General features: G+C 47.8%; 37 protein-coding genes, 2 tRNA genes and 1 riboswitch (1 of these 40 running past the window's edge). Of the genes, 23 read left to right on the plus strand and 16 right to left on the minus strand.

The window, feature by feature from the left end; all coding sequences use genetic code 11:
* The 4 genes from rsgA to HPY28_RS16985 all read left to right on the plus strand — a co-directional run.
* A protein-coding gene (gene rsgA, locus HPY28_RS16970; protein WP_017252029.1) for a ribosome small subunit-dependent GTPase A crosses the window boundary here: on the plus strand, positions 1-923 show its 3' portion. Its footprint begins 163 nt before the window's first position; 923 of the gene's 1,086 nt are visible here — the last part of the coding sequence; its start codon lies off the left edge, out of view; its stop codon occupies positions 921-923.
* A gap of 138 nt (positions 924-1,061) precedes the next feature.
* Positions 1,062-1,163: riboswitch (purine riboswitch) on the plus strand.
* 228 nt (positions 1,164-1,391) lie between these two features.
* Positions 1,392-1,982, plus strand: a complete 591-nt coding sequence (locus tag HPY28_RS16975; protein WP_017252028.1) for a xanthine phosphoribosyltransferase — start codon at positions 1,392-1,394, stop codon at positions 1,980-1,982.
* A 32-nt stretch (positions 1,983-2,014) separates the two neighbouring features.
* Entirely contained in the window at positions 2,015-3,325 is a 1,311-nt protein-coding gene (locus HPY28_RS16980; protein WP_017252027.1) for a nucleobase:cation symporter-2 family protein, read from the plus strand.
* A gap of 711 nt (positions 3,326-4,036) precedes the next feature.
* Complete coding sequence (locus HPY28_RS16985; RefSeq protein WP_254613150.1) at positions 4,037-5,128, plus strand: VanZ family protein; 1,092 nt, start codon at positions 4,037-4,039, stop codon at positions 5,126-5,128.
* A gap of 98 nt (positions 5,129-5,226) precedes the next feature.
* Here HPY28_RS16985 and HPY28_RS16990 read toward each other — a convergent pair whose 3' ends face one another.
* The gene (locus tag HPY28_RS16990) at positions 5,227-5,451 is read right to left on the minus strand and encodes a hypothetical protein (RefSeq protein ID WP_069847964.1); all 225 of its coding nucleotides are present in this window, start codon (positions 5,449-5,451) and stop codon (positions 5,227-5,229) included.
* 35 nt (positions 5,452-5,486) lie between these two features.
* On the opposite strand from HPY28_RS16990, the gene HPY28_RS16995 reads away from it, so the two are divergent.
* Positions 5,487-6,590, plus strand: coding sequence for a chymotrypsin family serine protease (locus HPY28_RS16995; RefSeq protein ID WP_174231004.1), 1,104 nt, complete (start codon positions 5,487-5,489; stop codon positions 6,588-6,590).
* Positions 6,591-6,595: 5 nt separating this feature from the next.
* On the opposite strand, the gene HPY28_RS17000 is transcribed toward HPY28_RS16995, so the two are convergent.
* The 3 genes from HPY28_RS17000 to HPY28_RS17010 form a co-directional block, all read right to left on the minus strand.
* Positions 6,596-8,317, minus strand: coding sequence for a protoglobin domain-containing protein (locus tag HPY28_RS17000; RefSeq protein ID WP_017250695.1), 1,722 nt, complete (start codon positions 8,315-8,317; stop codon positions 6,596-6,598).
* A gap of 154 nt (positions 8,318-8,471) precedes the next feature.
* Positions 8,472-8,897 (minus strand): metallothiol transferase FosB, encoded by a 426-nt coding sequence (gene fosB / locus HPY28_RS17005; protein ID WP_174231005.1) that lies wholly within the window; start codon positions 8,895-8,897, stop codon positions 8,472-8,474.
* 99 nt (positions 8,898-8,996) lie between these two features.
* Positions 8,997-9,221, minus strand: a complete 225-nt coding sequence (locus HPY28_RS17010; RefSeq protein ID WP_007722024.1) for a hypothetical protein — start codon at positions 9,219-9,221, stop codon at positions 8,997-8,999.
* 135 nt (positions 9,222-9,356) lie between these two features.
* Between HPY28_RS17010 and HPY28_RS17015 the strand changes: the two genes are divergently transcribed.
* The 7 genes from HPY28_RS17015 (at position 9,357) to HPY28_RS17045 (ending at position 15,809) form a co-directional block, all read left to right on the plus strand.
* Positions 9,357-9,863: a hypothetical protein gene (locus HPY28_RS17015; RefSeq protein ID WP_017250693.1), complete on the plus strand. Its 507-nt coding sequence runs from the start codon at positions 9,357-9,359 to the stop codon at positions 9,861-9,863.
* Positions 9,864-9,979: 116 nt separating this feature from the next.
* Positions 9,980-10,056, plus strand: a tRNA-Pro gene (locus HPY28_RS17020).
* Between the two features lie 17 nt (positions 10,057-10,073).
* Positions 10,074-10,156: transfer RNA gene (locus HPY28_RS17025), tRNA-Leu, on the plus strand.
* A 166-nt stretch (positions 10,157-10,322) separates the two neighbouring features.
* The gene (locus tag HPY28_RS17030; protein ID WP_174226105.1) at positions 10,323-11,438 is read left to right on the plus strand and encodes a response regulator; all 1,116 of its coding nucleotides are present in this window, start codon (positions 10,323-10,325) and stop codon (positions 11,436-11,438) included.
* Positions 11,439-11,536: 98 nt separating this feature from the next.
* Positions 11,537-12,010, plus strand: a complete 474-nt coding sequence (locus HPY28_RS17035; protein WP_174231006.1) for a 23S rRNA (pseudouridine(1915)-N(3))-methyltransferase RlmH — start codon at positions 11,537-11,539, stop codon at positions 12,008-12,010.
* A gap of 152 nt (positions 12,011-12,162) precedes the next feature.
* On the plus strand, positions 12,163-15,258 hold the full coding sequence (locus tag HPY28_RS17040; protein WP_483297552.1) for an ATP-binding protein: 3,096 nt from the start codon (positions 12,163-12,165) through the stop codon (positions 15,256-15,258).
* Between the two features lie 26 nt (positions 15,259-15,284).
* On the plus strand, positions 15,285-15,809 hold the full coding sequence (locus HPY28_RS17045) for a type 1 glutamine amidotransferase domain-containing protein (RefSeq protein ID WP_017250689.1): 525 nt from the start codon (positions 15,285-15,287) through the stop codon (positions 15,807-15,809).
* A gap of 69 nt (positions 15,810-15,878) precedes the next feature.
* On the opposite strand, the gene HPY28_RS17050 is transcribed toward HPY28_RS17045, so the two are convergent.
* Genes HPY28_RS17050 through HPY28_RS17065 form a run of 4 tightly spaced genes read right to left on the minus strand, consistent with a single transcriptional unit; the run spans position 15,879 to position 19,945 of the window.
* On the minus strand, positions 15,879-16,031 hold the full coding sequence (locus HPY28_RS17050) for a hypothetical protein (RefSeq protein ID WP_167403199.1): 153 nt from the start codon (positions 16,029-16,031) through the stop codon (positions 15,879-15,881).
* Positions 16,032-16,035: 4 nt separating this feature from the next.
* On the minus strand, positions 16,036-17,271 hold the full coding sequence (locus HPY28_RS17055; RefSeq protein ID WP_017250687.1) for a Ger(x)C family spore germination protein: 1,236 nt from the start codon (positions 17,269-17,271) through the stop codon (positions 16,036-16,038).
* Complete coding sequence (locus HPY28_RS17060) at positions 17,264-18,370, minus strand: GerAB/ArcD/ProY family transporter (RefSeq protein ID WP_173623947.1); 1,107 nt, start codon at positions 18,368-18,370, stop codon at positions 17,264-17,266. The genes HPY28_RS17055 and HPY28_RS17060 overlap by 8 nt, the downstream gene beginning before the upstream one ends.
* Positions 18,371-19,945 (minus strand): spore germination protein, encoded by a 1,575-nt coding sequence (locus tag HPY28_RS17065; RefSeq protein WP_017250685.1) that lies wholly within the window; start codon positions 19,943-19,945, stop codon positions 18,371-18,373. It lies immediately after the preceding gene.
* 210 nt (positions 19,946-20,155) lie between these two features.
* Between HPY28_RS17065 and HPY28_RS17070 the strand changes: the two genes are divergently transcribed.
* Both HPY28_RS17070 and HPY28_RS17075 read left to right on the plus strand, forming a co-directional pair.
* Positions 20,156-21,826 (plus strand): dynamin family protein, encoded by a 1,671-nt coding sequence (locus tag HPY28_RS17070; protein WP_174231008.1) that lies wholly within the window; start codon positions 20,156-20,158, stop codon positions 21,824-21,826.
* Positions 21,823-23,790 carry a dynamin family protein gene (locus HPY28_RS17075; protein WP_174231009.1) on the plus strand — a complete coding sequence of 656 codons (1,968 nt, stop codon included), beginning with the start codon at positions 21,823-21,825 and terminating at the stop codon, positions 23,788-23,790. Before HPY28_RS17070 ends, HPY28_RS17075 begins: the two co-directional genes overlap by 4 nt.
* 110 nt (positions 23,791-23,900) lie before the next feature.
* On the opposite strand, the gene HPY28_RS17080 is transcribed toward HPY28_RS17075, so the two are convergent.
* The 3 genes from HPY28_RS17080 to HPY28_RS17090 form a co-directional block, all read right to left on the minus strand.
* Positions 23,901-24,764: a hypothetical protein gene (locus tag HPY28_RS17080; protein ID WP_174231010.1), complete on the minus strand. Its 864-nt coding sequence runs from the start codon at positions 24,762-24,764 to the stop codon at positions 23,901-23,903.
* Between the two features lie 89 nt (positions 24,765-24,853).
* On the minus strand, positions 24,854-25,918 hold the full coding sequence (locus tag HPY28_RS17085; RefSeq protein ID WP_174231011.1) for a hypothetical protein: 1,065 nt from the start codon (positions 25,916-25,918) through the stop codon (positions 24,854-24,856).
* 234 nt (positions 25,919-26,152) lie between these two features.
* Positions 26,153-26,722, minus strand: a complete 570-nt coding sequence (locus HPY28_RS17090; protein ID WP_069847938.1) for a GNAT family N-acetyltransferase — start codon at positions 26,720-26,722, stop codon at positions 26,153-26,155.
* Positions 26,723-26,836: 114 nt separating this feature from the next.
* Here HPY28_RS17090 and pdxR (HPY28_RS17095) point away from each other — a divergent pair, with 114 nt between their 5' ends.
* A complete protein-coding gene (gene pdxR / locus HPY28_RS17095) occupies positions 26,837-28,258 on the plus strand; it encodes a MocR-like pyridoxine biosynthesis transcription factor PdxR (RefSeq protein ID WP_174231012.1) in 1,422 nt (473 codons plus the stop codon).
* Here the strand turns inward: pdxR (HPY28_RS17095) and HPY28_RS17100 are convergent.
* The 3 genes from HPY28_RS17100 to HPY28_RS17110 all read right to left on the minus strand — a co-directional run bounded on the left by HPY28_RS17100 (position 28,253) and on the right by HPY28_RS17110 (position 30,772).
* On the minus strand, positions 28,253-28,498 hold the full coding sequence (locus tag HPY28_RS17100; RefSeq protein ID WP_173623939.1) for a DUF3951 domain-containing protein: 246 nt from the start codon (positions 28,496-28,498) through the stop codon (positions 28,253-28,255). The genes pdxR (HPY28_RS17095) and HPY28_RS17100 overlap by 6 nt on opposite strands.
* A 144-nt stretch (positions 28,499-28,642) precedes the next feature.
* Positions 28,643-30,106 (minus strand): sodium/proline symporter PutP, encoded by a 1,464-nt coding sequence (gene putP / locus HPY28_RS17105; RefSeq protein WP_174231013.1) that lies wholly within the window; start codon positions 30,104-30,106, stop codon positions 28,643-28,645.
* Positions 30,107-30,292: 186 nt separating this feature from the next.
* Positions 30,293-30,772, minus strand: a complete 480-nt coding sequence (locus HPY28_RS17110) for an outer membrane protein assembly factor BamD (RefSeq protein WP_017250677.1) — start codon at positions 30,770-30,772, stop codon at positions 30,293-30,295.
* Between the two features lie 124 nt (positions 30,773-30,896).
* Here HPY28_RS17110 and HPY28_RS17115 point away from each other — a divergent pair, with 124 nt between their 5' ends.
* Complete coding sequence (locus HPY28_RS17115) at positions 30,897-31,103, plus strand: cold-shock protein (protein ID WP_069847928.1); 207 nt, start codon at positions 30,897-30,899, stop codon at positions 31,101-31,103.
* 116 nt (positions 31,104-31,219) lie between these two features.
* Here HPY28_RS17115 and HPY28_RS17120 read toward each other — a convergent pair whose 3' ends face one another.
* Both HPY28_RS17120 and pdxR (HPY28_RS17125) read right to left on the minus strand, forming a co-directional pair.
* Positions 31,220-31,420, minus strand: coding sequence for a hypothetical protein (locus tag HPY28_RS17120; protein ID WP_007728714.1), 201 nt, complete (start codon positions 31,418-31,420; stop codon positions 31,220-31,222).
* A 117-nt stretch (positions 31,421-31,537) separates the two neighbouring features.
* Positions 31,538-32,977 (minus strand): MocR-like pyridoxine biosynthesis transcription factor PdxR, encoded by a 1,440-nt coding sequence (pdxR, locus tag HPY28_RS17125; RefSeq protein ID WP_017250675.1) that lies wholly within the window; start codon positions 32,975-32,977, stop codon positions 31,538-31,540.
* Between the two features lie 107 nt (positions 32,978-33,084).
* Between pdxR (HPY28_RS17125) and HPY28_RS17130 the strand changes: the two genes are divergently transcribed.
* The 7 genes from HPY28_RS17130 (at position 33,085) to cimA (ending at position 40,665) form a co-directional block, all read left to right on the plus strand.
* Complete coding sequence (locus HPY28_RS17130; protein WP_017250674.1) at positions 33,085-33,879, plus strand: thymidylate synthase; 795 nt, start codon at positions 33,085-33,087, stop codon at positions 33,877-33,879.
* Entirely contained in the window at positions 33,876-34,352 is a 477-nt protein-coding gene (locus HPY28_RS17135) for a dihydrofolate reductase (RefSeq protein ID WP_173623935.1), read from the plus strand. Before HPY28_RS17130 ends, HPY28_RS17135 begins: the two co-directional genes overlap by 4 nt.
* Positions 34,353-34,505: 153 nt before the next feature.
* A complete protein-coding gene (locus tag HPY28_RS17140; protein WP_017250672.1) occupies positions 34,506-35,504 on the plus strand; it encodes a histidinol phosphate phosphatase domain-containing protein in 999 nt (332 codons plus the stop codon).
* A gap of 75 nt (positions 35,505-35,579) precedes the next feature.
* The gene (locus HPY28_RS17145; RefSeq protein WP_017250671.1) at positions 35,580-36,773 is read left to right on the plus strand and encodes a M20 metallopeptidase family protein; all 1,194 of its coding nucleotides are present in this window, start codon (positions 35,580-35,582) and stop codon (positions 36,771-36,773) included.
* Between the two features lie 117 nt (positions 36,774-36,890).
* Entirely contained in the window at positions 36,891-37,997 is a 1,107-nt protein-coding gene (locus HPY28_RS17150) for a YheC/YheD family endospore coat-associated protein (protein ID WP_174231014.1), read from the plus strand.
* Between the two features lie 87 nt (positions 37,998-38,084).
* Complete coding sequence (locus HPY28_RS17155; RefSeq protein WP_174231015.1) at positions 38,085-38,924, plus strand: alpha/beta hydrolase; 840 nt, start codon at positions 38,085-38,087, stop codon at positions 38,922-38,924.
* A 118-nt stretch (positions 38,925-39,042) separates the two neighbouring features.
* Positions 39,043-40,665: a citramalate synthase gene (gene cimA / locus HPY28_RS17160; RefSeq protein ID WP_173623931.1), complete on the plus strand. Its 1,623-nt coding sequence runs from the start codon at positions 39,043-39,045 to the stop codon at positions 40,663-40,665.
* Positions 40,666-40,689: the final 24 nt, after the last annotated feature.

Raw genomic sequence — 40,689 nt, forward strand, 5'->3', positions numbered from 1 at the left:
GCGAAGTAACGGGTAAGCTTCGTTATGAAGCCATCGGACGAGAAGATTTTCCGGCTGTCGGGGACTGGGTAGTGATCAGTGCCCGTCCTGAGGAAAAGAAAGCTTCCATCCACGGACTTCTTCCACGTAAGAGCAAGTTTTCCCGCAAAGTAGCTGGGGATACAGTGGAAGAGCAGATTGTGGCCGCAAACGTCGATACCGTTTTCCTTGTGAATTCCTTAAATAATGATTTAAATCTGCGCAGGATAGAACGCTATCTCATTCTTGCGTGGGAAAGTGGAGCCAATCCGGTGATTGTGCTATCCAAAGCAGATTTGTGTGACGATTTGGATGCATGTTTGGCAGAGATAGAATCAGTCGCAATCGGAGTGCCTGTTCACGTAGTCAGTGCTGAGCAGGGAGAAGGACTGGATCAGCTCGACCCTTATCTGGGCGAGGGCCAGACGATTGCCTTGATGGGTTCCTCTGGTGTTGGCAAATCCACGTTGATCAATAAATTGAGCGGAGCGGAAATGCAAAAAGTCAGTGGCGTGCGCGAAGGTGATGACCGTGGCCGCCATACGACGACCCATCGCGAACTGTTCCGATTGCCGAGTGGTGCTCTGATGATCGATACACCGGGCATGAGGGAGCTGCAGCTCTGGGAGGCAGATGAAGGCTTCCGCGGTGCCTTTGACGATATCGAGTCCATTGCGGAAACATGCCGTTTCAATGATTGTAAGCATATGCGAGAGCCTGGCTGTGCTGTTCAAGCTGCCATCCAATCTGGATCATTGGAAAAAGCACGCTTTGACAGTTACCTGAAGCTTCAACGAGAATTGGCACATCTGGCGCGCAAAGAAGACGCAAGGCTTGCAGCTGCTGAAAGGGATAAATGGAAAAAGATCAACGTTCAAATGCGGGAGAAAAAACCGAAGCGATAAACACGAGAGCCCTTGAGAAATCAGGGCTCTTTCCTTTATATGGACAAGTAAGCGCTTCCTTTTGTTTTCAAAAATTAACGCTTGCTCATAACGCGAGAGTTATGATAGATTTGGTCAATACTCGTTATTACACTTCGAAATAAATAGATATAGGTAGCTCGTATAATTTTGGGAATAAGGCCCATCCGTTTCTACCAGGTGACCGTAAATCACCTGACTACGAGTGAAAGTGCGTCTAGGGTTCCGTTTCTTTCCTATTCGAATAATAGGGTTGAAAGAAAGCTGGTCCGAGCGACGCAGGCACGATTGATGTGTCACACCTAAGGGATAAAAGCCCAGAGGGACAGTTTCACTTGGCGTTGGTTTGTTACGTAGCCCGCTTGTGACACTGTCCGCTCTGGGCTTTCTATATTTCAGCAGGCTACAGATATAAAAGTGGCCGGAACCATACCCGAGGAGGAAGAATTGATGAAAGAATTACAAGAGCGCATCGTACAGGACGGCAAGGTACTGTCGGCATCCGTTTTGAAGGTGGATGCGTTTTTGAACCACCAGGTAGATCCACAATTGACGATGAAGATCGGACAGCGTTTTGCCGAGCTGTTCGCTGGTGAAAAAATCACAAAAGTCGTGACGATTGAGGCAAGTGGCATTCATTTTGCAATGGCGACTTCCTTTGCGTTGGGTGTTCCCTTTATCTACGCGAAAAAGAAAAAAGCTGTCACGTTGACAGAGGAAGTATACTCTGCTCCTGTTCATTCCTTTACTCGCCAGGAAACGTATCAAATCAGTGTTTCCCGTCAGTATTTGTCTAAAGAAGACCGCGTATTGATTGTCGATGACTTCTTAGCTACGGGAGCTGCTCTGGTGGGACTTACGAATATTATCAAAGATGCCGGTGCTCATCTCGTCGGGGTTGGCGCTGTTATCGAAAAAAGCTTCCAGGAAGGCCGTGGTCTCTTGGAGCAAGCTGGCGTACGAATCGAATCATTGGCACGTATTGAATCGATGTCACCAGAAGGCATTCACTTTATTGAAGAAGAGCCTGCACGCGTATAATCAAAAAATGAATAGGAGGTAAGGGTTCACTCATGCTAGCCAAACATAAAATTGTTACTTTGGGCTTACAGCACATCCTCGCCATGTATGCAGGAGCAGTCGTCGTACCGTTGATTATCGGTGGTGCTCTGAATCTGACTCCTACGCAAATCGCTTATTTGATTGCTGCCGACCTTTTCACATGTGGAATCGCGACGCTCTTGCAAGTCCTTGGCACGCGTTATACAGGGATTCGCCTTCCCGTTGTGCTAGGATGTACGTTTACAGCAGTAGGACCGATTATCGCGATTGCTTCTACGAGCAATTTAGCGACCGCTTACGGTGCCATCATCATATCGGGTATATTCGTTGTCTTGGCAGCTCCACTGTTTGGCAAGCTGCTGCGCTTTTTCCCAACCGTGGTACAAGGTTCAGTCGTTACGATCATTGGTCTGTCGCTCATTCCCGTTGCGATGAACAACGCCGCTGGCGGACAAGGCATGCCGGACTTTGGACAACCGCACAATTTGCTTTTGGCTTTAGGAACGTTGGTTATCATTTTGCTTATTAATCGTTTCTTTACCGGATTTATTCGTGCGATTTCTGTATTGCTCGGGTTGATTGTCGGTACGGCTGTAGCTTATATGATGGGGATGGTCAGCTTCGCGAGTGTAGCGGAAGCCTCCTGGTTTAGCGTGGTTGAACCGTTTTACTTCGGTACACCACAGTTCAGTATTGTCGCCATTGTTACCATGATTCTCGTCAACATCATCAGCATGGCTGAGTCCACAGGTGTTTACTTTGCACTCGGTAAAGTGACCGATACAAAAGTAACAGATCAAGATGTAGTCAAAGGATTGCGTGGGGAAGGGGTCGCAATTGTACTGGGCGGCATTTTCAACGCATTCCCTTACACGGCTTTTTCGCAAAACGTTGGTCTGGTTTCCTTGACTGGCATTAAATCGCGCGATGTGATGATTGGTGCCGGTGGAATTCTGGTTGTTCTCGGACTACTGCCGAAGCTGGCTGCTTTGACAACGGTCATTCCTAACGCGGTATTGGGTGGAGCGATGATTGCTATGTTCGGGATGGTTGTTGCATCTGGTATTAATATTCTCTCGCAGGTTGACCTGAACAAAAACGAAAATCTGCTGATCGCTGCTTGCAGTATCGCTGTTGGGCTAGGCTCTGCTGCAGTTCCAGCGATGTTTGATCAACTGCCTACGTTGGCAAAAATGATGCTGCAAAATGGTATCGTGACAGGTTCTTTGACTGCCGTCATCTTGAACATCTTGCTCGTTCATACGAATAAAAAAGCATCTCAGACTGCTCCGGCAAATGTAACTGTTTCGGAAGCGTCTTAACCTTATCAAACAATGAACCGCCATTTCCTGGTTAGACAGGGAGTGGCGGTTTTTCCTTTTATCGTGGCTGCGGTGGAGAGAAGAATATTTCCAGTCTAGGCTCCAGGCTCCGTCCTGCAGGAGGCCAAGACTGCCCGCTTCGAAGGGACTCGCGGGGAAACGCAAAAGTGGTAGCCGCTTCGTAGCTCGGACACGTTGCGTTTCTGTTGCCGGCGAATCCCTTCTCCGCTCGGTAGGACTCCACAAGTCGCTACGTCTGGAAATATTCTTCTCAGGCGTAACTGATGACATTCTTTCTAAGGTTTTTAAAAATCGATTAACACGGAAAGTTCGTAGAGGAAACAGGAGAAAAAAGCGAAGAGCTTTGGGACACAGACCGAGGCGCAATGAAAAAAAGAGAAACAAGCTTTTAGCGTCCACCTCTGAGACGCCTCCTGAATGGACCACTTTGGACGCGGATTTCGCTTTTTTTCATGGAGTCGGGCAGTCAATCCTACTGCGGGTGGCCCAAGAAGCTGAGCGTTTTCTCCTGTTTCCTCCCCACCACTACAGCAACAACTTAGGATTCCTCATGTGAATAATTTAGTGGGAAATGGAAGAAAGATAGAAGGAATCCGATGATGAAAATTGCTGCTGTTACCTAGTTATTCAAAAAGGAGTTCTTGCATGTCTCCGTACGTTTTTCCCATTCAATATGCTTTTCTTGTTTTTATGTTAGGGTGCTATGTTTTATTTGTTCCCTGGCTTATTTACACCTATAGAAAAGATGGGTTTTTCAGTTGGTGGCGGTTCATTTTAAGCTCTTCCTTTCTGTTTTATTTGCTATGCGCTTTGTTTTTGGTGCTGCTTCCTTTGCCCGCTACAAGGGACACTTGCGCCATGCAAGCAGAGAATACCGTTTATTATTCGTTGATACCGTTTACCTTTGTCCGTGATATTCTCAAGGAAACTTCGTTTGTATGGTCACAGCCATCCAGCTATATTCAGCTCGTGAAAAAGCAAGCATTCTTGCAAGCCGCTTTTAATTTTTTGCTATTATTCCCTTTCGGCGTCTACCTTCGCTACTTTTTTCAGAAGCGGGAATATTGGAAACGGGCTTTGGGGTTCGGCTTTGCGTTGTCACTGTTCTTTGAAGTCACACAATTAACAGGGATCTATGGAATTTATCTTTGTCCGTATCGACTGTTCGATGTCGATGATCTCATACTCAACAGCAGCGGTGCTTTATTTGGTTTTTTCGTTGCACCGATTATACTGGCTTTGTTCCCGTCTACTAAGAGCATAGCAGCGAAAAGAGCCAGTGTGATGGAGAGTGATATCGTCCTCCCAGTACCGCAGTTGCTGGCGTTGTTGATCGACTGTATAGTAGTCCAGTTTATGTCCGGTCTATTTGACGTTTTTCTTCCGTTTGGCTGGCTGACAGAGCTGATCAGTACCTCACTCGGTATAGTGCTTGGCTTCTATTTCATTCCGCTATTATGGAATGGAAAGACGATTGGAACAGCGATTTTGCGGTTCAGACTGGTGAACGAAGATTCCGGAAAGCCCTCCGCAACATCTTTATTCAAGCGATTTCTCGCCCTGTATTTCACATGGTTTATCATGTATACCTCGAATGCAATCAGTCAAATAGAAAGATGGATGGAGTCGGCCTTTTATCCATTCCTCATCCTTTTCACCTTTGGCGTCATCGTAGTAATTACGCTTGCACTCCTCATTCATGGTCTACTCGTTTTGTTTTCCCGAGGCAGGCGCCGATTTTATTTTGACTATGCATCCGGTCTCAGACCCAGTCGAAAATAGTGCTCGCAAGATTTTGGTAGATACGTCTGGAAACAGGAGAAATAAGCGAAGATCTTTGGGACACAGCCGAGGCGCAATGGAAAAAGAGAAACACGCCCTTAAGCGTCCACCTCTGAGAAGCCTCTTTGAACCTCTACTTTGGACGCGGTTTCGCTTTTTCCATGGAGCCGTGCAGTCAATCCCCCAAGCAGGTGGCCCAAGAAGCTGGAGCGTTTTCTCCTGTTTCCTCCCACCACGACAGCTCGAACAACAGGTTCTAAAAAAGGCTTCCCCGCAATGACAAGCGTCCAACAGTGCTGGCCAAGTTTTACATACGATGACATGTAAAACAAACTACCTCCAGAAAGGAAGGGGTGCCATGGCAACCTTTCAGGAAGCGCTTCTGGCCAAGAAGCATTTGGTCAAAAGGTGGAAGCGAATGCCGGGCGTAATTGGCATCGGGATTGGCTATGCAAACGGAAATAACAAAAAAGACGGCGCCTGCATTGTGATGTATACCGTAAATGCGAGTGCCGCCGTGAAGAAGGTATGCCCAAGTTGCGTCCGTGTCAAAAGTCAGGTGTCGACAGCCCATGTATCCGTTCCTGTTCGAACGGTCACCTCTGGACGGTGCCAATGTCATCCTACTGTACGTCCCTCTGCAACGAATTATCGCAGCAGAATCAGACCTGTGATCGCTGGATACAGCATCGGCTATCCAGGGGCGTCCGGAACGGCTGGGTTAATCGTTGCGCGAGGAGGCCAACGGTTTGTGTTGAGTAACAATCACGTCCTGAATCGTAACAATACGAGTGGCTATACCGAGACCATCCAGCCTGGCGGAGCAGACGGAGGTCGTTCAGGAAGAGATCGAATCGGACGCTTGTATCGCTATGTTCGTCTTCGGAGAAATGCAGTGAATCGAATGGATGCAGCGATTAGTATCCCTACTTCCAATCGACTCCTTGCCCCTCGGTATGCAACAGTAGGCAGAGTACCAGGTGTTATACGTTCGTATGGCATCGGGCGCAGATTGAAAAAAGTGGGCCGTTCATCAGGGCTGGCATGGGGAACGGTTGAATCCATCCACACCGATATTGATGTCAGTTACGGGAACTACGGAGGGCTGGGGACCATCCGTTTTCAGAATCAGACGGTCATCAGAAGTACGGTTCCCATCTCCTTACCTGGAGATTCTGGCTCTGTTTGGCTGACTGCGGGCAATTACGCTGCAGCCGTGAATTTTGCTGGTTCAGCCAATGGCAGGCTCTCGATTTCGTATCCGGTTGTCTGGGCATTGCAAGCGCTTGGTGTCGGGGTAGCAAGATCAGCAGGGAGAACTGGCAAGTCAGTTGCCAAAGCCAAAAGAGTCAGGAGAAACAACGCTCGTACGAGACCACTGTCTGCCACTGAGTTAAACCGTGTCCAAACAAAAAAAGCTGCCTCCAAAAGGCAGCTGAGCAAGAAAAAGACGAATAGATAATAGCATTAGGAAACTTCTTTGGCTAACTGATCCAGTATGTGGAGAATGCGGTTTGAGATATCTTCTAGCGTATCAAACGCAGCTTCTGCTTCCTCTAGTTTTCCTTGCTTGACGAAATAGTAAATCCGCCGAACAGTTTCGTGGAACTGTCGATGAGGCACATCTAATTGCTTGAAAGAGGGCAAGGTGCTCACGGATGGATTGTTCAGGGCTTCGTCATACCAAATCCCCAAGCGGCATTGATGATGGTCGACGAGTTCTTTTTCATCAATGTGGTGATACCCAAGCATGAAGTTGTATAGCCACCATTTCCATAAGAGATGGTCGGTTTTGACGATTCGCAAGTAATGTTTGGTCTTTAAGTGGCTCGTTTGTGTGATGCTTAGCTTGTGCAGGCTATTAATGCCGGCGCCAACATCATAGACGTTTTTACCTGCATTCGAGACATGCGAAGAGACTTGCTCCATATTCGTCTGGACTTGCGATATGCGCATCGAAATGTCATCTGTGGCAGCAGACTGCTCTTGTGCCAATGCTGCAATGTGTCCGGTGGAATGCCCGACAGTCTCAATATTTTGCACAATATCTCCTAATATCCCAATCGCATCACGTGTCTGATTCGCTTTATCGTTAAAATGGTCGCTCATGAGAGTGGCCGTTTCTTTTACCTGGACAGCTTCATTCTGGACGTTATTGATTGTGGCCGTAATGCTTTGAACGGATTGCTTGGTTTGTTCGGCGAGCTTTCGCACTTCATCTGCCACGATAGCAAAGCCGCGCCCGTGTTCGTTGGCTCGTGCTGCCTCAATCGACGCATTCAATGCAAGAAGATTGGTTTGATCGGCAATATTGCGTATAACTTGGACGACCTGGGAAACTTCTGCAATGGACGTCATTAACTGCGAAATTTTTGTTTGCATCTCTTGGAATTCATCTGCCATGGAAAGAAAGCTAGTCAATGACTCTTGGATAATATCTTTGCCCATCGTCGCTTGCTCGATTGTTGTGGAAGCACTCTCTGCAACGGAGACCGCTGATTGAGCCACTTTTTGCACAGATTCGCTTAGTTGTTCGGCAGCAGATCCCACATTGCCAGCTTCCTCGGTTGTATCCTCAAGCGTGTCCAGCACATGCTTGAATTTATCGATCTGAATCACTAACTCCAGAACTTCGCCCAGGCGATCAATAACTTTGTAATCATTATCCTCCTGATACGATTGGAGGACGATTTGCGAATCAAGCGTGATGATCTTCATGAATGCCAACAGGACGGAAGATAGTTCTTGGGGACGTTTCGAATAAGTGTTGACGATTGCGGGAATCAAAAATTCATAGACCCGCAAGTAAGAGCCCGTATACCATTCTGGCGCAAGTCCAATTTTGCTGTGGACCTCTCCGATTTTCTTACGCCCGGCTACATAGGCGTCGTCTAGCTTGGCATGTGGAAGCGATTGCAAATAGTGACGAAAGGATACAGCCAATCGATCAACCGTCGTATGCGTTTCGATGATTTGCATAAGATGGGGGTATTGGCGAAGCATGTGGTAATGACGCTCTGTAATGGCCTCTAGGTGTTGGGTTAGGAGTGGTTCAATTTGTTTCAACTGATCAAGGTCTGTCTGATTCATTTGCAAAAAATGAACTTTTCCCTGTAGCTGATCGGGCATTTGGACATCGCTTTTTTGAATTGAGGCGGTAACGGTTTGAGCGCCACGCTTACCAAACATAAAATCCCTCCATATTTTTACGAAAAACGGGCCTATTCATCAAAAGAATAGGCCGTAAGTGCTTTTTAGATTATAGCATTCACGAATGGAGTTGAATCTTTGGAACTATTGTGATTTTGTGAAAAGTATATTAAGAAATGGGCAGCGTCATCCATTATTCAAAAAAGGTCATGTGATGCTTTTCGTCCCGGTAATAGGCGAGGCGGTCCTGGAGAGCGCCTGTATGTAATTCGAACTTATGCCCATCAGGGTCGGTGAAATAAATGGAACGCTTATCCCGCTCCGAACGATCCCGTCCATGCAAAATGGTAACGCCGTACTTTTCTAAATGAGCGTACCACTCATCAAATGACTCTTCTGAGATCGTGAAGGCCATGTGTGTATAGGAGTGAGTAATTTCATTGCGTGGGATGTCTGATTCCTCATTCAGCGCCAACCAGTGGCCATTCAGTTCAAAATAAGCCAGCTTGCGACCTCGTACAAGTGGTTTGGCATGCAGGACATCCCGGTAAAAACAAAAAGATTTCTCCAGATCTGAGACAGAGAAAAGCAAATGATTCAATCCTTGAAGTTGCGGCAATACGTCCCCCACCTTTTTAGCAATAATCTTGCAACTATTGCTATTGTATGAGGAAAACAGGCAAACCACCAGTCTATCCCGGGTCTGCCTGCCATTTGTTTAGGATTGACTTTGTTGAGCTTGCGCTTGGGTTTGCAGCGTGGATTGGACTTGGGATACCATCGTTTGCGCTTGGGCAATTTCCTGAGACGCTTGCTTCAAGGCTTCTTCGGCGAGCTGTGGATTGGCTGCAGATTGCTCGATCGCTTGCGTAATCATATTTTTTGCCAGCGTGGTGGCTACCTCTGCTTTTTTAAGCGAGTCGGTGTTAATTTGGCTAGGCATGATATACCTCCTGCGGGTTTCGATGATGGGAACACCGTATTAATTTACCCCGCACGCAACGGTTTATGTATGATAGATACGCGTCCAACCGTTTTCCTCCCGCGATGCATAGTCTGACAGGGGGAGGGACGTCAGATGAAAAAGCAATGGGTGCAAGTCATTCGATTGGCAGAGCAAGCTTTCTTTACGATTATTTTTTCAGCGCATAAGCGGGTGGGGGATCGCGGAATCATTTTACCCAAGCGGTTTCATTCCAAGTTAAAAATTCGCCGTTTCCTGCAAAAATTCATGACCCCTTGTCTGGCAAATCGAGTGATCGGCAATCTTGATTTGCGGCGAATAAACGGACAACTCGCGATCCCTGTAGGTGATACGATCGGGGCACCACCGATTGTTAAATCAAAGGTCCTCTCTTCGGGCAGCAGGTGTGCGACGCTTGTGGTCTGGTTTGCCTTCGATTCAAGTGATCGATTTTTCCGTGTGTACCAGTTGAAAAAGCTTCCGAATGGGCGCTGGATCGTTGTAGGGCGTCATCCGCTGGACTATCCGTTTAACCTTCCGCAGGATTTCCTGAAACGACAAATACCATGTGGGAAAATCTGTACATCATGGAGAGGGAAGTTAAAAACTAGGAAAAAATGACTATCTTCCAAAAAAATCCGGTATTGATATTGGTTCAATTTGCCTGTATAGTATGTAAGTGTTGCAATACTTATCGGAAATTGTCGAATGAGAGAAGTTCCGATATGGCTGGAAATCGGGAAGTAGCTCAGCTTGGTAGAGTACTTGGCTTGGGACCAAGGGGTCGCAGGTTCGAATCCTGTCTTCCCGACCATGTTTTGTTTTGAATAGGCCGGTATGGCGGAATTGGCAGACGCGCGCGACTCAAAATCGTGAGGGAAACCGTGGGGGTTCAAGTCCCTCTACCGGCACCAGCAATCTATACATATGGTTTTCGTTATAAGGTGGGGAACAGTGAGTAGGCCTGTTTCTCACTTTTTTTTTTGTTCTTACAATCATTGTCCATTATACCGACAATAGATAGGGAAGATTGCATGGAAGCAGCAGGACAAACAAAGCCTGCCAAAGGAGAGGACGACAGTGATTACGGTAATGATAGTGGAAGATGAGAAACCCATCCTTGATCTCATGAAGCATGTCATCGGACAAAACGATCACTACACGATCGTTGGAGCATTCACACATCCACTAGAGGCTCTCGCTTGTCTGCCCGATCTGTGCCCTGATGTGGCGTTCTTAGATGTAGAAATGCCAAAAATGAACGGACTTGAGCTAGGCTCTAAAATAAATGAGTTGTCTGAGCACACTAAAATTATTTTTACGACTGCCTATAAAGAGTACGCGTTGGATGCGTTTAAGGTGTACGCGTTTGACTATATTTTAAAACCGGTTACGCCTGCGGCCATTGAACGAGTTACAAATCGGTTAGTCAAACAGCTACAAATGACGGCCCCGATCAAACAACCTATGAAGAACGTTTCCATCCAATGCTTTGGTGGCTTGGACGTGCGCAATGCAGGAGGTGAGGTTGTTCGATGGCCAACGAGAAAGAGTGAGGAGCTGTTTGCCTACTTTCTCTGTCATCCCAAGGAGGATATCAGCAAGTGGCATCTGACTGATCTTTTATGGCCGGAGATGGACGAGAGCAGGGCCACGCATAACCTGCACAATACCATGTATCGACTGAAGAAAATCATGAAAGAGCAAGAACTCGGCATCGATATACAAAAAACGGGTGAAGGCTATCTATTTCACCCGATGGATCAGACGTACGATTTATTGGCATTCCAGCAATTCGATCTCTCTTCGTTAAAGGACAGCAAAAGCGCAGGAGGAGTCGAAAATTTGTGTGCAATGTACAAGGGGGCCCTTTTTGATCGCAAGGATTTCTTGTGGAAAGCCCCTCTGGAAGAACGGTACCGGAAAAAGTATACGGAGCTGGTGTGCAAACTGGTAGAGCTCGACATTGCCTCAAAGGAGTTACCAAGGGCTGCGCGCAGGCTGGAAGAGTACTTGGCGGTGTACCCTTTGCACGAGGAAATGAATGTCGCCTTGATGGAGATTTACGCAAGGGGCGAACAAAAACAGAAAATCGTCCAGCACTATGCCAAATTCGCTGATGCCTATCACCAAGAGTGGGACATGGAGCCGCCGAGGGAAATAAGCGAGTGGGTATCCCGCGTGGCTGGACAGTGACAATGATGCAGGCAGATATCATTTCGACCACAGATCATGTGAGAAGTTTGGGAGAAGTTATTGCTATCATTCCTAGAAAAAGGAAGAAGGCGAGTTTCATGCAATTCAGCATTATATCTGTGGGAAAAATCAAAAATGATATCTTGCCGCGAGTGGAAGCATACAGTAAACGCTTGGCCGTCTATTGCAGAATGGACATTGTTGAAATTCCAGAAGAAGCCCGAATGGAAACGATGAGTAGTGCTGAGATCGAACAAGTGAGGCAGTCGGAAGGACAAAAAATTCTCGCGCAAGTCAAACAAGAGCAGCATGTCATCGCCCTCACTGGAGAAGGAGAGCTATGGACGCCAAAGCGACTATCTGTGCAAATAGAAGATTTGTCGATGGAGGGCCGAAAAGAGATTCTCTTTGTCATTGGCGGTTCACTTGGCTTATCAGAGGAAGTCTTGGTCAGAGCAAATGATCGGCTGGCACTCCCGAAGAAAGCATATCCGCATCAGTTGACGCGTTTAGTCGTGTTGGAACGCTTGTACAGAGCGCTACGAATCAGCCTGGGAGAGCCGTTGCGGTAGTCCAGTTCAACGGCAAAAGGAGTCTCGAAACCATGAGACTCCTTTTTTCTTTATACGTAAAAACATTGTGAGATTTTTGTGAGGGGGAAATGGTACTCTTAAAACGAAAAGATCGTACATCTTCGGGCTCTGTAAGGGAAGGGGATACATTTTTGGATCGAAGAAAATTTCTGATGCCTGCCGGGATTGGTTTGGTTTTTTTGCTTTCCATAGCGGTATTTATCGGGATCTATATACAAACCTTCCCTAGTCGGGACATGCCCATGGCGAAGCGGGGAGTACTCGATTTGTCGAGCTGGGATTTTCAAAGACAAGGATTGGTCAATTTAGATGGAGAATGGGAGATATATCCTGGAAAATTGCTTTCGCCTGAAGATTTTCGACGAGGGCAACATGCAAATCCCTCGTATCTGGTCGTGCCTGGAACGTGGAAGGGAGACAGTCTCATCGATAGTATCGACCGGAAAGGCGCTGTAACCTATCGATTACAAGTAAAGCTCCCAGAAGACGGGCAAATATATGGGTTAAAAACAAAGAGCATTCGGATGTCCCACCGATTATATGTAAATGGAAACGAAGAAGGTGCGAGCGGACAGCCAGCCGTAGAGAGTGAATCCCATCAGCCAGGGAATACACCGTATACTGTGTTTTTTTCCGCGGTTGACAAGGACCTGGAGATTGTCATTCAAGTGGCGAATTTCATGTTTTTCACCGGGGGGATTGCGAGCTCGATTCAACTGGGCTTGGATGGGGATATTGCCATTCTAAACAGCACCTTGCTCGGAACAGATATTGCCTTTGTCGTAACACTAGGGATCATGGCTGCCTACCATCTCAGCTTTTATTTTCTCCGCATGAGGGATAGAACCTATTTGTTCAGCGGCAGCTATATGATTGTTCTTGGTATTTATCACATGGTTTTTGGTGAAAAGGTACTGTTGCAGCTTTTCCCTTCGATTCCTTTCGTTGTTGCCTACAAGGCACAGGATGCATCCCTGTTCGCAAGCTCGATCTTGCTCGCCCTATTTTTCTGCTCCATCGATACGAGGGTTCTATCCCGCAATTGGCTGGTGAAGCTGACAGCGCCTATTTTTCTCTACATCCTTGTCATACTCGTCTTGCCCTACTCCTTCTATACAAATCTGAAAGGGCCTCTCTTGATTTATGTGCAAATCTTTCATTTCTTTATATTGGGTAGGCTGCTTTATTTATCTAGCAAGAGTCAAAGGGACTCGTCGGACCGAAAAGAAATGCTGCTTTTCGTTGGTGCGAGTATTTCCTTGTCGGTCAGTCTCATTGATGGTCTTTTATACGCAGAAAACATCGTACCCACTGATCTTGCGGGAAAAATCGGCATCCTGTATTTCATTACCTTCATCAACATTCTTTTGGCAGTGCGATTCACGAATGCCTATGAAAAGACAGAGATTCTTTCTCATCAATTGAAGATTTCCAATCAGATCAAAGATGAATTTCTGACGCATACTTCGCATGAGATGAAGACACCGCTGCACGGGATTATCAATATCACGTCCCATTTACTAGAGGATGAGAATCATGCGTTGTCTTCCAAACAAAGACAAAATCTTTGGCTTGTCAAGGATACATCGATCAAGCTGTCTATGCTGGTTGGTGATTTACTCGATGTTACTCGCCTGAAGCATGGGGAGCTGCGCCTCCATTTATCAATTGTGGATATCAAGGTCATCACCCAAATTGTCTTTGACGTACTGCAATTCGAATTGCTGGGGAAAGATGTCCGACTGGAAAATCAGGTCCCCGCTAACATTTGGGTGTATGCAGATGAGAATCGGCTTCGTCAAATTATGTATAATCTCGTACACAATGCCATCAAGCATACGAATGTAGGCTCGATTCAGGTAACGGCGGGCGTGGTGGAGGGACAGGTTCGTATTTCTGTTGAGGACACGGGGATAGGAATTTCACCAGATAAGCATGAAGTCATTTTTGATTATTTTGAGCAGGTCGATGAGCTATTGCCACAGGATGGATATACAGGCATGGGGGTAGGCTTATACATCAATCGCAAGCTGGTTGAACTCATGGGAGGAGAAATTTGGGTAGAGAGCTCGGAGCTTGGCAAAGGCACTCGTATGACCTTTACGCTGGCGACGGGGCATCAGCAGATGGTCACTCAGGAGCTCGCCGCAACGGCTCAGGAGAGGCATCGGGAGGCCAGTGAACAGATTCCTCTTAACATTTTGGATGATCACCAATACACCATCATGATTGTCGATGACGAGGCATCCAACATTCACACCTTGCTGAACATCCTTTCCAAGCATTGCTATAATGTCATTTCGGCCTTTTCGGCAAAAGAAGCCATGAAGAAAATCAAGGAGCATCCACAACCTGATCTCGTCATTCTAGATGTGATGATGCCAGGAGTATCGGGGATTGAGCTGTGCCAGCTGTTGCGAACACAGTATTCGATTCTTGACCTGCCGATCTTGTTTGCTTCTGTCAGAGATACCCCTCAAGACATTGCACTCGGCTATCGAGCAGGGGCGAACGACTATGTGACCAAACCGTTTGATGCGGAGACACTCATTGCCCGCGTGCAGACACTGATCTCGATGAAGACCTCCATTCAGGAGGCAATTCGCAATGAACATGCGTTTCATCAGGCTCAAATCAAGCCACACTTTCTCTACAACGCTTTAAGCAGTGTCATTTCTTTCTGTTATACGGATGGAGAAAAGGCAGCGTATCTCATCACCATGCTCAGCCAATATTTGCGCTATATTTTGGATATGGATCGAACGACGCTGTTCGTTCCGTTATTTCGGGAAATGGAGCTCATCCATGCTTATGTAGAGATTGAAAAGGCTCGTTTTGGGGAAGGTTTCGATTTTGTGTGTCACGTAGATGATGGAATTCTTGACAAAGAGATTCCTTCCTTGAGCATCCAACCGTTCGTAGAGAATGCGATCCGACATGGATTGTTCGAAAAGGATGAAAAAGGTCACGTGACGCTTACAATTGTGGACGGAGGTCATTACATCAAGGTCATGATTGAAGACGATGGAGTGGGTATTGCAGATGATCTCCTGTATCAAATGTCAAAAGGCGAGAATCAAAAAGGAAGCATCGGCATCCAAAACATCCGCAGACGATTGGATACCATTCCTGGTGCTACGTTGAGTATCACCTCTGAAATGGGAAAAGGGACCAAAGTCGTTATGTATATTCCTACTCCTGAGGGGATGCATGCTACAATAGCGTAGTATAGAAGGAAAAGGAGGCGAGAACGTTGAGACTTGCAGGAAAACAAGTGGTTTGCTTCGTCGAAAGTGAATTTGAGGATCTCGAGCTCTGGTATCCAGTGATGAGACTGCGAGAGGAAGGCGCTACCGTCCATTTCGTCGGCCCCAAGGCGAATCACGTCTACATAGGGAAATACGGTGTACCGTGTGAGGCTGACAAAGCGATGGCAGAGGTCAATCCTGCCGACTATGCAGGTGTACTCGTCCCAGGAGGGTGGGCACCTGACAAGTTGCGCCGCTATCCGGAAGTGCTGTCGTTTGTGGTTGCGATGCACGAGGCGAAAAAACCGATTGGGCATATTTGCCATGCGGGTTGGGTGCTTGCTTCCGCAAAAATTTTGCGTGGGGTAACCACGACGTCGACGCCAGGCATTAAAGATGATATGGAGAATGCAGGCGCGATTTGGGTAGATGAAGAGGTCGTGGTAGACGGTCACATTGTGGGTTCCCGTAGACCACCTGATTTGCCTGCGTATGCCAAAGCGTTTGCTGATTTGCTGGCACAACAATAGGAAAAGAAGGAATAAAGGGCTTGCTCGAAATACTGAGTAAGCCCCTTTTTGACGTTGATAGAGGTTTTGTTACGAATTGGAGTCATTGCGTTTCTTCCACGGCGGATCGCCCAGCTCGTGAATCTTGTTATTGATTTTAAAAAAAAGATAGGGAATCAAAAACGCCAAGACCGTCCCTGTGAAGGTCAAATACGGAGGGACTACGCCTAAAAATTTGAACATGGGATCACCTGTTGTTTTGGCGTTCGGTACGGTTGATCGCACCGATATTACGTAAATAGACTTTTGCTTGAATGGTTATCTCACTTTTTTCATACAGACGCTGCCCTGTTTCCCAGTCCTGCCGAATCTTTTTCCATAGCGAGAAATGATGCTGCTTCAGATAGCTGCCAAGCTTGATGACATCCACTTTCATCTGCTTATGGACCTTCCTGATGGTGTCATTACTCATTCGCTCAATTTCTTCGGCAAACACTTTTTCAAGCTTCTCCATTGCCGTGTTATTTAAGGAATCCATTATGGCGTAAGACTCGGCCAATGTGCCTTCACATTCGATTTCTATCGTGAATTTCATGTGCTGCCGATCGCGTAAATCTGCTTTAATACTATGCTTGATTCCTTGGATGTTCATTGAGACAAGGTTGTTTTTAAACTTACCTTTTACCATCCCTCCGCTAACTTTTCCCGTGAGAAAATTCAGTCCCTCCGTCTCTTCTTCCCCGAGAAAACCTATCATCTGATTGTCATGGGTAAAAACAGCGGCGCCTGCTAATTTTACCTCCTGCTCTTCAGGTCTGATGCGCGGAACCACAAAACTGTACGGACTGAGAAGCTCCTCGTGGACATCGCCCAATCGGACCTCTGGAAGCATGCGGGAATTTTTATTAACGTTTTCTCCAATAGAGTTGACGTAAATAGCGGGCAGCTTCTCTGTTTTCGGTTTGACTTCCAGTACTTCTTTGGCAGGACCATTTGAGATAAATACCTTGCTGCTTCGTCTGGAATCTGGATCACGCAGATAGAAATCCAGTGCTCTGGCAAAACCGTTTTTCGTACGGGCGACATCTTCGGAGACGATCAGGATTTTCATATGCTGATAAAACGGAGTTCTGCTGGTCCGAGTAGCCAATTCGCGGGAAATCTCGAAAAGAGAATCCCCCTCGGATATGAGGTTGTGGTAAGCCTCATTGGCTGTGTTTTGACCACCACCACCGCTTCCTTGGCCGCCGGAGATCAATCCACCGGGGACGACGAATTGATGTGTGACGAGAAAGCGTTCTTTTACTTGAGGTTTGTCTGGAGCTTCTTGTTTGGCTTGCTGCTCAGCTTCTTTTGTACGAGGTTTATCAATCGCTACACCTACCACAAATCCGCGTTCCTCAATTTGAACCTGATCCCAGCATCCAGCTAGCAGTGTGGAAAGAAGCAAGCAGATGCTACAGACAATGAGTCGTCTATTCATTGCTTTTGACACCTCGCAAAACGGCGATTACAAGCAGCAATATGGGACATAAATAGACGACAACGATCCCGAAATAGGTGACACTGTCAGCGAACGTAAAGAAGTCGACCAGGTTTTGTGGAAGCATCGCGACAAAATAAATGATGGGAGAGAGGATCAGGACCCACACGGTTTTGTGCACATTAAAAAACATAGACGACAAGTTCAGCACCGTAATATCGAGCCACATTGCACAAGTGTTGAAGATCGTCATGATCCAGATGGTAAAGAAGATGGATTCCACCCGTTCAAAAAAGCCCCCAGGGATTTCTACCTCTTTTGCCAGCTCAATGGTTGGATAGGTCAAATTCGTTGCAACGTCAGCAGAGAATACACCGATGACGAACATGTAGATGGTCATGTAGAGCAGAATAGGGATCGAAAGACCTAACGTAACAGCCCGTGTACCTTCTTGGGGATTTTTCATCAGCATGGTATAGAAAAGAATGATTTCAAAGCCGGAATAAGACAGCCCGACATCTTTGGAACCTGCCAAGAGAGAGCGCCAGTCCGAAGAGAAGAAGGGACGTATATTTTCGACCTCAAATAACTGAGTCGTAAAAAGCAAGACAATGAACATGACGACAAGAACCACAGGCAAAAACAGCAGGTTGAGCCGCAGCATGGCAATACGTGATCCAACCACGGAATATTGAACGATCAAGAGAAAGGAGAGCGTGATCATTTCCACCGGAGTGTTGTAGAACAGGTATTGCTTGGCGATGTTTCCGATTGCCCTGATTTCAAACGAGACAAATAGCATCGTGTAAATACAGACGAGAGAGGTCAAGATGTAGGCGATCGGTTTGCTCGCAATGATCGAGCTGTATTCAAAGAAGGTTTTTCTCGGAAACCGAGCCGCTAGCTTGGCAAGCAGCCAGCCAATCAGGCACGCACAAAGACCGCTGATCACGACGGAAATCCATCCATCGAATGCTCCGGTTGCCTTGGCTAAAGAGCGGGGAAAAGTCAGGATGCCGACGCCGATTGTGACTGAGGCAATGTTAATCCCCATATGATTTTTGCTGATCATTTTCTCCGCCAAGGTTTGTGCACTCACTTACGACCCTCCTGTATTCATTCGGTTTTCATCTTTTGTGTGAAGGGCATCTGGTCGGGTTTTCAAAAAGGTAACAGGTGCGCGCAAAATCATATCCTTCCAATCCCTCGGCATATGTGGAGCAAGAGGCGCCAAATAAGGGTACCCGATGCTGGTCAGATTGGATAAATGAATCATGATGGCAATCAAGCTTAACACCACGCCATAAATACCAAAAATGGCTGCCATAAGCATGGCGAAAAAACGAATCATTCGAAAGGCGATGGCAAGGTGATAAGAAGGGATGGCAAAAGAAGCGATAGCAGTGAGGGCGACGACGATGACCATGACAGGACTGACGATGCCCGCAGAAACCGCTGCGTCACCGATGACGAGACCGCCGACGATGCCGATGGTCTGGCCGATCGGTTTCGGTAAGCGTATTCCGGCTTCCTGCAACAGCTCCATCGTCGTCACCATCATGATCGCTTCTACGAAGGCCGGAAACGGAACCCCATCACGTGTGGCGGCAATCGAGAAGGCGAGATCAGACGGGATCAAGCCAGGGTGAAAGGTGACGAGAGCGATATAGAAAGCGGGCGAATAGACGGCCAGAAAAGCTGCCAAATACCGCAACAGCCTAGCTAATGAACCGACAATCCAACGCTCGTAGTAATCCTCTGGTGAATGCAGGAGCAAGCCAATCGTCACAGGCAAAATGAGTACCATGGGAGTGCTGTCCACCAATATCGCAATGCGCCCTTGAAACAATGCTCCACTGACTTTGTCGGGACGCTCCGTATTATGAATCTGCGGAAAAGGCGACAGAAAATCATCTTCAATCCATTGCTCGATAAAACCGGACTCTTCTATCTCGTCAACATCGATCGTAGAGATTCGCCGTCTCACTTCATCCAGTAGTTCTGGATCAACGATGTTTTCAATGTAGGCGATGATCACATCTGTTCGGCTGCGTCTGCCTATGATGGACCCTTCAAAGCGCAAGTTCGGGTCTTTGATACGTCTGCGTATATGAACAGTGTTGTCCCGGATACTCTCCGTAAAGCCGTCCCGCGGACCTCGAACCAAGCCTTCGGAGACCGGCTCCTCAATGGAGCGAGTTTTCCATCCCTTGCTGTCGACAATAATGACTTCGGTCGATCCATCCACAAAAATGGCTGTATCCCCGGAAAGAATGCCTTCGAGTATTTTTGTCAAATCCGTTGCTTTCGATATTTCAACGACAGAAAGGACTTCTTCATAAAGCATCCGGACAATCTCATCTGGTTCAGTCGGTACTACTTTGGAAGCAGTCGAGATCATCAACTGGATTTGTCCGAGGACTTGCGTATCCAGCATGTCGCAGTTCGCCAATCCATCAATGGCAATAACGGCACAGGAATGTTTGGTGTTGCCGATCGTAAAGGAACGAATTAATAAATCGTGTGGGCTGCCCAGCACGGTCTTGAACGTCTCCATGTTTTGCTGCAAACTGGTCGATAGCGTAAGCGTAGGATCATTTCGCTGCTGCAAACGCTGTGCGATAAGAGAGGGAGTTTTCTTTTGGCGACGCTGGGACAAAAATCTGCGCATCATTTGAAGTTCCTCCCGTTCAGAATGCGAATATCATGTTAGTGCGATTTTTTCCAGATGAGAGGAAAATTATGCGGAAGAATAGGCGAATGCTAAATCTTTCATAGTTTTAAATTGAACTCATCTGTGACCTATGTTACATTCGGCATGGTAGAATAGAGTGTAGGAAATAAGGAAGTTCATGAACAGGAATTAGTAGAGAGAGTAGGAAAGATGGAGAAGGGTGGAATAGAAGTGCTTGACAGTCAAGTATTGATCCGGGAAACGGACTTTTCCCGACTGGCACATACATGGGAAGAACTCGCGGAAGTCATGAAATCGCAGGGAGACGAAACTACGCCTCACAAGCTCATTCAGCTGGCTGCGAAAACAAAGCGCGCTGAGCTGAATATTGCGTTTTGCGGACATTTTTCCGCTGGAAAATCAACGATGATTAACACGCTTCTGGGTGTCAATTTGCTACCGTCCAATCCGATTCCGACCAGTGCGAATGTTGTTAAGATTCGCGGCGGAGAAAAAGCGGCTCGCGTCTTCACCCTGAACAGCGGAGTCCTTACATTTGATCCAGATACGGAGATGGAGAAGCTCAAGCAGTTTGCTGTTGACGGAGATACGGTAGAATCCGTAGAGGTTTCCTATCCGGGAACATTCCTTGACGAATACGCCAGCTTGCTCGATACACCGGGCATTGACTCCACGGATGCGGCACACAAAATCGCTACGGAGTCTGCGCTGCATTTGGCTGACGTCGTCATTTACATGATGGATTATAACCATGTTCAAGCCGAAGAGAACTTCAACTTTACGAAGACGTTGAAGGACCGTGGCAAGCCAGTCTATCTGGTTGTGAACATGATCGATAAACATATTGATTTCGAATTGGATTTTGATAGCTATAAGGAAAGCGTCGAGGAGGCATTCGCGACCTGGAACATCCATCCGGATGGTATTTTTTACACGTCGCTTGCGGAACCAGATCATTCTGAGAACATGTATGAGGAATTCAAGGGCATGCTTGCGCAGTTGATTGCTGATCGTGAAAAGCTGGTTGGCACGAGCGTTCGCAGTGCTGCCGAGCATTTGATCGATGAACATATCCAAGTAGTAAGAACAAGCCAGGCAGATCAACGCCAGCAGTGGGAAGCCCAGCTGGATGGTCTGGAAGTAGAAGGCATCGACAGTCGTAATGCAGCGGCTGTGCAGGTAGCGCTTGAGCAGGAGGAAGCGACAGCAGCGGCTCTAGAACAGCGTGCCGAGGATGCCCGAATGCAGATGGAAAAAGAGCTGAGTGTCCTTTTGGACAATGCTCGTTTGACTTATTTCAGCACGAATGAAGCAGCACGAAGCTATTTGGAGAGCCGCAAACCGGGCTTCAAGGTTGGGTTGTTGTTTGCAGGCAAGAAGACAGAGGAAGAACGCGCACGTCGCGAAGAAGCCCTTCTCGTCGAGTTCCGCGAAAAAGTGGCGGGAAATCTCGACTTCCATTTCAAAGAATGGCTCGGCAAGCAGCCGCAAGTGTTTGATTTGCGGAGCGAAGAATATCACGCCAGCGTTCACGCGAACAAGATCGAGATTACGGGCGAGTTCCTGAGCAAGCACATCAAAGAGGGTGCTGCCTCGAGTGAGTACGTTCTGAACTACTGTGCGGATATTTCCAGTGGGATGAAGCTGGAGTACAGACGCGTGGGTCTCTCCTTTATTGCACAAGTGGTTGAGATGATCAAGGAGCAGGTGCGTGTAGAAAGTGCAGCTCAAGGCGAGCGCCTTGGCGTATTGCGTGAAATGGCTGCGCTGCATCAAAAGCTGGCAGGACTGGCAGCGAGAGAAGAAGAAACCAAGGGTCGTCTGTTGGCGATTATGCGTGGAGGAGAACAAGTAGCATGAATCAACTACGAGACAAACTAATTGCGGCAGCAGAGCGTCTGCGGCGCGCAAGTGAAGAAGTCGTTACCGTACCAGGAATGCAAGCACAGGCACAAGCGATGCTGGATCGAGCAGATCGCCTGACAGCCAATCGTTTTACTGTCGCACTGTTTGGTGCATTCAGTGCAGGGAAATCGTCTTTTGCGAACGCCTTGATGGGCGATCTCGTGCTGCCAGTGTCACCGAACCCGACAACAGCAGCGATCAACAAAATCATGCCGCCTACGGATACACACCCGCATGGCACTGTTCGTGTCGTCATGAAAGAGCGTGAAGCCATTGAGCAGGACGTGATCCGTTCCCTTGCTGTCTTTGGTATGATCGCTACTGATCTCGAAGGGGCACTGGCAGAGCTCGGCAAGATCGATGTCGCCCAAATCCCTCCGACGGCAAAACCGCATTACACCTTTTTGAAAGCTGTTACAAAGGGGTTGCCAGAGATGTCGGCTCATCTGGGCGGCGAGCTGCTGGTTGATATGCAAGCGTTCAAAGGGTTTGTGGCAAAGGAAGAAAAAGCTTGTTTCGCAGAGTACATCGAGCTGTTCTATTCTTGTCCACTAACCGATCAGGGTATTGTTCTGGTAGATACCCCTGGTGCTGACTCCATTAACGCACGTCACACAGGTGTGGCGTTCGAATACATGAAAAACGCGGATGCGGTCCTGTTCGTGACGTATTACAACCATGCCTTTGCACAGGCTGACCGCGAATTTTTGCTGCAAATGGGGCGCGTCAAGGATACGTTTGAAATGGACAAAATGTTCTTTATCGTCAATGCTTGTGACCTCGCAGCGAATGAAGAAGAATTGCAGGGTGTTCTTACCCACGTAGAGAAAAACCTCCTCTCGTGCGGCATTCGCCTCCCACGTATTTATCCAGTGTCCAGCCAGACTGCTCTGTTGGCACGGATGCATGAAAAAGGCAAGCTGGCAGCTTCTGCGGAGAAAGTATACCGCCAACGCACGAATACGGCTGAAGGCGAGCCGCTTATGCCGGCAGATGAAGCATTCAAATTCTCGGGAATGGCTTCGTTTGAAGCAGAGTTCCTCCGCTTTACGATTGAAGAGCTGACGCAAATTGCGGTGAATGCTGCAATCGGTGAAATCCGTCGCGCCCACGATACCTTGGCAGAATTCATGCGTATGGCACAGTCCGGAGAAGACGAGCGTCAATTGCGCAAAGAAGCAGCAAGCACAGCCAAGACACAGGCTCTATTAGCTGTTGAAGCACTGTCTACCGCTTCGTTCGAGCGTGACTTGGCAAAAGAGCGCGAGGAGCTGCTTTACTACGTTCGCCAGCGCTTGTTCTTCCGATTCAACGAATTGTTCAATCTCGCTTTTAACCCGGCTGTCATCAAGGAAGATGGACGCAACATGAAGCAAGCACTGCAAGGATGCTTGACTGATCTTCTGCGTTCGATCAGCTACGATTTGGCGCAGGAACTGAGAGCGACTACCCTTCGTTTGGAGAAATTCACGAACAAGCAGGGGACATCACTTGTTGCAGCGTGGCAAAAGGATGCACAAGGATACGCAGCAGGGTTGACCTTGGCACCATATCAGCAGCGACAGGTGGAAACACTGTCCTTTGCTAACGAACTGCCAGTAGCCGAATCTGCATTTGCATCAGCGATTTCCTTGTTCAAGAACACCAAAGACTTTTTCGAGCAGGATGGCAAAGCGAAAATGCGTGAAGAACTGGAAAAGCGCATGCAAGAACCAGTGAGCGGGTATGTAGAAATCGGAAACAAGCAGCTGGATGAGCAGTTTTCTACGCTGTTCCAAGAGCTGGTGGCGCATGAGCGCAATCGCGTCATCGACCAGATCAACGAGTATTTCACAGGTCTGTTTGCAGCACTTGAGATGAACATTGATCTCGACGAGCTGGCGGCAAAAGTGAGTCGTGTGGCGGCTGAGTTGGAGTAACTTGACACGATTATAAAAACGAAAAGGGCAGTCCCTAGAGGGATTGCCCTTTTTACGGTAGAAGGGGAAGGAGCACATAGCGAATCTGCGCTTCAGCCTAGGCCCATCCATCACTCTACCCGCAGCAAAATATGCTTGAATCCATCTTCGTCGCGTTCGTGCTGAAAAATAACTGTCCACGTCAATGTTTCATCAAAAATGTACATATCAGAGGTGAATCGTGTATAGTTTTCTAGCAGATGCTTTGCGCCCATCTTCATTACTTTGTCACGAATCATCTCTTTACCAAACGTGCTGTACCCTTCCCAAAATACGAGTACCTCACTTTTCTGGAGTAAAAATGATACAGCTTCATCTTTGGACATACCCTCTCTGGCGATACCTTGATCATTATTTTTGAATCTCGCTAATTCCCAAAGGCAACCTTGGTACTGTGAAACATATCGCTTATATAAAAATCGGCGAAAGCTACAGCTTTCCGTATCAAAAAAGATGGAAACATAGCGTTCTTTTAATGACTTAGAACGTTCTTTCTCTAAAGATGAAATCATACGTGTATTCACAACATCAGGACGATACTGAACTGGGCGATAGTAAAACTCTTGTTTATCGCCATTTTTTTGCGGTAATTTAGTAGAAAATCCATAGCTAATCTCATCGATATAATTTGTCCTAGCAAACATATCTAGTTCGTACTGCAGTTGACTCTTGTGAAGCTTGGCAAATTCTCCTGCTGGTATCGTTTTCGCAAAGCACCCATCTGGAATGTGTGCAATATGGCTCACTCTTTTCCCGATGATCGTGCCATCTGAATCCCACACCTCAAATATTTTTTCTGGCTCAAGTACATGTTCAATCTCAGTGAGCCGAGGATTGTAAAATTGTGCGTAATCATCGTCGTGAGAATCAAAATCCAAATCCTCTGGGACCCCAATGACGATCACCTCGTCGAGTTTACATATGTCCAGCCTCATGGTTCCTCCTGTGGTGTGCACGATTCGATTTTAACATCCAGTATAAGTAAGAGATGACGTAACTGTAAATACAGTTACGTCAAAAAGGATCAGCCCATAGATTTCCAAGGATAGAAATGATGACCATCCATTTGTTCCCAATTATCGTTTCTTTTTTTTAGCAGGTGATAGTGAGGGAGATTAGCTGGGCGAGTTCCTCGGCTAGAAACATAATGTGCTTGATGGTGAATATTCTTATACCCAGTTTGGGTTACTACGTCTTCTGCTCGGCTCTTTCTAACACTAAATGTATCTTCCTCATCTTTCGCAGCCAGTTTAGCTGCTGTAAGGGATAGCGGTGTGGTAACGAGAACTCCACCAGAACTATTCAATCGTGCTCGAAAGTGTTTAACATTATTCTTTTTAATTTCATCTGCAATTTCACTAGTCATTGTTACACTGTCTGTGATAACTCGGGCATAAGAACGTCCTTCATTTTCTCTAATATTTCTCTCTAAGGCTGCTTGGTTTTCTAAATAGTTATCTAAATACTCACTCACAATAATGGCACCTGTAACCAACGCCACAAAGTCTCCCACAGGCAAAGGGCCATCAATTGCTGCCAAAGCTCCTAATGTAACCAATCGAGCTGCTAATTGCCGTTCAGTCATTTTAAGTCCAGCGTTGCCTAGAGCCTTTATTGCAGCACTTTCTGACATAGAACTTCGCAAGCTCATATTTTCCTCTGGGAAGCTTTGATGGATTTGATAGTATTCGTAGTATTCTTGTGCAAGCGCATCTATTCTTGCAAAGTCTTCCTGCAGGTCGTTATAGTTAATATCCTCTGATTGTTTTGCTTTCATGTTAGATGTTCGTTTAGGCTGATGTTTATCAATTATTGATGCAACATCTTCGAAATAGTATACATCCTGTTCATTAATATAGTCTTTTATTTCTTCTACCATCTGGATTCTTTGCGGTTTTTCTTCAAAATCTTCTTTAGAGATGCCAGCAATGAATGACTCGATGTCACTTCGCTGAATTTGTTGCTTTTCTACTATTTCCTCATTGGCAAACGCACTGTTAGAGTTGGAAAAGAATAACCCAAAAATCAGTAGTAATTTAACCCAAATTATTTTTTTCATCACGTATTTCGTTTGTACTACTGGTGCCAAGTAGTTACAAACTTCACTCCTCTCAAATGAATTAATTTCTAGTACCTTAAGGTTTCGGTAAGGAATATATTGTAAACATTTACAGTTTGAAGCTTATCATAAGTTTGAATATATGTAAATTATTGTTATTTTATAAATGATAAGGCGATCGATAAAATCATGCCGCCAACAATCAATTTTTCAACAAGTAAAAAGGGCAGTCCCCGTCTTGTTCAGACCAGGGATTGCCCTTTTTCATTTCCGATTCTCCCATTCCTCCCGCAAAATCCCCATCTTAATCGCATCGAAATATTCACCGCGTACAATCCTTGCTTTGCGCACCCGCGCTTCTTCCACCATTCCCATGTGAGCAGCCAGCTTGATCATCCGTTCGTTGCCGGACCACGTACCAATGCCTAAACGGACAGTATCCATGTGGGTGAACAAGTAATCGATCCACATCCGAAAGGCTTCCCGGCCATAACCATTCTGCCAATAGCGGGAGTCATAAATAACGATTCCGATTTCGCACCAGTTCGTCTCCTCAGATACCCAGTAGCGACCGACACTGCCCTTTAGCTCGCCGTCAATCTCAATCATCAGTTCGGTTCTTGGTGCACCTGTCCCAACGAGAGCAAGAGACTCCTGGTGGCGTGGGAGGTCGCGATATTCTTCTTTTGTGTACGGATCAAGCGGTTTGTAGGGGCCATTCCAATTGAGATGTTCACGATCCTCTGCTTCGTACTTCCAATAGTAGATGGTATCCAAATCTTCTGCTCGAATATCTCGCAGAACGACCTTTTCTCCTTGCAAATGAATACGCATGACTTGTTCTCCTTTCGTGTGGGTGAATCTGGTACAATCATTGTAAAAGAGAACTGCTCCTATACACAGTGACAGTTTAAGAGAGTTAGATGGGGACAGATTGGAGGGCCGTTGATGGAGTACATGCCGATCATGAATGCACAGAGCAAAGAACCTCTGTATCAACAGCTATACAAGCAATTGAGCAAACGGATTGCATCAGGAGAGATACCGTCCGGAACCAAGATGCCGTCGATCCGTCAGTTGATGAAAGCGAGCGGAGTCGGAAAAAATACGATTGAGGCAGCCTATCAGCAACTGCTCGCAGAAGGCTACATCGTGAGCCGGGAGCGGAGTGGCTTTTTTGCTGCCGAGATCGAGAGATGGTCAGAGCCAGTGGATCAGGATGAGGAGATTGCCTTGTATTCGTCCATCTTGAAAAAGAAAAAAGGGGAGCATCTCACCTGTCGCTACAACTTTCATGGCTCTGTCATCGATACGAAGTCCTTTCCTTACGCTGCATGGCGTTCTTGCATGCTGGAAGCGCTGGATATCTATCCGGAGGACTTTTCTTTTTATGGGGATGATCAAGGAGAGTGGGAGCTCCGAGAAGAGCTCAGTACATATTTGCGCAGAGCACGTACGCTCATTTGTCGGCCTGAGCAAATCATCATCGGCACCGGATTACAGCAGGCTCTCAGCTTTTTATGTCTGCTCTTGGCAGATCGGCATCGTGTGGTTGCCATCGAGGAGCCTGGCTATGCAGATGCACGGATCGTCTTTTCCCATCACGGCTATGAGGTCGTGCCCATCCCGTTAGCGGAAGAGGGCCTGTCCATTGAAGCTTTGGAGAAAAGCAAAGCAACGGTCGTGTACACGACGCCTGCCCATCAATTTCCGTATGGGATGGTGATGCCAGTCGGTCAGCGTCAGCAATTGCTGCAATGGGCAAAGAGAAAGAACGGAATCATCATCGAAAATGATTACGATGGCGAATTCCGCTACAATGTTCACCCTACGCCATCTTTGCAAGGGATGGATCGGGACGGATGTGTTGTTTATATCGGCAATTTTTCCAAAGCATTTTCTCCAGCACTTCGCTTGGATTATACGGTACTTCCGAGGCAGTTGCTCGGGCGATATTTGGAAGCATTCCAGGCGTATCCTTCTCCGGTTTCCCGCCATTTGCAACGAAGTATGCAGTTGTTCATGCAAAAAGGATATTGGGAAAAGCATGTTCGAAAAATGCGCACCGTCTATCACCGCAAGCACGATGCACTGCTTCGGGCGATACAGACCTACATGCCCCGGGAAGTCCGAGTTTTGGGACAGTCAGCAGGGCTGCATATTTTGCTCGAGGTAGATACTTCCCGAACGGAGAAGGAGCTGATCGACCTGGCGCGTGCGGCCGATGTTCGCGTTTATCCGAGCGGCCATAATTGGGCCAATGATCCGACAAATGCACGACCGCGAATCATCGTTGGATTTGGCGGAGTGGAGGAACAAGACATTGCGGTAGGAATCGGTCGTTTGGCAGAAGCTTGGTTTTCATTATGATCTGCGCTTTTGCCGAATCTTCTCGTTCTTATCCTTGTCATCCCCTTCTTCTTCCTCTGATTCTTTCTTTTCGATCTTTTGCTCATGGAATTCAACTGGCGTTTGCCCGAACACGCGATCTAGCGGAGTGTAGTAATGCTCAACTGGTTTCTTTTGCACAAAAAAGCGGTAGCAAGCGATCCCGAGCATGCCAAAAATCAAAAGGGATACGCCAATAATCAAGCCGGACATCATCATCATCTGTTTTTTTGTCCCTCCTTATTTTTGAGGTTATCGATGATTTACGATGGGGGCCTCAAATAGTTTCAACAGAAAAAAGCAGCCTATGGCGTGGGACAGGGCAGTTGTCCAGCGCATAGGCTGCTTGGCATTTATCGGCAAGGATTATTTCATGCTTTTTTGGTACTCATCAAACTGAGAGGTTACTTCATTTGAAGGCTTGCTGGTCAAATGGCTGACAACTACGATGGCGAGCAGGCTAATGGCAAAGCCGGGAACCATCTCATAAAGGAAGTCCTTCAGTACATCAAAACGAGTCCAGATAATAACGGTAAGTGCGCCAGCGACCATACCCGCGAGAGCACCCCATTTGTTCATGCGCTTCCAATAGAGGGAGAGCAGAATGACAGGCCCAAACGAAGCGCCGAATCCGGCCCACGCATATCCGACGAGATCGAGGATCGTGTCATTTTTATTCAAGGCGAGTAAAAAGGCGACGACAGATACGAGCAAGACGGACAGGCGGCCAATCGTGACCAGCTCTTTGTCAGTGGCAGAACGCTTGAAAAAGGTTTTGTAAATATCCTCGGTCAAGGAGCTGGACGTGACGAGCAGCTGAGAGGAAATCGTACTCATGATCGCTGCCAAAATCGCCGCCAGCAAAAAGCCGGTAATGAGTGGATGGAACAGGATCGTCCCCAGCTGGATGAAGATTGTCTCAGGATCGCTCAACGTCCAGCCTTGCTTGGAGTACAGGGCGATACCAACCAGACCTGTCAGCATGGCGCCAGCGACGGAGAAAATCATCCAGCCCATACCGATGCTGCGAGCTTTTTTGATCTCACTCGTGGACGTGATCGCCATAAAGCGAACGATAATGTGCGGTTGTCCGAAATAGCCAAGTCCCCATGCAAACAGGGAAATGATGCCGAGCAGGCTCGTCCCTTTAAAAATATCGAGCAAAGAGGGATCGACAGCGTGGATCTCCGTAAATGTTTCTCCCAATCCGCCTGCGGTAAGAACGGTCACAAGCGGAACGAGAATGAGTGCGATGACCATAATGAGTCCTTGTACAGCGTCCGTCCAGCTTACAGCGAGGAAGCCGCCAAACAATGTGTAAGCAATGGTGACCAATCCGACTATCCATAGTCCGGTTTGATAACTCAGGTGGAAGGTGTTTTCAAACAACACGCCTCCAGAAACGAGACCAGATGAGACGTAAAAAGTAAAAAAGATCATAATAACAAGAGCCGAGACAAGACGAAGCATCCGAGACGTATCTCCGAAACGATTTTCCAAAAAAGCAGGAATCGTAATCGAGTTGTTGGCAACCTCCGTATACGAACGAAGGCGGGGAGCGACGTACAGCCAGTTGGCATAAGCGCCGAGAGTCAGACCGATCGCGATCCATGATGCGCTAAGACCTTGGGCAAACATGGCACCTGGCAACCCCATCATCAACCAGCCACTCATGTCGGATGCACCCGCGCTGAGAGCGGTTACAGTTGGACCTAGCGATCGACCACCAAGCATATAGTCAGTCAGATTGGAGGTACGTTTGTAGGCATAATAGCCGATTAACAACATACCTGCCATGTACACAATAATAGATGCGAGCAGCATATTCATTGGCATCACCTCGTTGTGTTTAGTATTTATGAATTTTATATGAACATCTTACACGTTATCATGCCCAATTATAAAAATCTATAAGGAAACACAGAAAATTATGTAGAGCCTCAATAAAAAGTTTTTTAATAACACGAAAAAGCCCGCGAAGATTGATCGCAGGCTTTTCTAGAAATGTTTTCCAAATTACTGTACTTGAACCTGACCGTTTCCGTCGAGTGTTACTTTGAATTCCTTTACGACAGTAGGCTCCGCACCCTGATTGTTCAAATCGTGCTTAAGCACTTTGAAAGTACCATCGGCAGAGAGCGTGCCTGTATATTCAACACCAAACATGTCAGATTTGTAAAAGCTGAAGTTCGCTAGCTCGGTCTTTTGCAATTCTTCCACGAGCAACTGTCCATCTCCGCTGAACATGGCATTACGTAATGCCTCAGAGGATTCGTATTTTTGCTGGAGGTATGTTTGTAGTTGTTTGGCGACTTCAGACTCAGCCAGTTGCTTGCCGGCTTCGAGAACTTGTTGTCCCGCTTCGACAGCCTGTTTGCCTGTCTCAATCGCTTGCTGTCCTGTTTCTACTGCTTGCTGGGCGGTTTGTACCCCTTCAGATATTTCGGAGCAGGCAGTGAGCAGCAGCGCGCATGCAACAATCAAAACTTTTTTCATGTGGTTCACTCCTTTCTGGCGTGACGATTCTTACTTTATTTATTTTACCGTATATCCACTGACTTCGCATCCGCATATGATGAGGTAAGCGTAAGAGCTGCATTGATTACAGGGAGGAAACACAATGATTCAAGGGAAAGTAAAATGGTTCAGCAAAGAAAAGGGCTATGGGTTTATTGAGCGCGATGGAGGACCTGATGTATTCGTACACTATTCTGCGATTACGGGGCAAGGTTACCGGAATTTGGAGGAAGGCGAGCAGGTGATTTTTGAGATTGTGAATGGACAGCGGGGGTTACAAGCAGCCAATGTAGCGAGGAAAGTCGTGTAAAAGAGTTATCATCTTCTAAACACACATGACGAAGGACTTCCTTCGATTCAAAAACGCCGTCATACCTGTACAAGGCAGACGGCGTCTTATTTATGTCATGTTGCGTTCGGGATTGATCAAAGGTTGTTGTAGAGAAAGACTGACAATGCAATGACCAGAGCGATCGTAATGATGCCGTAAATGATCAACAAATTGCGGGAGCGTTGTTTAAAGCCCCGTACTTTGGATTCGGATGGGTTAATTCCGATTTTAATCGTAACGACCAGACCTATAAGAACAAGTACAATAATAGCAATAATGAAAGGCAAAATACTCATAACAGCCAGTCCTTTCTGTATGGCACAGTCATCCTGCTGGATATACACGAGGATGCATACGGTAGCCTACTTCGATCATATACCGACCGTACAAAAATGTTGCCATCCACTTGGGGATTATTTTGCCCATCCACTTGCCATGAATGCATCCGCTAAGCGCGAAACTGCCTCAGGGATCTGATCTGTGGTAGCTCTGCCAAAGGTGAAGCGAACATATCCTTGCTCTGCCCCGAAAAGATGTCCCGGAACGAAGACAACTCCCCGTTTGACTGATTCTGTGAGAAGAGTTTCGCCGCTCCATTCCCCTTTGAATTTACACCACAAGTGAATGCCTCCTTCTGAACCGACCATTTCTACTTGGTCACCGAACTTGTCTTGAAGCGAGGAGACAAGCTGATCGTGCCGCAAGGATAGCTCTGTTCGCAGAAGATCGATGTGACTCACAAACTGAGGGGATCCGAGAAAGCGATTCGCGAGCCATTGCGGAAAAATGCTGTGCCCAAAATCAAACTGCTGTTTCGCATCTGCCAGTCTTTCCATGACAGTAGGCGGCCCTACGATCCAGCCGATCCGCAGACCTGAGGCTACAATTTTGGTCAAAGAGCTGATGTAGAGTACTGTTCCGTGTTGATCCAGCGATTTTAAGGTTGGGACGGGCTCTCTTGAAAAACTGGTCAAGCTATATGGATCATCCTCGATGATCGGAATCCCGTTTTCATAGGAGAACGCGAGCAATTCCTGGCGACGCTCTAATGAAAGCAGTGTCCCTGTCGGATTTTGATAATTCGGATTGAGAAAAACCATTTTGATGCGGTGCTGGCGGTGCAGCTGTGCCAAGTGCTTTGGATCGATTCCGTCCCGGTCGATAGGCAGTGAGAACGTACGCAAGCCAGCGGAATGAAAAAGCGGCAAGGAATAACAGTAAGACGGCTCCTCAATGGCTACCGCATCTCCTGGCTTTAACAAGCATTGAACGACGAGGTGAAGAGCCTGCTGCGCTCCTGACGTGATCATGATCGAGGTAGCAGGTGCTGCGATGCTTCGCCATGTTTTCATATGGAGACTCAATGTCTCTCGCAAAGCCCAATTGCCCTGCGGATGCTCATAGCCGAGATGAGCGGGGAAGTCATCGGGGGTCATGAGCTGCTGAAGTGTTTGATTGGGGACGAGATCGGTCGAGAGCTCGCCACTCGCCAAATCAATCAACTCATTTTCCTGTGTTTCACGACGGATTTTGCGAATCAATGGTAAATTCGGACGAAACGACCCTGACTCCGTCAGATGACGCCAGTTCGGAACGCGTGTCCGTGCGAGTCCCCAAATATCTTGGCTGACAATGGTACCACTTCCTTGAATGCGCTCGATCATACCTGCTGCTTGCAGCTCATCGTATGCCGCGACGACGGTCGAACGGTTGACATTCAGTTCCTTGGCCAGGGTGCGCTCCGAGGGCAAATAGCTGCCAGGACCGAATTCACCACTGCTGATTCTTTGCTCGATTTGCACTGCTATTTGTTTATATAAGGGCTTTGTAGCCGTAGAAGATATACCATCCATCCCGAATCCCGCTTTCTACATTTATCCATTTATTATATCATGACATTCCGATCTTTCATTTTCGTCTGGGTCAGGTAAAATAGATGAGATGGAAGGAGAGATGGACGATGAAACAATACCTGGATTTGTGCCAGCGCATTTTAGATGAGGGTGTCACAAAAGAGGATCGGACAGGCACCGGAACGACCAGTGTTTTTGGGCATCAGATGCGTTTTGATCTGAGTGAAGGCTTTCCAATGGTCACAACGAAAAAGCTGCATATGAAATCGATCATCCACGAATTGCTCTGGTTTTTATCAGGCGATACCAATGTCCGCTACTTGCAGGAAAACGGCGTGCGGATATGGAACGAATGGGCCGATGAAAACGGAGATTTGGGCCCGGTATACGGAAGCCAATGGCGTTCCTTTGCGGGACGCGACGGCAAAACAGTGGACCAGATTCAATGGGTCATTGATGAGATCAAACGCAATCCGGACTCTCGCCGCTTGATCGTTAGCGCGTGGAATCCGGCTGAATTGGACAAGATGGCATTGCCGCCTTGTCACCTGTTGTTCCAGTTTTACGTAGCGAATGGCAAGCTATCCTGCCAGCTGTATCAGCGCAGTGGCGATACATTTTTGGGTGTGCCGTTTAATATCGCTTCCTACGCATTGCTGACGCATATGGTGGCGCATGTCACTGGACTTGAAGTGGGCGATTTTGTTCATACGATCGGTGATGCTCATCTGTATCTCAACCATATCGAGCAGGTCAAGCTCCAGCTCACTCGCGAGCCGAAAACACTGCCGAAGCTCGTGCTCAATCCAGAAGTGACTTCGATTTTTGACTTCAAATACGAAGATATTGAAATCGTCGGCTACGAATCCCACCCGCACATCAAAGGCGAGGTGGCCGTATGATCAGCCTGATTGTTGCCTATGCCCGCAATCAAGTCATCGGAAAAGATGGCGACATGCCGTGGCACCTACCTGCTGACTTGAAAAATGTGAAGGAATTAACGACAGGCCAAACGATCGTCATGGGACGCAAAACGTTCGAATCGATCGGCAAGCCGCTGCCTAACCGCAGAAATGTCGTCCTGACACGCAGCCAGGACTTTCACCCTGAAGGTGTAGATGTCGTCCATACGAAGGAAGAAGTGCTCGCACTGGGTGATGTCATCATCTTTGGTGGCTCGGAAATTTATCGTCAGTTCCTCGATGTTGTTGATCGGCTGTACATTACGGAGATCGATTTGGAAACTGAGGGCGATACGTTTTTCCCAGCATGGGATCGGGATGCTTACACCTTGGTGGACAAGCGTGAGGGTATCGTGGATGAGAAGAACGTTCATCCGCATGCGTTTTACGTGTATGAACGAAAAAATAGCTGATAATCGAAAATGCCTCGTTGCTGAGGCATTTTTTTGTTCTTTTTTCACCTCTTCTGCTTGGTTGCTCGTCATGTGAATACTCGACATATGTATGGAACCACAAGCATATAAACGATAGAAAATAGCAGGGACGAACCCAAGGAGGTGATCGGGATGAAGGTAGACTTTCACGTCCATCTGGAGGAAGGGCCGTATTCGCTGGACTGGTTGCTCAAGCAAGCGGAATCATTGCGCCCTCTCGTGGAGCATGCCGAAGTGAAGGGGAGCCGAAAATGGGCTAGTATGCTGACCGATGGGTTGGCTGAGCGCCTTCAACAAGGCCCGTATTCACGGGACTGGCTTGAATTGTATCGATTACGTGCCAAACAGGCGGGGATTCAGCAAGTTTGCGTGGTGGAGCATTTATATCGTTTTCTTGAGTATCGGCCGTACTACGAGCAGCATGTGCACATCGGCTCTGATCGCTTGGGGACGGCACAGCGCAAATGGCTGAGTCAGGTCGCAAATGACTCTCTGGACAGCTTTGTTGTTTTCATGCAAAAAGAGCGGCTTCGTTGGGCGGAGGACGGAATTGACCTGCGTGTCGGGATTGAACTGGATTATTTTTCAGGTGGAGAAGAGACACTGCGGCATGTCATCAATCAATATCCTTGGGATGTGTGCATAGGGGCCGTACATTTTCTGGAAGGCTGGGGCTATTCGATCCAGGATGCACGAGAACGCTTTGGAAGACAGGAACTAATCGGATTGTACAGCCTTTATTTTGATAAGCTGGAGCAGGCGATCGAATCGCAATTATTTGATGTTATTGCCCATATCGATGGCATCAAAGCGTTTGGTGTGCGACCGGATGAAACGGCACTATTGCCGTATTATCAGCGTGTGGCTCGAGCTCTTGGACGCAGGGAGATTGCGACGGAAATCAATACAGGCTACGGTCTGGCGAGTCAGCTCCGAGAATTTTCGCCCAGTTATCGCTTTCTGGAAATTTTGTTCCAGAATGAGGTACCTATTACCTTGGCGTCTAGCGCTACTGCACCTGAGCAAGTCGGTCAGCAGTTGGACGAGGCTCGAGCGCAGTTGAAACGAGTAGGCTATACGAGCTTTGCGGTTTTTGAGAAGCGAAAACGCAGCATGCTCGCTCTGGATTAGTCAAGCTCCCCATTTGGCCCATGATTCTGCTATGATGAAAGAAGAATGGTGCATCCAGTGGGAGGAATAAAAACCATGGCCTTGCAGGAACAATTAAAAGAGCTGCTCAAAGAGATGGAGCCGCAAATCATTAGCTGGAGGCGTCATCTGCACCAGCATCCCGAGCTTTCCTTTCAAGAAGAGAAGACCCCAGCCCTTATTGCCGAAATATTGAGAGGACTTCATTTTGATGAGGTTCGCACAGGCGTGGGCGGTCGAGGAGTTATCGGCGTTTTGCGCGGAGGTCGCCCGGGAAAGGTCGTCGCGTTGCGTGCGGATTTTGACGCATTGCCGATTCAGGATCAAAAAGAGGTGCCGTATAAATCTACCGTACCTGGCGTTATGCATGCGTGTGGACATGATGCGCACACTTCTCAGCTGTTAGGACTCGCTTCTGTGTTGGCAGCACATCGTGAGCAGTTTGCCGGAGAAATTCGCTTTGTCTTTCAGCATGCGGAAGAGGAAAATCCGGGTGGAGCTACCCAAATGGTTCAGGATGGTGCTGTAGATGGCGTCGATGCGATCTTTGGCGTTCATCTCTGGTCGATGTTCCCTGTGGGCAAGGTGTATATTAGTGCAGGTCCGCTCATGGCGAATACGGACGACTTTTCCATCGAGATCAAAGGAAGAGGGGGACACGGTGCTGTTCCAGAAGAAACCGTCGACTCCATTGTGATCGGTTCACAAATTGTCGGTCATCTCCAAACGATTGCCAGTCGCAACGTCAGCCCATTAGAGAGTGTGGTCGTGACCGTGGGGACGTTCCATGGGGGAGACAGTACGAACATCATCGCAGATAGCTGTCGTTTGACAGGGACTGTCCGCACCTTTTTGCCAGCCGTCCGCGATCGTGCGGAGCAGCGTCTGACAGAAATTGCGGAGGGGACAGCTGCCATGATGGGAGGTAGCGCTACGGTTGTCTACGATCGAGGGTATCCAGCCGTCATTAACCATGAAAAAGAAGCAGCGATCGCACAGGAGGCAGCCATTGCTGCATTCGGAGCTGGTCGCGTGGAGTCGATGAAGCCGTTGATGGGTGGCGAGGACTTTTCTTACTACTTGGAAAAGGTGTCCGGCGCTTACTTGTTCGTAGGGGCAGGCAATCCGGAAAAGCTGGCGACATATCCACATCACCATCCCCGCTTTGATATCGACGAGGATGCCATGCTGATCGCAGGCGAGCTCTTGGGACGAACAGCGTTGCACTATTTGGAAACACATCAACAATAAGAAAACTCATGAAAGATGCGCTTTTGCCTACATAGGACAAAGGCGCTTTTTTTGCTTTCAACCATAAGCTATACGAGGCTAGCTAGAAAATTGAACAAGGGAGGGAGTGGCCTTTCGGTGAGAAAACGGATAGGCGTACTGACCTACCGAAGAGAATCAGGCTTTGTCGAGCCCGGTTTTTTACGAAGGCTGGTTGAGGAAGGGAGAGAAATGGGGGCAGAGGTTTTTTTGTTTAGCCCACAAGATGTCCAGTTTGCAGAAAAGCGGATCAACGGTTTTGTACCAGATGGCACGAAGTGGAGACGAGAGTGTTTTGCCTGGCCCGATATCGTCATCGACCGTTATCGCTACTATCCATTGCCCAAGCATCGTGCCTATTTGCCATTTCGCAAGCAAGACTGGTTTCGTTATGCGAATAACCGCTTCTCGAACAAATATGTCGTTCATCAGATTTTGATACAAGATCCTGAGCTACAGCGCTGGCTTCCCGAAACACTCCCCTACGACAGAAAAACGCTTGATGCGATGCTTGCCGATCATCGTCTGGTTTATCTCAAGCCGACAAACGGCACAGGTGGCAGAAGCATACTGCGTGTGGAGAAACGAGCAGGTCGCTATCTTTTGCATGGCAGGACCAAGAAGCAAGCCAAAAGCTGCGAAAAACTGGCGACGCTCACAGAGGTGTGCGAGCGTCTGGAGCATTGGATGAAGAATGAGAAGAGCGGAAACGAGCAGTTTTTTCTTCAACAGGGGCTACGGTTGTCATTGGTTCCCAAGCGAACAGTTGATGCTCGCATGCTTGTGCAAAAGGACGGGAAGGGTCAGTGGTGCTTGACCGGGATGGGCATTCGCGTTGGGCCGTTACAATCGTCCACCTCGAATTTGCATGGGGGAGGAATCGCTTTACCTGCTGTTTCCTTTTTGGTCGAACGATTTGGTCAGGAAATGGCAGAGCGGATTGTGCTGGAATGCAAGGAGCTCGCGATCAAGACTGTCACACGCATTGAAGAGCATTTCGGCCTGATGATGGAGTTTGGCTTTGACCTGGGTATTGATGTTCACGGGAAGGTTTGGATTATCGAAATCAATCCGAAGCCGGGCAGAGAAATTTTCAAGCAGTTGCGTCAGCATAAGCGATATAAGATGGCGGTTCGACGGCCGTTGGAGTATGCGTTGTATCTCGTTAATAAAGAGAAGTCTGAGCGACTGAGGGATCTTCCATAGAGGAAGGTCTCTTTTTTGGTATTTCCGTTTCTTTTCAGAGGGGGACACGGCATAATAATAAAAAAATGCACAAGAGGTGAAACGCACATGCAAAAGCAATCATTTTCCATCGCACTCGACGAGGAGTTGACACTGCGAGGAGACATTCATACGGAGGAAGCGGCGGGTTCAGCACAGTCGCTGCTACTATTTTGCCATGGCTTTAAAGGCTTCAAAGATTGGGGAAGCTTTCCCTACGTAGCCGATGAGCTCGCCAAGCAAGGCATTACCACGATTCGCTTTAACTTTAGCTGCAATGGCGTAGGGGAGAGCTTGACGGAGTTCGATGAGCTGGAGAAATTCGGGCGCAATACGTATGCGCGTGAACTGGCTGATTTGCAAGCCTTGACGGAACGGATTTTGTCAGGCGAGCTTCCTGTACCTGATTATGTGGACAAAACGAAGCTGTACGTATTGGGACATAGCAAGGGCGGCGGTGACGCGATTTTATTCGGAGCAAATAACCCGCATGTGGCAGGGATTGTGACCTGGAACGGAATCGCCCATGTCGATTTGTTCGACGAGAAGCTGCGCCAACAAATAGAAGAGACAGGCGTCGGATACATAGCGAATGCGCGAACCGGTCAAGATATGCCAATCACGAGAGTCGTGATCGAGGATGTGGACAACAATCGCCAACATTACGATATTTTGGAACGTGTTTCTACGATGGAACAACCACTGTGCATCATCACAGGAGAAAAAGATTATGTCCGTCTGGTAGAGGGTGCAAAAAGAATTCATCAGGCTGCCAAAAACAGCGAGCTGCACTGGATAGAAGGCGGAGATCATACATTTAACACGCGTCATCCGTTTGCAGGAACTTCGGCTCCGTTGGAAGCTGCGATCAAACAAACCGTCGCATTTGTCCGCACCCCACGGACATAGAAAAAACCTCTATTTTCCTGCGTTTTCTTTCCATTTGGGCTGTGGTATACTGGGTATCGTCTAACGGTTTGAATGATGTGATTATTCAGAAAAATAACAGAACAGGTGGAGAAGAAACATGAATAGCAAGGTGTATCTGTATGATACGACCCTGCGAGATGGTACGCAGGGAGAAGGGATCAGCCTGTCGGTAGAAGACAAGATAAAGATCGCACTGCGGCTGGATCAGTTTGGTATCGATTTTATTGAAGGCGGTTGGCCAGGCAGCAATCCAAAGGACATGGCTTTTTTTGAGCGTATCCGGGAGATTCCGCTGCAGCACGCAAAGGTAACGGCTTTTGGCAGTACCTGTAGACCGAATGTAGCAGCGGCGGATGATGACAATCTGCAAGCGTTGATCTTAAGCGGGGTAGGCGCGGCGGCGATTTTCGGGAAATCATGGGACTTGCACGTGACGGATGCTCTCAAGACGACATTGGAAGAAAACGTGCGCATGGTCGCTGATTCGGTCGCATTTTTAAAAGAAAACGGACTGACGACTCTCTTTTTGGCAGAGCATTTTTTCGATGGGTACAAGGCGAATCCGCGCTACGCATTGCGGGTGCTGGAAGCGGCAGAAGAAGCTGGAGCTGACTGGATTGTTCTCTGTGATACAAATGGTGGAACACTGCCGCATGAAGTCTATGATATTGTCAAAACGACTGTCGGCCATCTACGGACGCCTGTAGGCATCCATCCGCATAATGACAGCGGAGTGGCAGTTGCCAATACGTTAGCTGCGATTCAAGCGGGCGCACAGCAAGTACAAGGAACCATTAATGGCATCGGTGAGCGCTGTGGGAACGTCAACCTGATCTCCGTGGTTCCGAATTTGCAGCTCAAGCTCGGCTTTCACTGTGTGAGCACTGATCAATTGCAGGAGCTGACACAGCTGTCGCGCTATGTAGCGGAAATTGCCAACATGACGATGCCGAACAACCAACCGTTTGTCGGTTATAGTGCTTTTGCTCACAAGGGTGGTATTCACGTAAGTGCCGTGATGCGCGACCCGAAAACGTACGAGCACATCGAGCCAGAAAACATCGGCAACAAACGTCGCGTACTCGTCTCAGAGCTAGCAGGACAAAGCAATTTGCTCGCCAAAATGGAAGAGCTGGAGATCGATCTGTCGCTGGATCGCGAAAAGGCGAGAGAAATCATTACACACATCAAAGAGCGCGAATTCCAAGGCTATCAATATGAAGGAGCAGAGGCTTCGCTAACGCTGATGCTGCTGGAAGCCTCCGGCAAGCTGAAAAACCTGTTCAAGCTGGACTCATTCAAAATCATGCTGGAAAAGGCAGCCGTCCAATCGATCACGTCGGAGGCGACTGTGAAGCTGCGTGTGAACGGGGAGTCTGTCCATACGGCAGCTGATGGCAATGGTCCGGTGAACGCACTGGACAATGCCATGCGAAAAGCATTGGAAGGCTACTACCCGTGCATTGCAAAAATGCAGCTAGAAGATTACAAGGTGCGTGTCTTGGATGAAAACGGCGCGACTGCCGCCAAAGTACGTGTCCTAATCGAATCCTCGAGCAACGGCGAAAAGTGGAGCACAGTCGGCGTCTCCACCAACGTCATCGAGGCGAGCTGGGAAGCGCTGGCAGACAGTATCCGTTACTTACTCTGGAAGGAAGGCTGCGAGGAAGTCGGAAGCCTTGCTTCCTCCGGGACGCGCGTAGGGATTGTGAATCATTAATAAAGAGACCAGCCCGCGCATTTG

This window comes from Brevibacillus sp. HB1.2 (assembly GCF_013332495.1).
Classification (GTDB): domain Bacteria; phylum Bacillota; class Bacilli; order Brevibacillales; family Brevibacillaceae; genus Brevibacillus; species Brevibacillus porteri.

Excerpts from the sequence above, each read along its gene's own strand:
- HPY28_RS16975 (WP_017252028.1), top strand. The coding sequence starts at position 1,392 with ATGAAAGAATTACAAGAGCGCATCGTACAGGACGGCAAGGTACTGTCG.
- HPY28_RS16980 (WP_017252027.1), top strand. The coding sequence starts at position 2,015 with ATGCTAGCCAAACATAAAATTGTTACTTTGGGCTTACAGCACATCCTC.
- HPY28_RS16985 (WP_254613150.1), top strand. The coding sequence starts at position 4,037 with ATGTTAGGGTGCTATGTTTTATTTGTTCCCTGGCTTATTTACACCTAT.
- HPY28_RS16990 (WP_069847964.1), bottom strand. The coding sequence starts at position 5,451 with ATGTCATCGTATGTAAAACTTGGCCAGCACTGTTGGACGCTTGTCATT.
- HPY28_RS16995 (WP_174231004.1), top strand. The coding sequence starts at position 5,487 with ATGGCAACCTTTCAGGAAGCGCTTCTGGCCAAGAAGCATTTGGTCAAA.
- HPY28_RS17000 (WP_017250695.1), bottom strand. The coding sequence starts at position 8,317 with ATGTTTGGTAAGCGTGGCGCTCAAACCGTTACCGCCTCAATTCAAAAA.
- HPY28_RS17010 (WP_007722024.1), bottom strand. The coding sequence starts at position 9,221 with ATGCCTAGCCAAATTAACACCGACTCGCTTAAAAAAGCAGAGGTAGCC.
- HPY28_RS17015 (WP_017250693.1), top strand. The coding sequence starts at position 9,357 with ATGAAAAAGCAATGGGTGCAAGTCATTCGATTGGCAGAGCAAGCTTTC.
- HPY28_RS17035 (WP_174231006.1), top strand. The coding sequence starts at position 11,537 with ATGCAATTCAGCATTATATCTGTGGGAAAAATCAAAAATGATATCTTG.
- HPY28_RS17050 (WP_167403199.1), bottom strand. The coding sequence starts at position 16,031 with ATGTTCAAATTTTTAGGCGTAGTCCCTCCGTATTTGACCTTCACAGGG.
- HPY28_RS17055 (WP_017250687.1), bottom strand. The coding sequence starts at position 17,271 with ATGAATAGACGACTCATTGTCTGTAGCATCTGCTTGCTTCTTTCCACA.
- HPY28_RS17065 (WP_017250685.1), bottom strand. The coding sequence starts at position 19,945 with ATGATGCGCAGATTTTTGTCCCAGCGTCGCCAAAAGAAAACTCCCTCT.
- HPY28_RS17070 (WP_174231008.1), top strand. The coding sequence starts at position 20,156 with ATGGAGAAGGGTGGAATAGAAGTGCTTGACAGTCAAGTATTGATCCGG.
- HPY28_RS17075 (WP_174231009.1), top strand. The coding sequence starts at position 21,823 with ATGAATCAACTACGAGACAAACTAATTGCGGCAGCAGAGCGTCTGCGG.
- HPY28_RS17080 (WP_174231010.1), bottom strand. The coding sequence starts at position 24,764 with ATGAGGCTGGACATATGTAAACTCGACGAGGTGATCGTCATTGGGGTC.
- HPY28_RS17090 (WP_069847938.1), bottom strand. The coding sequence starts at position 26,722 with ATGCGTATTCATTTGCAAGGAGAAAAGGTCGTTCTGCGAGATATTCGA.
- pdxR (WP_174231012.1), top strand. The coding sequence starts at position 26,837 with ATGGAGTACATGCCGATCATGAATGCACAGAGCAAAGAACCTCTGTAT.
- HPY28_RS17100 (WP_173623939.1), bottom strand. The coding sequence starts at position 28,498 with ATGATGATGATGTCCGGCTTGATTATTGGCGTATCCCTTTTGATTTTT.
- putP (WP_174231013.1), bottom strand. The coding sequence starts at position 30,106 with ATGAATATGCTGCTCGCATCTATTATTGTGTACATGGCAGGTATGTTG.
- HPY28_RS17110 (WP_017250677.1), bottom strand. The coding sequence starts at position 30,772 with ATGAAAAAAGTTTTGATTGTTGCATGCGCGCTGCTGCTCACTGCCTGC.
- HPY28_RS17115 (WP_069847928.1), top strand. The coding sequence starts at position 30,897 with ATGATTCAAGGGAAAGTAAAATGGTTCAGCAAAGAAAAGGGCTATGGG.
- HPY28_RS17120 (WP_007728714.1), bottom strand. The coding sequence starts at position 31,420 with ATGAGTATTTTGCCTTTCATTATTGCTATTATTGTACTTGTTCTTATA.
- pdxR (WP_017250675.1), bottom strand. The coding sequence starts at position 32,977 with ATGGATGGTATATCTTCTACGGCTACAAAGCCCTTATATAAACAAATA.
- HPY28_RS17130 (WP_017250674.1), top strand. The coding sequence starts at position 33,085 with ATGAAACAATACCTGGATTTGTGCCAGCGCATTTTAGATGAGGGTGTC.
- HPY28_RS17135 (WP_173623935.1), top strand. The coding sequence starts at position 33,876 with ATGATCAGCCTGATTGTTGCCTATGCCCGCAATCAAGTCATCGGAAAA.
- HPY28_RS17140 (WP_017250672.1), top strand. The coding sequence starts at position 34,506 with ATGAAGGTAGACTTTCACGTCCATCTGGAGGAAGGGCCGTATTCGCTG.
- HPY28_RS17145 (WP_017250671.1), top strand. The coding sequence starts at position 35,580 with ATGGCCTTGCAGGAACAATTAAAAGAGCTGCTCAAAGAGATGGAGCCG.
- HPY28_RS17155 (WP_174231015.1), top strand. The coding sequence starts at position 38,085 with ATGCAAAAGCAATCATTTTCCATCGCACTCGACGAGGAGTTGACACTG.
- cimA (WP_173623931.1), top strand. The coding sequence starts at position 39,043 with ATGAATAGCAAGGTGTATCTGTATGATACGACCCTGCGAGATGGTACG.